We start from the raw sequence: 57,168 nt of genomic DNA, 5'->3' as shown, positions 1-57,168 counted from the left end.
AGGCCTATCGCACCGCGGTCAAGGGTTCCAACCCGTCCGGCTACTGGACCCTGTCTGACTGGAACGGCACCCAGGCCGCCAACCAGCAGTACTCCGCACGGCCCACGCCCAACAACGGGACCTACTCCAACGTCACCCTCGGCGCCACCGGCGCTTTGGCGGGGGAGACGTCAGCGAGCTTCGACGGCACCGACTCGTGGGCCGAACTGCCCGCCACCAACGTCCCCCAGGTCGGCCCCGGCACCATCAGCCTGTACTTCAACACCAGCCACCCCGGGGTGCTGTTCTCCTACCAGTCCTTTCCGATCGGCGCCGCGCACGCCGCCGGCGGCAGCGACCAGTGGAACCCGGCCCTGTACGTCGGCACCGACGGCAAGCTCCGTGCGGAGCTGTGGAACGGCAGCGTCGACCCGCTCGCCACCACCGCCACCGTGACCGACAGCAAATGGCACTCTGTTGTCCTGACGGCCACCGGCACCAACAGCCAGACGCTCTACCTCGACGGCACTTCCGTCGGGACTCTGTCCGGCACCATCTCCGCCAACGGCACCGGACACGTCTTCGTCGGTGCAGGCGCCTCCGACGGCTGGCCCTCCGCGCTCAGCGACCCCGACGGCCACTTCAACGGCCAGATCTCCAACGTGGCCGTCTACCCCTTCGGCCTGAACAGCACCCAGGTCTCCAACCTGGCCGTCTCCGCCGGATCCACCACCGGCTACGAGACCTGCGGCATCGGCGGCTGCACCACCAACTTCCACACCATGTACGACGGCGCCGTCCTCGGCCTGCACCCGACCGGTTACTGGCCTTTCGATGACGCCACCGGCAACATCGCCACCGAACTCGTCTCCGCCACCGCATCCGAGCAGAACCGCGGCACGTTCAGCGCCACCTCCCACAGCACGACCACCGGCCCCTGGGCGATGCTGCCCGGCACCGCCAGCAGCACCCAGGCCGCGGTCTTCGACGGCTCCAGCTCCTACGTTCAGCTCCCTGGCACTATCGCCCCCAAGTGGGCGCCGGCCAGCGTCGAGGTCTGGTTCAACACCAACAGTCCCGGCGTCATCTACAGCTACCAGGTCCCCCAACTCGGCACGAGCGGCGGCGCCTACGACCCGGCCCTCTACGTCGGCACCGACAACAAGCTCCACGGCGAGTTCTGGACTGGCTCCAGCACCGGCGCCATGAGCTCCACGCAGACCGTCACAGGTGGCTGGCACTTGGCCGCCCTGGTTGCCAACGGCAACACTCAGCAGCTCTACCTCGACGGCCAGCCCACCGGCACACCCCTGACCGGAACCGTCCAGTACAACGGCAACAGCTACGCCTACCTCGGCGCCGGCCACGACAGCGGCTGGCCCTCCGCACCGACCGACGCCGACGGGCACTTCAACGGCGCCCTCGCCGACTTCGCCACCTACAACTACGGCCTGTCCCCCTCCACGATCCTCGGGGACTACCAAGCCGCCACCACCGCGAACAACGGCACCGGGGCCACCTCCGACGAGGCTTACCGGGCCCGCGTCGTCCAAGACGGAGCCGCCGACTACTGGCGCCTGGACGACCCCACCACCTCCCCCTACGCCCAGGACGAACTCGGTACCTCCCTGCCCGACCCCTACGCCGGCACCTACACCAGCACAACCCTCGGATCCGCCGGCCCCTCCGGCACCCCCGACGCGTCCGCCGCCGGCTTCGACGGCAGCAGCTCCTCCCTCCAGCTCCCCGCCACCGCGGCCCCCATCACCGGACCCGCGAGCATCGAGCTGTGGTTCAAGACCAGCACCGCCGGCGTCCTGTACAGCTACCAGACCAACCAGCTGGGCACCGCCACGACCGGCAGCGACGACTGGAACCCCGCCCTCTATGTGGGAGCTGACGGCAAACTCCACGGCCAGTTCTGGACCGGCGGGACCGCCAACACCGCCACCAGCACCAGCACCGTCACTGACGACAACTGGCACCAAGCCGTCCTGACCGCCACCGGCAGCACCCAGCACCTCTACCTCGACGGCGTCTCCCAGGCCACCATCAACGCGGGCCCCGTCCAGTTCAACGGTGACGCAGGCGTTTACATCGGCGCCGGTACCGTCACCGGCTGGCCCAGCGCCCCCACCGCCGACTCCACCGGCACCAACCACTTCCACGGCACCATCGCCGAAGTCTCCTACTACCCGGCAGCCCTCGACGCCACCACCGTCACCAGCCACTACCAGGCCATGGGCAACGCCACCAGCCCCGCCGCCGTCATCACCGCCACCGTCACCGACCCCGGCAACAACACCCTGAGCTACCGTTCGGACGCGATGGGCCGGGAGATATCCAGCACAGACGCGTACGGCAACACCACCAGCTACACCTACGACAGCGCCGGCAACCTGTACACCGTCACCGACCCCGACGGCCACACCACCACCCACGGTCACGATGCCCGCGGCAACATCGTCTCCACCACCACCTGCCGCAACCCAGGCAACTGCCAGACCAGCTACGCCACCTACTACCTCGACGCGACCAACGCGCTAGACCCCGCCAACGACCAGCTCATCACCATGGCGGACGCCCGCTCGTCCAGCAGTAGCGACACGACCTACGTGACGACCTACGGACATGACAGCGTCGGCAACCCCACCTCCACCGAACGACCCGACGGCAGCACCAGCCGGAACACCTACACCACCGGCACCGAACCTGCAGTCGGCGGGGGCACCGAGCCGCCCGGCCTGCTCGCGAGCAAGACCGATTTCGCAGGCCACAAGACCCAGTACAGCTACCAGAGCAACGGTGACCTCGACCACGTCACCAGTCCGTCCGGCCTTGTCACCTCCTATCCCAGCTACGACGCGCTCGGACGACTCCTGACCAAGTCGGTGAGCTGCAGCAACTGCGGCAGCGGACAGTCGACCATGGTCACCACCTACACCTGGGACGGCCAGAGCAACCTCCTCACCCAAACCGACCCGGCCACCACCGACGCCGTCACCGGCGTCGTGCACACCCCGCAGACGAGCTACGTCTACGACACCGACGGCGACCAGCTCAGCCGTACCGTCAGCGACCTCACCGGCGGCGACACCGCCCGCGCCACGAGCTGGCAGTACAACGCCACGAACGACCTTGTGCAAAAGCTCACCGACCCGGCGGGCCGTGCCACCACCTACTCCTACGACAACTACGGGAACGTCACCGGAAAGACCGACCCGGCCGGCACGCAATACGCCTACAGCTACTCGCCGATGGGCCAGCTGCAGTCCACCGCGATCGCCAACTACACCGGCAGCCCCAACAACCCTGTCTCCGCCCACTGGGTGACCATCGACTCCCGCTCGTACGACCCGGCCGGGCGCCTGGCCGCCGACACCGACGCGATGGGGCGCACCACCCACACGTACTACTACGACGACAACCACGTCGCCGAAGTCGACCTCGACGGCTTCCACAACAGCGACGGCACCACACGCAACGTCGTCGAGGAGTCCGACAGCTACGACGCCGCCGGCAACCTGACCTCGCAGACCAAGGGCGGCGGGAAGACCACCACCGCCCTCACCTACGACACCGACGGCCGGCTCACCAGCACCACCCTCGACCCCGGCGGCCTGGCCCGCACAAGCACCGCCACGTACAACGCCGACGACACCATGGCGAACATCGTCAAAACGGGCGCGGGTGTCTCGCAGGAAACCGACTACCTCTACGACAACCTCGGCGACGCCACCAGCACCACCGTCAAGGACACCAACGGCGACCACACCGCCACCGTCAGCTTCGACCAGCGCGGTCTGCCCCTGTCGTCCGTCTCAGCCGACGGAAACGCCAACGGCGCCACGGCCGCGAACTACACCACCTACTACACCTACGACGCAGACGGCCACCTCACGACCTCGATCGCCCCACCGGTCACCATCGAGACCTACAACCCGGCCACAGCCAGCAGCACCGCCGCCCAGCAGACGCCCATCACCTACACCGGGTACGACACCTTCGGCGACGCCACGTCCGTCGAGGACCCCCAGGGAACCCTGACCAGCAGCGGATCCACGCAGGCCGCGATCACCACCACCACCTACGACCAGGACGGCGAAGCAGTCGCCGTCGCGTCCCCGGCGTACACCGACCCCCACATCGGCTCCGTCCTGCACCCGGTCACCACCGCCGGCTACGACGCCCTCGGCCGACTGCAGAGCGCCACCGAAGACCCGACCGGCCTCAACCTGACCACCACCCGCAGCTACGACCAGCTCGGCAACCTGGTCAAGGTCACCGGACCCCAGCTGAACAGCGAGCCCGTCACCCAGACCTACAGCTACGACCTCGACGGCGAGGTACTCTCCGCCACCGGCCCCACCGGAGCGGTCACCGAGGCCACCTACGACGACCTCGGGCGCGAGATCACCAGCACCGCCGACGAGCGCTACCCCAGCCCCCAGTCGTACACGACCAAGTACACCTGGGACGACGCCGGCAACCAGCTCACCTCAACACAACCAGGCGGCGGCACCACGACCGCCAAGTACAACGCCGCGAACGAAGCGACCAGCGTCACCGACCCAAGCCAGCTCACCACCAGCACCGGCTACGACGGCCTCGGGCGCTCAACCACGGTCACTCAACCCGATGGCACCAAGGCCACGACCGCCTACAATCCGCTCGGTGAGCCGCTGACCGTCAGCACCGTCGACAACACCGGAGCCACCACAGGGACCGCCTACTACGGCTACGACCTGGACGGCAACCGCACCAGCAGCACCGACAACGTGGCGAACCCCGCCGACCAGGCCGCGCACACCACCACTTACGCCGTCGACGCGCTCGGCCGTATCACCCGGCAGGTCGAACCCGTCGCGACCGGAACGTCGATCACTACGACCTTCGGCTACGACGCCGACGGCAACCGCACCCGCTTCACCAACGGCAAGAACATCGCCACCTACTACACCTACAACAGCCTCAAGCAGCCCGAGTCCACCATCGAGCCGCCCACCACCGCGTCCCCCAACCCGGCCGACGGCACCTTCACCACCAGCTACGACAGCCTCGGTGAACCCGTCACCCTCGTCGAGCCCGGCGGAGTCGTCCGCCAAAGCACCTACGACGTCCTCGGCAACCTCACCGGCGAGACCGCCACAGGCGCAGACACCACCACGGCCGCCCGCAGCCTCACCTACGACGCAGCCGGCAACCTCACCTCCGCAGGCACCCCCAGCGGCACCGCCGACACCTACACCTACGACGACCGCGGCCACCTGCTGACATCCAACGGCCCCAGCGGCACCTCCACCTACACCTACGACGCCAACGGCAACATGCTCAAGCGCACCGACGCCGCAGGCGCAACCTCCTTCACCTACGACAACGGCAACCGCCTGACCAACGCCAGCGACCCCCTCACCGGCGCAACCGTCAACTACACCTACAACAACACCGGACAACTCCAGACCGAGCAGTACGGCACAGGTGGCGACACCCGCAACTACACCTACGACACCCTCGGCCGCCTCCAGACCGACACCGTCAAGAACACCAGCGGAAACCCGCTCGCCTCCATCACCTACGGCTACAGCCCTGACAACCAGATCACCACCGAGAACACCACCGGCACCGCAGGCGCCAGCAACAACACCTACAACTACGACCTCGCCGGACGCATCACCGCCTGGAACAACGGCACCCAGACCACCAACTACACCTGGGACGCCGCAGGCAACCGCACCAACTCCGGCAGCCAGAGCGCCACCTACGACGCCCGAAACGAACTCCTCACCAACGGCACCACCAGCTACACCTACACCGCCCGAGGCACCCTCAGCACCATCACACCCCAATCGGGCAACGCGACCACGGTCCAGTACGACGGCTTCGACCGCATGACCGCCGACGGATCCGTCACCTACACCTACGACTCACTCGACCGCATCGCCCAGACCGCCGGCACGACGTTCACCTACGACGGCGGCTCCAACAACCTGGTGACCGACACCCTCTACGCCTACAGTCGCCTGCCCGACGGAAGCCTCCTCGGCACGGCGCACCAGTCAGCCGGCACCATCACCAACCCCACCCTCTCCATCACCGACCAGCACGACAACGACATCGCCGACCTCACCCCCACAGCCACCACCCTCTCCTCCTCCATCGCCTACGACCCCTTCGGCCAACCCACCGCCGCCAACGGCACCAACGGCAACCTCGGCTACCAAAGCGGCTTCACCGACCCCACCACCGGTCTGGTCAACATGCACGCCCGCTGGTATCAACCCAGCAGCGGCACCTTCACCTCCCGAGACAGCTGGACCCTCAACCCGAACTCGGGCTCTGATCAAGGCAACCGATACGCGTACGCCGATGGCGACCCACTGGATCGCACCGATCCCACCGGTCACTACTCGATCGCCGAGTGCCTTCTCGCGCTTGTCGTCTGCCTGTACTTCGGATGGTCTGACAAGCTCACGCTTCCGTCCTGGCCTCCGTCCATACCGTTCCCCGGGTCTACTAACCCGTGTGACTCGGATCCGGGAGCATGCCACCAGGGCGCAGGGGCACCCCCGCCTACCTACCCAGACGTCCGCGAGCCCACCATGTACGGGCCCCCTGGGATCCCGATCAACCCCGGTGGCGGTGGTGGCGGTGGCGGCTGTACCGGATACTGCCCGCCACCGTTCGACCCCAACCCCATCAACCAGCGACCCCACATCCACGACAATCCCCTCGGTTGGCTCGAGAAAGAACTCAGCCATGCGGCCAAGGGTCTCGCCACCGGAATTGCCACAGGAGTCGCCGCCTTCGCCGGCAGCACCGTTGCGCTGGCGGACACTTTGACGGCCGCAGTTGTGGACGCGACTTTCAACGAAATCGTCGCCGACTTCTTCGACGAGCCGGCACCTGAACCGACCGTCGAGCCTAACCCTGAGCCGATTTCCGATCCAGGTGGGGACGGTGTTGTGGCCGATCAAAAAAAGCGCCGCCAGCCCACATGCCTTGACCGCAGGCCGTATCCTTCATATACCAATGGGCCGGACGATGGCTGGACGTACTATGCGCCTACTGGGGCGAATGGGCAGGCAACTGGTGCTGAGGGGTGCTTCTATGTCGGTTTCAGTGATGGCGGGAGATCGAACTCCAACGGTCCGGGTATGGCCGAAGCCAAGGCGCGATCGGAGCAGCTTTACCCCCTCGTAAAGGCCGGCAAGCTGGTCAACAGCTGCCATCTGATTCCCAATAGCACTGGTGGCCTTGGCATCGATGCCAACCTCTCGCCTTGCTGGAGATCCGTGAACGTCGGGGGAATGGATGCTATCGAGTCGGAAATTCGGAAATTGGTCAAGGGAGACCCCAGAGGTCTTGTAGTGGATATGTCAGTGAAGCCAGAGTGCTTGCTGGTTGGTTGCACGATTCCCCACGACTACCGGTATCGGTTCACGGTGCGAACGCGCAACGGTGAATTGGTTGACGTTCACTCTGAGGAAGTTGAGAATGAATTCAACGGACATTATCTCGACGGAAGCCGTTAGGTCGTTCAATGCGCGATAGCCTCGCAGAATTTGCTGCTACTGCCGGCCTTGAGGTGGGTCAGCCTCGATCGGTCCCCTGGGAGAGATCTGTCGGTGAGATTGGAATTCGTTTCCCGGCTGATTACCGTGAATTCATGGAATACTTTGGCCCCGGAGAGCTGTGGGGGGACCTCTCTGTGGTCGCACCCTGGACCCAGGTGAGTGACGAACCGGGCGGGTTCAGGGCCTTCGTAGACTACTTCGCCGATGGTATGGGCGGAGCCCTCAATAGGATGCGTGATGAGGATTCCGACCGATGCCCCTATCCGATCTTCCCTGAGGCGGGCGGCCTGCTTGAATGGGGAAGCAATTACAACGGTGACACCTGCTTTTGGCTGACACAAGGCAGCAATCCAGACTCTTGGTCAACTATTGTTTGGCTACGAGGGAGGAATTTTGATGATCCTTGGCGTCGTTACGATGTCGGTGTGGTCGAGTTTCTGAACATGGTGATTCATGGGGATGACCCTGTCCTGAATGGCCTTATTTACCCTCGCGAGGGCCCTGTTTGGATTCCTGCTCCCTGACCGCGTCCCAAGGAGTTCATGACACAATTTTGTGAGGTGTGACGGATGGGAGTTCGCAGGCTTCTGGTATGGACAACCGGATCAAGCGAATGAAAAACGCGCCTCGGCGCCTGTGCTCGTAGGCCACAGTCGGAGCGCCACAAGCACGGTGAGCGAGGACGCGGTCACTTCCCCGCTCCTTGCGAGTCGGCACTGGGTCGCAGCGATTGGCGGTTCAGGCAGGTGCGGGATCTGCGCATGTACCCACGTAACGACTGAATCGTTGACAAACTCATGGAAGCGCCACCTCTCGTTCTCCGCATGCCTGCAGTGGCTGGTCTTGCTCTTTGGGTGCCCGTGCGACGGCATGCTCGTGGCCGGTGGATCCTGGCGAAGATCCGCCTGCTGTGGCCACCCCCACTCGTGTCGGCGACGGTTGAAAAGAGGTTCTGGATCACTTTCCGTGCAGCGCTGACGGACGGTCACAGACCCGCCCCGGCCCCCGAAGGGTCACGCGGCCAGCAGGACGCGCTTGCGTAGCAGAGCCAGGCCGGCCCGGCCGAACATCTGCCGCTTCAGCATCTTGATCCGGTTCACCTGCCCCTCCACCGCACCCGCGCTGAACGGCAGGCTCAGCCCCGCCACCACCGCCGCCAGATCACAACCGATCCCACTCACGAACGAGCCCAGCAATTTCGATCACCTTCGACGCGCACCTGCTGGACCGTCCATGCCAGCGTGATGATCAGCGGATGTGAGCGACGTAGACATAGAGGACGTCCTGTTCCCGGACCTGGACGGGCTGGTGATGACAGACATCGAGGTCGGCGAGGATGCCGTGGTCGTCGCGGCCCGCACGTGCGCGCCCGAAGCGTTCTGCCCGGCGTGCGGCACAGGATCGCAGCGCGTCCACAGCCGGTACGAACGCCAACTGGCCGACTCGGCGGTCGCCGGGCGCCAGGTCGTGCTGAAAGTGCTGGTCCGCCGCTTCCGTTGCGTCGCCGCCTCCTGCTCGCGGACGACGTTCGTAGAGCAGGTCGGTGGGCTCACCTTCCCGCATGGTCGGCGAAGTCAGCGGCTGCACGCTGTCCTGCAGATCGTCGCGCTCATGCTTGCTGGACGGGCTGGTGCCCGCCTGGCCGCAGTACTCAGTTCGTCGGTCAGCCGCTCGACCCTGCTGCGGCTGGTCCGGGCCATGCCCGACCCCCAGGTGAAGACCCCTCGCGTGCTCGGCGTCGACGACTTCGCCCTGCGCAAGGGCCACATCTACGGCACCGTGCTGATCGACGTCGAGACCCGCCGCCCCATCGACCTCCTGCCCGACCGAGAGGCCGCGACCCTGGCCCACTGGCTGAAGGAGCACCCCGGGGTCGAGGTCATCTGCCGCGACCGCGCCAGCGCCTATGCCGAGGGAGCCAGCCTCGGGGCGCCGAACGCGGTCCAAGTTGCCGACCGCTGGCACCTGTTCCACAACCTCACCGAGGCCGTGGAGCGCTGCGTTTCCCGGCACTCGGCTCAGCTGCGCGAACCCGAGCCGGCGCCCAGCCCAGAGGCCTCCGCCGCGGCGATCGCCGAACTGGAGAAGATCGCCCAGGCAGGGAGGGCCGACAGCAGGACCGCCCACCGGTATGCCGACCGCACCCGGGAGCGGCACCGGGCCGTGCACGCGTTGCTCGCCCAGGGCATCAGCCAGCGGGAGGTCGGCCGCCGATTGGACCTGGCCCGCGGCACCATCCGCAGATTCGCCCGCGCGGCCACCGCCGACGAACTGGTCGCGGGCAAGTGGCAGGGCCGCACGAGCATTCTCGATGACTTCAAGCCCTACCTGCACCAGCGGTGGCAGGAGGGGTGCACGAGCGCGACGGCGCTCTTCGACGAGATCAAGGCAGCCGGATTCCCGGGCGGTTACTCGGTGGTTCGTGACTACCTCTATCCCCTCCGAGCCGGCGGCAAGCCCTCCGGCCGGGCCAAGCCGCCATCGGTCCGCGACGTCACCGGCTGGATCACCCGCCATCCCGACAGCCTCACCCAGGACGAGGCCCTCAAGCTCAAGGCCATCCTCGCCCGCTGCCCTCAGCTCAATTCCACCGCCGACCTGGTCAGGACCTTCGCCGAGATGATGGCCGCCCGGAGCGGCCGCGATGATCTCGCGGCCTGGATCGAGAGGGTGAACGCCAGCAACCTGCCCGAGCTGGGCTCGTTCGTGAGTGGGATCGGTTGTGATCTGGCGGCGGTGGTGGCGGGGCTGAGCCTGCCGTTCAGCTCGGGTGCGGTGGAGGGGCAGGTGAACCGGATCAAGATGCTGAAGCGGCAGATGTTCGGCCGGGCCGGCCTGGCTCTGCTACGCAAGCGCGTCCTGCTGGCCGCGTGACCCTTCGGGGCCGGGGCGGGTCTGTGACCGTCCGTCAGCGCTGCACGGAAAGTGATCCAGAACCCAAATTGAGCCGCCGCCGACAACTCGGACCCTACGGTGGCTGCATGGCCTTGGTGCACCCCGCCTTCATCTTCAGTGGACGTGGGGGTAGGGCGTCCTGACTGGCGCTCCATATTTCGGGACGGCCTCCTCCCGGGGGTGGCTACGCAGCCCGGAAGCCGCGATTGGACTTCAGCTCTAGCTGTGACGATCTGGGTGCGAGGCCGCCAAGGCGGGGCTCTGCCTCAGCTTGGCGACGTTCGTCCTGCTGGTGTCCGGTCTCAGATATGGGTCCGAGTGTCCGATGGGAGGCAGGAGCCTGGCCTGCGCACCCGGCTCAGTGACGGCGCCGTTCGCCGCAGTTTCTGGGCGCTTCTTGTTCCCTTCCGGCGTTCGGCGCCGATAGGGCTCCTCGGCTGCGGTTCAAACGGCGTGCAGTGGTGTTGTCCTGGTGATGGTTTCGAGGGTCCGGCCGCTCTCGGTCGTAGACGGCCGAAGCCTTGCGTGACCTGGCCTGGAGGGGGTCCCGGCTCGAAGCGCTATGCCCTCTGTTCGGTGAACATTGTGCAGAACCGAAGACCGGGCCCCCGCCCAACCTCGCCTCAGGAGCGACCGGACTCCTGCGCTGTGTTGAGGACGTTGACTCCCTGGAAGACGGCCGCCGGGCAGCCGTGCGAGACGGCCGCGACCTGCCCCGGTTGGGCCTTTCCGCAGTTGAAAGCCCCTCCGAGGATATAGGTCTGGGGTCCGCCCAGCGCAACGAGGGAGCCCCAGAAGTCGGTGGTGGTGCCCTGGTAGGCCACGTCCTTGACCTGTCCGGCGAGGCGGCCGTTCCGGATCCTGTATGCCCGTTGTTGTGTGAACTGGAAGTTGTAGCGCTGCATGTCGATCGACCAGGAGCGGTCGCCGAGGATGTAGATGCCGTCCTCCACGCCCGCGATCAGCCCGGCGGTGTCCGGTCCTTCGGCGGCGGGCTGGAGCGAGACGTTGGCCATCCGCTGCACCGGCACGTGGCCGGGGGAGTCGGCGAAGGCGCAGCCGTTGGAGCGGCCCAGGTCCTTGAGCTTCGCCATCCGCCGGTCCAGCTGGTAGCCGACCAGGGTGCCGTCCTTGACCAGGTCCCACGCCTGGGTGCGCACACCCTCGTCGTCGTAACCGATCGTCGCCAGGCCGTGCTCGACCGTGCGGTCACCGGTGACGTGCATCGGGTCGGAGCCGTAGCGCAGCGAGCCGAGCTTGTCGAAGGTGGCGAAGGAGGTGCCCGCGTAGGCGGCCTCGTAGCCGAGCGCCCGGTCCAGCTCGGTGGCGTGGCCGACCGACTCGTGGATGGTCAGCCACAGGTTGGACGGGTCGATGACCAGGTCGTAGCGGCCGGCCTCGACGCTGGGGGCCTTCATCTTCTCCGCCAGCAGCTCGGGCATCTCGGCGAGCTCCGCGTCCCAGTCCCAGCCGGTGCCGCGCAGGTACTCGAAGCCGCGGCCGACCGGCGGGGCCAGCGTCCGCATCGAGTCGAAGGCGCCGGTGGCCTCGTCGACCGAGACGGCCTCCAGCTCGGGGTGCAGCCGCACGCGCTGCTGGGTGGTGACGGTGCCGGCGGTGTCGGCGTAGAACTTGTTCTCCTGCACCGAGAGCAGCGTGGCCGTCACGTGCGAGACGCCCTGGGCGTCCAGCAGGCGGCGGCTCCAGTCGGCCAGCAGCGCCGACTTCTCCGCGTCCGGCACGTGGAAGGGGTTCTCCTCGTACGAGGACACCCAGCTCACGTCCCCGTACGAGGGCTCCTCGGCCAGCTCGACGACCTCCTCACTGAGCCCGCCGGAGAGCCTGGCGACGGCCACGGCCTGGTCGGCGACCCGGGCGACGGCCTCGGGGGTCAGGTCCACGCCCGCGGCGAAGCCCCAGGCGCCGTCCACGACCACGCGGACCGCGTAGCCGAGCTGCGTCGAGTCGGAGCCGCCCGCCGGCCGCGCGTCGCGCAGCCGCAGCGAGGCGCTGCGCACCCGCTCCAGCCGGAAGTCGGCGTGGCTCACGCCGAGCGCGCGCGCCCGGCTGAGCGCGGCGTCGGCCAGCGGCCGCAGCGGCAGGGCGAGGAAGGAGTCGTCCATGCCTGGCGATGTCCGCGACATCGGTCTCCTCTGAGGGATCGAGGGAAGATTTGCTGCTACGCATCCTGCCGTGAACAGGCACATCGGGGCGGACGACTGTCAGAAGCCGACAGATACCCGTGCGCCGCACTGTGGAGGGTCGATTCGCCCGTGTGCGTGATCAGCGGATAGTTTCGCTTACGTCCGCGAGATCGCTGCATGTGAGAGAGGTATGCCTGTGAGCCGGTCGGTTCTGGTCACCGGGGGCAACCGGGGCATCGGCCTCGCCATCGCCCGAGCCTTCGCCGAGGCGGGCGACAAGGTCGCCGTCACCTACCGTTCCGGTGAACCGCCGGAGGGGCTGCTGGGCGTCAAGTGCGACATCACCGACTCCGAGCAGGTCGATCAGGCCTTCAAGGAGATCGAGGCCGCCCACGGCCCGGTCGAGGTGCTGGTCGCCAACGCGGGCATCACCCGTGACACGCTGCTGCTGCGCATGTCGGAGGAGGACTTCACCTCCGTCCTCGACACCAACCTCACCGGCACCTTCCGCGTGGTCAAGCGTGCGAGCAAGGCGATGCTGCGCGCCCGCAAGGGCCGCGTCGTGCTGATCTCCTCCGTGGTCGGCCTGCTGGGTTCCGCGGGCCAGGCCAACTACGCCGCCTCCAAGGCCGGCCTGGTCGGTTTCGCCCGTTCGCTGGCGCGTGAGCTCGGCTCGCGCAACATCACGATCAACGTCGTCGCCCCCGGCTTCGTCGACACCGACATGACCGCGGTGCTGAGCGACGACCGCCGCGCCGAGATCGTCTCGCAGGTCCCGCTGGGCCGCTACGCCTCCACGGCCGAGATCGCCTCGGCCGTCCGCTTCCTCTCCTCGGACGAGGCCGCATACATCACCGGAGCCGTCATCCCCGTGGACGGCGGATTGGGAATGGGTCACTGATCACCATGAGTGGAATCCTCGACGGAAAGCGCGTCCTGGTCACCGGGGTGCTGATGGAGTCCTCCATCGCCTTCCAGGTCGCCAAGCTGGCCCAGGAGCAGGGCGCCGAGGTCATCCTGACCGCGTTCCCGCGTCCGAGCCTGACCGAGCGCATCGCCAAGAAGCTGCCGAAGCCCGCCAAGGTGCTGGAGCTGGACGTCACCAACGCCGAGCACCTCGCGTCCGTGGAGGACGCCGTGCGCGCGGAGCTCGGCGGCCTGGACGGCGTCGTGCACTCCATCGGCTTCGCCCCGCAGGACGCCCTGGGCGGCAACTTCCTGAACACCCCGTGGGAGTCGGTCGGCACCGCCATGCACGTCAGCGCGTTCTCGCTGAAGTCGCTGGCGATGGCCTGCCTCCCGCTGATGCCGGCCGAGGGCGGCTCCATCGTGGGCCTCACCTTCGACGCGACGGTGGCCTGGCCGCAGTACGACTGGATGGGCCCGGCGAAGGCCGCCCTGGAGGCGACCTCGCGCTACCTCGCGCGTGACCTGGGCAAGCAGAACATCCGCTGCAACCTGGTCTCGGCCGGTCCGATCAAGTCCATGGCGGCCAAGTCCATCCCGGGCTTCGACATGCTGGCCGACACCTGGAACGTCCGCAGCCCGCTGGAGTGGGACGTCACCGACCCGGAGCCGGCCGCCCGCGGCGTCGTCGCCCTGCTGTCGGACTGGTTCCCGAAGACCACCGGCGAGATGATCCACGTCGACGGCGGCCTGCACGCCATCGGCGCGTGATTTTCGCTCCCGCCTGAAGTTGCGGCACGCCAGGGGCGCGAGGAACCGCGCGACAAGCCACCCGAGTGGTGAGTCGCTCAGCGAGCAGGACCATCCGCACAGGGTGGTTGCTCGCGCGGTTCCTCGCGCCCCTGGGCAGTGCACCTCTCTGCGGGTGCATCGCTGACCGGCTCGCGCCCGCGCGGCGGAGCCGCACATGTCGGAGCCCCGCGCCCCTGGGTGTTGCCGGGCTCAGGTCCTGCACTGGTTCAGGGCGTTGGCCGCCTCCGCGGCCGCGCGTTCGGCGTCGTGCGCGCGGATCGCGTCGAGGATGCCGTCGTGGGAGACGTACCGGTGCTCCTCCAGGACCGGTCCCACGGTGTCCCGCAGTTCCGCCCGCAGCACCTCGCCCAGGTCCGCGTAGAGGTCCGACAGCACGCGGTTGTGCGAGGCCGCCATCACGGCCTGGTGGAACGCCGCGTCGTTCAGCACGAACGCCTCCGCGTCGCCCGAGCTCCAGGCCTCCTCGCGGCGCTTCAGTGCCGTCTCCAGCAGCCGCAGGTCCTGCGCCGTCCGCCGCGTCGAGGCGAGACGGGCCGCCGCCGCCTCGAGCGCCAGCCGCAGCTCGGTGACCTCGGACTTCTCCGCCTCCGCGAAGCGGCGGTGCATGACGCCCGCCAGCTCGCTGGTGGCCAGCACGTACGTGCCGGAGCCCTGACGGATGTCGAGCAGCCCGTTGTGCGCGAGCGCGCGCACCGCCTCGCGGACCGTGTTGCGGGCGACGCCGAGGCGCTCGACGAGCTCCGCCTCGGTCGGGATGCGTGAGCCGACCGGCCACTCGCCCGAGGTGATCTGGGCGCGCAGCTGCGCGATCACCTGGTCGGCCAGCGGCTCGCGCCGGGGCGTGGTGAGGGCCATGTCACTCCTGTTCCGATCGATCCTGCTTCGCAGACATCATCCCGCTCCCTCCGGCTCGGAGAAACCACCCCCCGAATTCATCCCATGATTGTATGATCCCCTCATGCCTGCCGAGCCGTCCACTGCCGCCGTCCCGTCCGCCGTCGCCGAACAGTCCCCGATCCCCGCGGCCCCCACGCCCACCGCGAAGGTCCGCGCCCGCTGGCTGCTCGCCCTCGCGCTCGCCGTCGCCGCGTTCAACCTGCGGCCCGCCGTGGCCGCGCTGGGTCCGCAGCTCGACCACGTGCGCGGCACGCTGCACATGAACGCGGGCGTCGCCGGCATGCTGACCGCGCTGCCCTCGCTCTGCTTCGCGCTCGTCGGCTTCGCCGCGCCGCGCCTCGCGCGGCGGCTCGGCCCGGCCGTGACGGTCTGCCTGGGCATGGGGGCGATCACCCTCGGCGTCGCCGCCCGTTCCTTCGCGCCCAACAGCGCGGTCTTCCTGCTGCTCAGCGCGCTCGCCCTGGCAGGCATCGCGGTGTCGAACGTGCTGATGCCGGTGCTGGTCAAGCGGTACTTCCCGGACAAGATCGGGCCGATCACCGGCCTGTACTCGATGTCGCTCGCGCTCGGCACCTCCGTGGCGGCGGCCGTCGCGGTGCCGCTGACCACCGCGCTCGGCGGCGGCTGGCGGGTCGGTCTCGGGGTGTGGGCGCTGGCGGGCGCCGTCGCCCTGGCGCTCTGGCTGGCGCAGGCCGCGATCCTCGGCCGGGACGGCGCGGGCAGCCCGCGCGGGGCTGCGGCCAAGTTCAAGATCACCCGCAGCCCCACGGCGTGGCTGCTCGGCGTCTTCTTCGGCTTCCAGGCCACCGCCGCGTACGCGACCATGGGCTGGCTGCCGCAGATCTTCAAGGACGCGGGCATCTCGGCGACCGAGTCCGGCGTGCTCCTCGCCGTCACCATGGCGGTCGGCGCGCCGCTCGCCTTCGTGATCCCGCCGCTCGCGGCCCGCATGCCGCACCAGGGTCCGATCGCCGCCGCCCTCGCGGCCTGCGGCCTCGCCTCCTACGCCGGGCTGGCGTTCGCCCCCGCGGCGGCGCCGTGGGCCTGGGCACTGCTGCTGGGCGTCGCCAACTGCGCGTTCCCGCTGGTGCTGACGATGATCGGCCTGCGCTCGCGCACCTCGGAGGGCGTGGCCCGGCTCTCGGCCTTCGTCCAGGGTGTCGGCTACCTGATCTCCGTCCCCGGCCCGGTCCTGATCGGCGTCCTCTACCAGCGTGAGCACGGCTGGGGCGCCCCGCTGGCCCTGCTCGCGGGGATGATGGCGGTGCAGCTGGTGCTCGGCCTGCGCGCCGGGCGACCCCGGCAGATCGAGGACGAGGTGTGAGTGGCAGACTCGTCGCCATGCCTGTTCTCGAACCCAACCCCACCGGCGGCAACAAGAAGCTGCTCCAGATGTTCGCTCTGATCGGCGGCATCCTCGTGGTCATCGCGATCATCGCGACGATCGGGGCCAACCTGGGGTGAGCTCCTGCCGGTTCGTCCTGATTCTGGGAAGCTGGCAGGCATGAGCGTCGACACGACCCGCACGATCATCGTCCTCCGGCATGCCAAGGCCGACTGGCCCGCCGTGCCCGACCACGAGCGGCCGCTCGCCGATCGGGGGCGCAAGGACGCCGCGACCGCCGGCCAGTGGTTGGCGGTCGCCGACATCCATCCCGAGCTGGCCCTCTGCTCGACCGCCACCCGCACCCGCGAGACCTGGAAGCTCTTCGCCCACGAGCTCGCCGAGCGCCCGCGCACCGTCTACGACGACCGCCTCTACGAGGCCGCGCCGGGCCTGCTGATCGAGGTCCTGCAGGAGCTGCCGGAGGACGTCCGTACGGTCCTCCTGGTCGGCCACAACCCCGGCGTGCAGGGCCTGGCCGAGATCCTCTCCGGCAAGTTCGACGACGACACCCTCGCCCGCCTGCGCGCCACGGGCTTCCCCACGGCGGCGGTCGCGGTCATCGACGTGGACGGCCCCTGGAAGACCCTGGAACCGGGCGTCGGCCACCTGCGCGCCTTCCACGCGCCCGCCGAGTGAAAGATCACCCGTAAGGGCCAGTCGCGCCCCGCAAGGGGCGCAAGCACCCCAAGATCGACATGCGCCTCCTCTCGTTCTCCACTGGAATCTCCCAGAGGGAACTGATCTCGAGAGGGGGCGCCGCCCATGTCCGTCCGGGCCGTGCAGCGGGCCGTGCAGCTTGCCGGGCCGGGCGACTGGTCGCTCCTGAACGGGTGGCTCCCCACCCTCCTCGCGATCCTCGGTCTCGCCTCGCTCCTGTGGCTCCTGATCGCGCGCCGGCGCACCTGGTGGCTGCGGTGGCTGCCGATCGTGCTGGTGCTCTCCGCGGGCCTGGCCTGGCTGATCACCGTCTGGGTCGACGACTGGTGGCAGCCGTTCCCGGACGGGCTGCCGACCACCTCGGCCGTCTGGATCGGCGTCTGCGTGCTCGCGGTCGTGCTCTTCCTCTTCCGGCTGCCGTTCCTGCGCTGGCGCGGGCGCGCCCTCGCCGTCGTCGCCTGCGTGCTCGCCGTGGCCTTCGCCGGCAACCAGGTCAACAAGGAGTTCCAGCAGTACCCGACGCTCGACACGCTGCCGGGGCCCTGGCAGACCCCGCCGCCCGAGCTCGCCATCGGCGACAAGGAGCCGGTGCTGACCGTCCCCGCCGGGAAGACCGTCGCCGAGGTCTGGCACAAGCCGGCCGGACTCCCGGACAAGGGGGCGCTGGCCACCGCGAAGATCCCCGGGACCACCTCCGGCTTCAACGCCCGCGACGCGATCATCTGGCTGCCGCCCGCCTACAAGGCCAAGCAGCGGCCGCTGCTGCCGGTCGTCGTGCTGATGCCGGGCGAGCCGGGCAGCCCCGAGGACTGGGTCGGCGCCGGGCAGCTGGAGACGACGATGAACAACTTCGCCGCCTCGCACCAGGGCCTCGCGCCGATCGTCGTGGTCGTCGACCCGCTCGGCGGGCTCACCAACAACACCCTGTGCATGGACTCCAACATCGCCAAGGTGCAGACGTACCTGGCCAAGGACGTGCCGCAGTGGATCTCGCACAACCTCCAGGTCGGCTCCGGCCGCAAGGCGTGGACCATCGCCGGTCTCTCCTTCGGCGGCACCTGCTCGCTCCAGCTCGCCGTCAACGCGCCGGACGTCTACGGCTCGTTCCTCGACATGTCCGGCCAGGACGAGCCGACACTCGGCAGCCACAGCAAGACCGTCGACGTCGCGTTCGGCGGCAACGAGGCGGCGTTCGACGCGGTCAACCCGCTCAGCGTGATGGCGCACAAGAAGTTCCCCGACACCGCCGGGGTGCTGCTCGCCGGCACGAACGACGGAACCTACGGCCCGCAGCAGCAGAAGGTCTTCGCCGCGTGCCAGGCGGCCGGGATGAACGTGTCCTTCGTGCAGGTACCCGGCGGCCACGACTGGGACGTGTGGAAGACCGGTCTCGACCGCGAGATGCCCTGGATCGCCAAGCAGGACGGACTGATCTCATGACCTCCTCCGCGCAGACCACCACCGCCACCGAGGGCCCGGCCGCCGCCCAGGCAGGCCGGCTGCGCCGGATCGGGGAGAACCTCACCCGCTGGCTCGCCGCCACCGCCGTCGTCCCGCGGCTGCTCGCGAAGGCGCCGCTGACGGTCACCTTCCTGGTCGCCTTCTGGCTGATCGGCCTGCTGACCGGCAGCATCGTGCACGGCCCGTCCGACTCACTGCTGCGCCACGTCGGCGTCGGCACCTCCACCATCACCCAGGGCAAGTGGTGGACGCTGTTCAGCTACGGCCTGTGGGCCTCGGGCCTGACGCCCTACATCGTCACCACGCTGCTGGCCCTGGTCACGCTGCTCCCGGCGGAGCGGCGGCTGGGCGCGGTCAGGGCGGGGGCGTTCTTCCTGGCCTCGCAGGTGATCGGCGCGTTGCTGGGCATCGCCGCGATCGAGGTGGGCGCGGTGGCGGGGGACGTGTGGCTGCAGGTGTCGGTGGCCGACCTGCACCTGAAGTACGCCGAGGGCCTCTCGGTCGGTGCCAGCGTCGGACTCACCGGCGTCGGAGTGGTCCTGAGCGCGGGCCTGACCGCCCTGTGGCGCCGCCGGACCCGGCTGCTGCTGCTCACCATGACGGTGCTGTTCCTGTTCTACGCCGGTGAGGTGCTCGACATCATGCGAGCGGGCGCGGTCTTCGTGGGGCTGGTCGGCGGCGCGCTGCTGATCGCGCGCCGGCGCTCGTTGCGTGACGTGCGGCTGCTGCCCTCCTCCTACGCGGAGACCCGGGTGCTGGTCGCGCTGCTCGCGGCCACCTCGGCGCTCGGGCCGGGCATCAGCTGGCTGACCGGCTCGCAGGGCGGCCCGCTGGCCATCTACGAGGAACTCTTCATTCCGTCCAACCTTGCGGCGGGCGAGGTCGCCGACGCCTGCGCCGGAGCGGGCGCGGGGACCCGGGCCTGCACCTCGATCCGCGCGGACTACCTGCTCAACAACAGCGTGGCGGTGGTGACGCTCTTCGTGCCGCTGCTGATCCTGGCCGTGGTCGCGCTCGGCCTCGCGCGCGGGCGCCGGATGGCCTGGTGGGCCGCGATCATCTTCGAGGTCTGCCTGTTCGCCGCGACGCTGCGCTACTACTTCTACTACCGCGGCGCCCTCGCCTCGGACCCGACCACGCGCACCGCGGTCACCGTGTACACCATGGGTCTGCTCGTCGTTCCCGTCGCCGTGCTGGTCATCCTCGTCCTGACCCGCCATCACTTCGGGCTGCGGGCGGAGAAGGGGACCGCGCTGACCTTCTGGACCATCACCGTCCTGGCGTTCGTGATCGTCGGCGCGGCCTACATCAAGTTCGGTTACGACGCCCGCGACCAGTTCAGCCCGGTGCCGACCTTCCACCAGATGGTCACCGACTACCCCAAGCGCCTGCTGCCCGACAGCTACCTCATCCTCTTCGGCACCGGCGCGGCCTACGCCTTCCTGCCGGTCGGCGGCTGGGCGAAGGCGCTGTACGAGCTGGCCGGGCCGATCTTCTGGCTGGTCGTGCTCGGCGGCCTGTTCGTCGCCTTCTGGCGCTCCGGAGCCCGCCGCAAGGAGGACCACGCGGCCGAGGCGGAGGCGCTGCTGCTGGCGAACGGCGGCTCGCCGCTCTCCTACATGACCACCTGGCCCGGCAACGAGTACTGGATCAGCGGGGACGGCCGTGCGGCGGTCGCCTACCGGGTCATCGGCTCCATCGCGCTGACGATGGGCGACCCTTACGGCGAGCCGGACGCCCGCCGCGCGGCGGTCCAGGGGTTCAGCACCTTCTGCGACGAGCAGGGGTGGTCGCCCTGCTTCTACAGCGTCACCGGCGAGACCAAGGACCGGTCCGACGCGCTCGGCTGGTCGGCGGTGCAGGTCGCCGAGGACACCCTGCTGCGACTGCCGGACCTGGAGTTCACCGGCAAGAAGTGGCAGGACGTGCGCACCGCGCTGAACAAGGCCGGCAAGGCCGGCATCAGCGGCCACTGGTACACCTGGCCGACCGCGCCGCTGTCGGTGCAGGAGCAGGTGCGGGCGCTGTCGGAGGAGTGGGTGGCGGACAAGGGTCTGCCGGAGATGGGCTTCACCCTCGGCGGCCTGGACGAGCTGGACGACCAGCGGGTGCGGATCCTGGTCGCGACGGACGAGGAGGGCACCCTGCACGGGATCACCAGCTGGCTGCCCTGCTACCGCGACGGCCGCCCGGTCGGCTGGACGCTGGACTTCATGCGCCGCAGCGGGGAGGGGTTCCGCGGGGTGATGGAGTTCCTGATCGCCACGGCGGCCTTGCAGTTCAAGGAGGAGGGCGCGGAGTTCCTGAGCCTGTCGGGCGCGCCGCTGGCCCGGATCGACCGCGGCGAGCAGGCGGTGCCGTTGCAGCGGGTGCTGGACATCGCGGGCAAGGCGCTGGAGCCGGTGTACGGCTTCCGTTCGCTGCTGAACTTCAAGGCCAAGTTCCAGCCCGAGTACCACCCGCTCTACATGGCCTATCCGGACCCGGCCCAGCTGGCGGCCATCGGCACCGCGATCGGCAAGGCGTACCTGCCGCACACGACCCCGGCGCAGATGGTCCGCCTCAGCCGCCAGTTCACCTCGTCGTAGGTCCGGCTTCGTCGCGGCTCACCGGCCCGGTGTGACGAACTCGGGCTGGTCCAGTACGCGCAGCCAGGCGCGGTCGGGCTGACGGCGGCGTCACCGCCCCCGCTCGCTGACTACAGCGCTCCCTTGCCGCCTCCGGCGGGCCGCGCCTCCAGCACGGTCACGTCGGCGGGCCGCTCCCGCAGCGCGTCCAGCACCGGCCCGAGCTCCGCCAGCACCGCGCCCGCCGCGTGCGCGTCGAGATCGGCGCGCGTGGCCCACTTCTCGATCACCACGATGGAGCTGCCGTCCGTGTGCAGTGCGTACAGCTCGCACCCGGGTTCGGCGTGCACGGCCTCGATGTACTTCGCATAGGCGGCGAGCGCCTCCTCCAGCTTCCCGGGATTCGGGTGGACCACGGCGGTGACGACGACGGACATCGGCTGCTCCTCTTCGCTGCGTACGCTTCCGCTCACGCCAACCACCCCCGCCCCCGCCCTGTTCCCGGCCCCTTCAGGGGCGCGCGTAGGCTGGCGGGCATGGAGATCTGGATCAATCCCCGCTGCTCGAAGTGCCGCGTCGCCCTCGGCGAGCTCGACGCCGTGGGGGCGGAGTACACGGTGCGCCGCTACCTGGAGGAGCCGCCGAGTGCCGCCGAGCTGGAGGCGGTGCTGGAGCGGCTGGGGCTGGAGCCGTGGGACATCACCCGGACCGACGAGGCGGTGGCCAAGGAGCTCGGGATGAAGGACCGCGAGGCCTGGCCGCGGGACGCGGCCGGGCGGGAGCGGTGGGTGGCGGCGCTGGCGGAGCATCCGGTGCTGATCCAGCGTCCGATCATCACCGCCGACGACGGCACCACCGTGGTCGGCCGCAGCGAGGAGGAGCTCGCCAAGGTGCTGCCGAAGAGCTGACCGGCGGGCGGGGCAGGACGGCGACGCGCTGCGTGGCGCGCGGGTCGACCTGCTCCGGCGAGCTCGACCCCTCGCCGGACGACCAGGGGTTTCTCGGCCGGGTCCGGCGGAGCGCTACTGGTGGTCGAACCAGGCGACGGCGGCGATCCGCCAGCCGTCCTCGGTGCGGACGAACTGGATGTGCTTGGTGCCGGTGCCCTCGTAGGTCTCGCCGTCGAGGACGCCGGCCTTGCGGTACTCCAGGAACCGCGAGGCGATGTCGCCGGTGACCTCGGTGCGCTCGGCGGTCTCCCACTCGGAGAACTCCATCAACCGGCCCCCGGTGAGCAGGAGTTCGCGTGGGGCGAGGAACTCCTCGACGCCGAGCACCGTGAGCCGGGGCCGGGTGACGGTGACGAGCGCCTGCGGCAGCATCAGCCGCCGCAGGCGCGCAACGTCGGGGGCCTTGCCGCCCCGGTTGTCGAAGGCGCCGAAGAACTCGGCGGTCACGGCGTCGATCTCGGTCCTGGACATGGCCCCGACGGTACCATTGCACTGTTCCCGGTGGGGTCGTGGAAGACCGGGACCCGTGATCAGTCGGCGGTGGCGATCAGCGTCTCCAGCTTCACGCCCGCGTTGCCCCGGACGAAGCTGTTGAGCTGCCACTTGTCGCCGAACAGGGCGAGGATCGCGTTGTCGCTGCGACGGGTCAGCGGCTCGCCGGTGACCAGGCGGGACTTGTTCAGCACCTCCGCGCCGGCCGCGTCGGTGACGCGGGCGAGCGAGTAGGGCAGCCGCTCCAGCACGATCGGCGAGGAGAACTCGTGCTCCATGCGGTGCAGCACGACGTCGAACTGCATCGGACCGACAGCGGCGAGCACCGGCGCCTGGTCGCCTCGGCGGTCCGAGGTCAGCACCTGGACGACGCCTTCCTCGTCCAGCTGCGAGATGCCCTTGCGGAACTGCTTGCTGCGGCTGATGTCCTTGGGCCGCGCCACGGCGAAGTGCTCGGGCGCGAACGCGGGCAGCGGCGGGAACTCGGCCTTCTTGCCGACGTACAGGGTGTCGCCGACGCGCAGCGCGGTCGCGTTGATCAGGCCGACCACGTCGCCGGGGTAGCAGATGTCCGCGACGGTGCGCTCGGCGCCGAAGACGGTGTGGGCGTACTTGGTCGCCAGTGAGCGGCCGGAGGCGGCGCGGGTGACGTTCATGCCGCGCTCGAAGACGCCGGAGCAGACGCGGATGAACGCGATGCGGTCGCGGTGGGCCGGGTCCATGTTGGCCTGGATCTTGAAGACGATGCCGGCGAACTCCTCCGCGACCGGGCGGTGGTCGCCGTTGGCCATCTCGCGCGCGTCGGGGGCGGGGGCGAGGTCCACGACGGCGTCCAGCAGCAGCCGGACACCGATGTTGGTGAGCGCGGAGCCGAAGAACACCGGGGTGATCTTGCCCTCGCGGAACGCCTGCGGGTCCCAGCCCGGCCCGGAGTCGAGCGCGAGCTCCAGCTCCTCCAGCGCGGTCGGCCACAGCTCGCCCTCGACGGCCTCGGCGGAGGCGGCGTCCATCGCCTCCTCCTCGGCCTCGTGGGTGCCGCCGGGGACGCGGGTGTACTTCAGGAACTGCTCGGTGTCGGCGGCCTCGACCAGGCCGCGGAAGTTGCCCGCGTTGCCGACCGGCCAGACCTGCGGGACGGGCGTGATCTCCAGGATGTTCTGGATGTCGTCCAGCAGCTCCAGGGCCTCGCGACCCCGGCGGTCCCACTTGTTGATGAACGTGATCACCGGCACGCCGCGGTGGCGGCAGACGGAGAACAGCTTGCGGGTCTGCTCCTCCAGACCCTTGGCCGCGTCCACGAGCATGATCGCGCAGTCGACGGCGGAGAGGACACGGTAGGTGTCCTCGGAGAAGTCGGCGTGACCGGGGGTGTCGACCAGGTTCATCACGTGGTCGCGGTGCCCGAACTGAAGGGCGGCGGAGGTGACCGAGATGCCTCGGTCCTTCTCCAGCTCCATCCAGTCCGAGGTGACGCCCTTGCGGCCGCCCTTGCCGTGCACGGCACCGGCCGAGGTGATCGCCTGCGCGTGCAGGGCGAGCGCCTCGGTCAGCGTCGACTTACCGGCGTCGGGGTGCGAGATGACGGCGAAGGTGCGGCGCCGCGAGGCTTCCTGCAGAACCTGGGCAGCGGTGGCGGGGGAGTCGGTGCTCACGTCGTTCCTCAGGTCCTTCGCGCGGTCGTCTTCGTGGTGCGGCGTTCGTTACGGGCAACCGCACCACTCTACCGGGCCCGGCGGGTCGACCTAGAAGACGATCAGCGAGCGGCCGCCCTTGCCCTCGCGCATGCGGTCGAAGGCGGCCGGGATCTCGTCGAGGGTGATCCGGTCCGTGATCAGCGACTCCAGGTCCAGACGGCCGGCGCGGACGTGCTCGGCGAGGAGCGGGACGTCGCGGTCCGGGACGCCGTCGCCGTAGACGCAGGCCGTCAGCGTGCGGGCGAAGTGGAAGATCTCCAGCGCGTTGAAGGCGACCTGGTCGTCCTTGGAGCCGATACCGACGACCGTGGTGCGGCCGCCGCGACGGGTGGAGTTCCAGGCGGCGCGGATGGTGGCCGAGCGGCCCACGCACTCGAAGGCGTGGTCGGTGCCGTGCCCGCCGCTCAGCTTGCGGACGGTCTTGGCCGTGTTCTCGTCCGCGACGACGAACTCCGTCGCCCCGTGGCGGCGCGCCAGCTCCTCCTTCTCCGGCGTCACGTCCACCGCGACGATCGGCCCCGCGCCCGCGATCCGCAGCCCCTGGAGGACGGCGAGGCCGACACCGCCGAGGCCGAAGACGACGGCCGACTCGCCCTCGCGCACCCGCGCGGCGTTGTGGACGGCGCCGTAGCCGGTCAGCACCGCGCAGCCGAGCAGCGCGGCGGCGTCCAGCGGGACGCCGTGGGGGACGGGGATCACCGCGTTCTCGGAGACGACCGTCTCCTCGGCGAACGCGGCGACCCCGAGACCCGGGTACACGCCGGTGCCGTCGGCGAGCGCGGCGTACGTCTCGACGGAGGCGGCGTAGGAGTTCTCGCACAGCCACGGCTCGCCGAGCTCGCACAGGTGGCAGTGCCCGCAGGCGGGAGCCCAGTTCAGCACGACCGGGTCGCCGGGGGCGACCTTGGTCACCCCCTCGCCCACGGCCACGACCGTGCCCGCGCCCTCGTGGCCGAGGACGACCGGCGTCGCGGCGCGGAGCACGCCGGTGGCGAGCGACAGGTCCGAGTGGCACACGCCCGCCGCGGCGAGCTTGACCCGGACCTGTCCGGGGCCGGGGTCGGGCAGGGTGATCTCGGTGAGCTCCAGGGCTGCGCCCACGGAGGAGAGCAGGGCGGCGCGGACCGTTGTCACGAGCAGAAGCCTTTCTACGGAGGGGACCCTCAGGGGCGCGGGGCTGTACTGGTTTGCGGCTCCGCCGCGTGGGCGCGAGACACCACCGGTGTGCGGATGGCCCTGCGCGTGCGGGGACCCACCACCCAGGGTGGCTTGTCGCGCAGTTCCCCGCGCCCCTGGGTGTTGCAACGTCCCCTGGGTGTCAAAGTTCAGAACTGCAGCGACTTCGTCCGCAGGAACTCCTCCAGGCCGTGGCGGCCGAGTTCGCGGCCGATGCCGGAGCCCTTGTACCCGCCGAAAGGAGCCAGCGGATTGAAGCGGCCGCCGTTGATGTCCACCTGGCCGGTGTCCATGCGGCGGGCGAACGCCACCGCCGACTCCTCGTCCGCCGCCCAGACGCCGCCGGCCAGGCCGTAGTCGGTGCCGTTGGCCAGCTCCACCGCGTGGTCCTCGTCGCGGTAGGCGAGGATGCACAGGACCGGGCCGAAGATCTCCTCCTGCGCCACCGTCATCTCCGGCGTCACGTCGGCCAGCACCGTCGGGCGGACGAAGAAGCCGCGCTCCGCGCCCTCCGGCGCGTCCGCGCCGCCCGCCACGACCCGCGCGCCCGCGTCGATGCCGGCCTGGATGTAGCCGCGCACGCGGTCCCGCTGCTTGGCGTTGACGACGGGGCCGAGGCGGGTCTCGGGGGCGGCCGGGTCGCCCGGGACGTACTTGGCGGCGGCCTTCGCGGCGATCGCGACGGCCTCCTCGTACTGGTCCTGGTGGACCAGCAGGCGCGTCCACGCGCTGCAGGTCTGGCCGGAGTTGGCGAAGACGTTGCCGACGTTGACGTTGACCGCGCGGCCCAGGTCCGCGCCGGGGAGGACGACGTTGGCGGACTTGCCGCCCAGCTCCAGCGCCACGCGCTTGATGCCGCGCCCGGCCTGCTCGGCGATCGCGCGGCCCACCGCCGTGGAGCCGGTGAAGGAGACCAGCTCGACGTCCGGGTGGGCGGCCAGCGCCGCGCCCGCGACCGTGCCGAGGCCGGTGACCAGGTTGAAGACGCCGGCCGGCAGGCCGGCCTCGTCGACGATCCGGGCGAACAGGCGCGCCACCAGCGGGGTGTCCTCGGCGGGCTTCAGCACGACCGTGCAGCCCGCGGCCAGGGCCGGGACGACCTTGGCGACGATCTGGTGCAGCGGGTAGTTCCACGGCGTGATCGCGCCGACGACGCCGGCGGGCTCGCGGTAGACGGTGGAGTTGCCGATCCGCTCGGTGAACTCGAACCCGGCCAGCAGCTCGACGTAGCTCGCCGCCACCGCGAGCGGCAGCCCGGCGTGCACCGCGGTGGAGAAGCCGATCGGCGCGCCGAGCTCGGCGGTGACGGTGGCGGCGATCTCCTCCTGGTGGGCGGCCAGGCCGTCGCGGACCGCGGTCAGGAAGCCCAGCCGGGTCTCCTTGCTGGTGGCGCCCCACGCGCGCTGTGCGGCGCGGGCGGCGGCGACGGCGGCGTCCACGTCGGCGGCGTCGCCCGCGGCGACGGCGGCGAGGGCCTCCTCGGTGGCGGGGTTGAGGACGGTGATCGTCCCCTCGCCGAGCGAGGGCCGCCAGCTGCCGTCGATGTACTGGTCGGTGTAGGTCTCCACCTTGGTCCTCCGGGCGCGCTGCGACGAAAGCGACGAAAACTTAGCAGTGCTAGTCAAGGCGCGGACGGGCGCCCGCGCAAGCCCCCGTCGAGTGCCGCAGGTCACGTAGCGCGCCGCCCGCCCGAGTGCTGGGCGCGCACCCGCGCCAGATGCCGTTCGTACAGCTCCCGCGAACCGCGCAGGAATCCGGCGAGGAGACGCAGCTGCTCCTCGTCGTAGCCGGCCAGTTGCTCCCGGCCCTCCTCGGCGAACGGTCCGTACAGCTCCCAGGCCTTCTGCCGGGCGGTGTCGGTGATCCGCACGGTGACCTTGCGGCGGTCCGCCGGGTCGGGGGAGCGGGTGAGGTAACCCAGCTTCTGCAGGCGGTCGAGCATCGCGGTGACGCTGCCGGTGGTCAGGCCGAGGGCCGGGCCGAGCGTGCTGGGGGTGGCCGACTCCTGCTGGAAGAGGATCTCCAGGCAGCGCATGTCCGTCCGGTTGATCCCGAGCAGGGTGGCCGCGGCCGCGTCGAAGTCGTCGACCGCGGCCTGTAGCGCCTGCATCTCCGCGCTGACGGTGGTCACGAGGTCCGCATCCATGATTCCCCTTGACAATCAAGACTCTCGAAGCCCAAGATAAATATGTCTTGAAAGCCAAGATACATGACCCTCAAGGGAAGGGAAGCGACGATGCGCGTGCTCGTCATAGGTGGCGGAACCGGCGGGATGTGCCTGGCCCACGGCCTCAGGAGGGCCGGCGTCGAGGTCGCCGTCTTCGAGCGGTACGGCTCGCGCAAGGATGGTCTGTACGGCTACCGGGTCGGGATCGATCCGACCGGCAACCGGGCCCTGAGGGAGTGCCTGCCGCCCGAGCTCTTCGAGACCTTCGTCGCGACCTGCGCCCGCGCGCCGCGCCACTTCAACGTGCTGACCGAGAAGAAGCGCAGCACCGCGAGCTTCGAACTGCGCGACGACGCCGACGCGGTGGACGCCGAGCGCTCCGTCTCCCGCGCCACGCTGCGGCAGGTGCTCTTCACCGGGATGGACGACGTCGTCCACTACGGCAAGGAGTTCACCCACTACGAGCAGCACCCCGACGGCACCGTCACGGCCTTCTTCGCCGACGGCACGCGGGCCACCGGCGACGTGCTGGTCGCCGCCGACGGCACCCGCTCCGCGGTCCGCCGCCAGTACCTGCCGCACGCGGAGGTCAGGGACGCCGGCATCACCGCCATCGCCACGAAGACGCCGCTCACGCCCGAGACCCGGGCGCTGCTGCCGGAGGAGGTGCGGAACGGCATCTCCCTGATCTTCGGCACCAAGGGCATGATCGGCATGCTCCACGTCATGGAGTTCCCCTGGGACGCGGAGGGCAAGCCGAAGGACCCGGCCGACGGCGCGCGACTGGGAGCCTGGTCGGGCCTCCGGTACGACGACACCCGCGACTACATCAACCTCTCCGTGTGGAGCTCCCACGAGCACTTTCCGGCGGACACCCTCGACCGGCGCGGGGCCGCACTCGTCGCCACCGCGCTCGCGGCCACCGGGAACTGGCATCCCGACCTGCGCCGCCTCTTCGAGCTCTCCGACCCGGAGGCCGCCTTCCCGCTGCGGATCTCCACCTCCGTCCCGGTCGAGCCGTGGGAGAGCAGCAACGTCACGCTGCTCGGCGACGCCGTGCACACCATGACGCCCGGACAGGGCGTCGGCGCGAACACCGCGCTGCGTGACGCGGCCCTGCTCTGCCGGGAGCTGACGTCCGCCGCGCGCGGCGAGAAGCCGCTGCTCACGGCCGTCGCGACCTACGAGGCGGAGATGATCCCCTACGGCTTCGCCCGCGTCGCGGACTCGCTGGACAACAACGGCACGCGTGGCGACGACCCGCTCTACCGCCGCGGGACGGGACGGCTCGCGCTCTTCGCCGCCCGCAGCTTCTTCAGCGTCACCAGCAGGGTCCCGGCGCTGCGCCGGAAGTTCCTCGCGGACCTCTACGCCTACCGTGAGGCATAAGTCCTCGTCGGACGGGGACCACGGAGTGAACGGACTGGCGTGGAACGACGCCGCCAGCACTTAGACTCGACAGCGTGCGATCGGAAGCTCGGGACGAGGCCCCTGTGAAGGCGAAGCGCGTGCCGCGAGCACAGCGCGAACAGCAGATGCTGGACGCCGCCGTGAAAGTCTTCTCCCGGTCCGGCTATCACGCCGCGTCGATGGACGAGATCGCCGAGGAGTGCGAAGTCTCCAAGCCGATGCTCTACCTCTACCTCGGGTCGAAGGAAGAGCTGTTCGCGGCGTGCATCCGCCGCGAGGCCGACCGTCTGATCGCCCGCTTCGCCGAGGCGGCCGACCCGTCGCTGGAGCCGGGGGATCAGCTGTTCCGCGGTCTGACGGCGTTCTTCGCCTTCGTGGCCGAGCACCGCGACAGCTGGATCGTCCTCTACCAGCAGGCGCGTGCCCAGGGCGAGCCCGTGGTGGCGGAGGTGGCCGCCGCTCGGGCCGAGGTCTCCGGCGCGGTGACCGCGCTGCTGCGCCGCGCCGTGCGCGAGGCCGGCGACGACCTGCCCGGCCCGCGCAGCGCCTCGGACGCCCGCCGGGACCGCGGTGAGGCCGCGGCGATGGCCGCCATCATCACGGGCGCGGCCGATGCCCTGGCGGGCTGGGTCCTCGACACCGGCCCGGAGGCAGCGGAGGAGTCCGCCCGCCGCCTGATGTCGGTGATCTGGATCGGCCTGGAGCCGAGGCTGCGCGGGGCCCGCTACGCTGGCTGAGCGCCCGCACGGCTGACCGCGCCTCAGATGATCGGCCCGAGCGCGCAGAGCACGGGCAGCGGGTGGGCCGGGTCGAGTGCGTTGCTGACCATGATCGCTACGCCGGAGTCGTAGGCGAGGCCGATGTGGCCGACCGGGTCGAGCCAGCAGGTGTCCTGGACGGTCACGTTGTGCACGCCCGGCTCGTCGACGAACTCGGTGCCGTAGGGCGTCACCAGTTCGTCGGTGCGCGAGGCGATGACGGTGTAGTCGATGCCCGGCTGCGCGATCGGCCCGGTGTTCAGCGGCCCGATCAGTGTGCCGCTCGTGGTGAGCTCGGTGCAGGCGGCACAGCCGGCTGTCTTCAGCACGTCGTCGACCTGCGAGCGGATGCCGAGGTCGTCGGCGACGGTGATCAGGCCGGCGAAGGTGGTGCCGTGGGTCGGCGGTGCGATGGCGACCACCTTGGCGATCTTCGCGGCGTAGCCGGGCAGGAACTTCGGCACGTAGAGGGACTGGAACGCGCCCTCGGAGTGGCCGACCAGGTCCACCTTGGCGGCGCCGGTCGCGGCGAGCACCTGGTCGATGTCGGCGGCGATCTCGTGCGAGGACTGTTCGATGGGCGCCAGCCCGCCCACGGGTACTCCCAGGACGGCTTCGCCGTAGGTGGGCGCGTAGACGCAGTAGCCCGCGAGTGCCAGCTCCGGCCCGAGGGTGGCGAAGTTGCCGGGGCCGTTGCCGCCGAGGCCGTGCAGCAGCAGGACAGGCTCGGGGTGCGCGGCCGAGGGGCGGCAGGACCATTCGTCGAAACCGGAGCTCGGCCCGGCCGCGCGGGCCGCGCCCGCGCCGGTGACGAGCAGCAGCAGTCCGGTGCCGGCGGCGAACAGGGCCTTGCCCAGGGATCGGCGCATCGGTGCCTCCAGGAGGGGTGGGTGGCTGCTGACATGACAGCACGGCTTCTTGTTTCCAACAAGACTTCTTGTCACATGAACTGATGGTGCGTCATGATCGATGCCATGACTGATGGCCGGCGGATACGGGGCATGGACGCGGAGCAACGGAAGGCGCTACGTCGGCGCCAGCTGTTGGACTCGGCGCTGGAGTTGTTTGCTTCCCAGGGCTATGCGGCCACGCCCATCGAGCAGTTGTGCCAGCACGCGTTCGTGGGGACGAAGGGGTTCTACGAGACCTTCGACAGCCGTGAGGCGTGCTATCTCGCCCTGCTGGGCGAGATCACCGAGCGCACCGAGGCCCGGATGGACGCCTGCCTGGCGGAGGACGCGGACGAGACCGTCCTCGTCGACGCCTTCGCCGACGCCCTGGTCGGTGACCCGCGGGTCGCGCAGGTGGCCTTCGGTCACGGCATGGCCGTCTCCCCGGCCTTGGAACGCGCCCGCCGTGAGAACCGCCGCTGGGCGGCGGGGTTCGTGCTGCGTGTCTGGGACGCGGGCGGCGTCACCCCGGCGCCGGGCGTCGACCCGCGGGTGGCGGCGAGGGGGCTGATCGGCGGGATGTTCGACCTGATCGCGGACTGGCTGGTGGAGTCGGCCTCGTCGGACACCGCGCCGCTGCGGGAGGCGCTCGCCTGCTTCTACCGGGTGGTGCGGGCGGGAGTCGGTCGGCCACAGTGATGGCCGAATAACATCTTGATACCGGTACAACTTGATGACGCGCCATCAACTCAGTTCAATGTTCGACTGGTTGGCGGCAGCTCGAGTGCAGGGGCGGGGGCGTGGACGGACGTGTCGACGGTGACGTGCGCGGCGTGCGGGAGGACCGCGGCGCCTTCGGGACTGTACTGCGGCGGGTGCGGTGCGGCGCTGGGCGTGCCGGCCGGACCGCGGGAGGGCGAGGACCGGGACCTCACCCGCTACCTGTGCGCGGCCGCCTACCTGAACCGGGAGTTCGCCGCCTCGCTGGTCGAGGACGTCGCGTCCGAACCGCACCTCGGCGTCGCCCCGGCGCCCGCCTGCGACGTCCCGGTCGTGCTGCGGCACGCCTACTACGCGGTGATCCGCCGCCACCAGCGCGACGTGCTGCTGGCCGTCGAGGCGGTGTTGCTCCTGGTCTTCCTCTTCGCGGGGGCACCGGCCGGGCTGGAGCTCGTGGTGCTGCTGGGCTCCTGGGTGACGGTCTTCGGCTTCGAGATGTCCACGCGCTACGGGCGGCACCTCCAGAGCCTGCGTCCGCAGCGTTTCCGCCCGGAGCGGGCGCCGGTGATCCCCAATCCGGCGGTGGAGGAGCGGATCGCGGGGGTGGCCAGGTACACGGGCGGTAACACCACCGTCTACAGCGGCTACTCGCCCTTCATGGGCCACGGCGAGCAGTCCGACTCCTGGTCGTTCTCGCTGGATCTGAAGCGGACGGGCGAGTTCGGCGAGCAGCCCACCACCTTCGACGTCCAGGAGCTGTACGCGCACGTGGCCCGGCGGCTCGCGGAGCTGTCCCTGCCCGGCCTGCAACTGGAGGAGCGGCTGTTCGTGGACGGCGACGCGGTCGCCGACGACCCGCGCTTCCTGCCCGACCCGTTCGGCCGGCCGGTCGCCTCCGTCTCCCGGGAGCTGGTGGACCGGCTCAAGCGCGAACCGGAGGACCGCGCCAGGGTCTACCTCGCTGTGCACGCGACCGGTTGGCGGGGCGACCTGGTCACCTCCTACTTCATCCGGTTCGCCCGCTCGGACTCCAGCCTGCTCGTGGAGGGTGTGCACACGGTGCTCTGCCCGCTGCGCGAGCAGTACCGGGTGATCGACACGCTGATGCCCACCCCGACCTTCCGCGAGTGCGTGGAGCACCTCGTGGAGTCCCTGGCAGCCACCCCGCTCGCACTGGCCGCCGCCCCGTTCCGTGCCACGGCGTGGTTCCTGTCGGAGTTCCTGCTGCGTCGACGGTTGCGGCGGCAGGACCGGCGCATCCGGTTGCTGCGGGTCTTCGACTACGGCGCCCGGGTGGGCATCCGCCAGCAGGCCTCCGACGCCCAGTACCACCGCTACTTCCAGAAGTACGACAGCGGTGTGGTGCTCAAGGTGTGCGAACGGCGCTCTCTGGACGCCCTGGTGGAGTTCGCCCAGGAGCACGGCGTCGACGTGGGCGACCTGGTGCGCAACCAGCGCACGATCGTCAACAACGGGATCATCGCCACCGGCGGTGCGAGCGTGCAGGGCAACTCGGTTGCCTCGGGCGAGAGTTCGCGGGCCACGAGCGGGTCCATCCGGGAGGCGGTCAAGGACACGGTCAAGGAGGCCGCCATCGGTGTCCGCGACAAGATCTGACAGGGAGTCGGCATGGAGGGAAACAGCGGAATCAACGCCCAGGGCGGTTCCCAGGTCTGGGGCAACGCCGTGGCAAGCGGGCGGGGCAGCTCGGCCGAGGTGCACCAGGAGGGCCCGGTGCGGGCGGACGCGCCCCGGCCGACGGTGCAGGAGGTCCGCACCCTGCTCGCCCAACTGGCGGCGGAACTGGGCCGGTCGGACCATGCGGAGCGGGAGGCGCTGATCGAGGAGGTCGACGCAGCAGACGCCGAGCTCGGCACCGAGCAGCCGAGGCTCGGCCGGGTCCGCCGCCTAGTCACCGGGCTGGGCTCGGCGGTCGAGGGGTTCACCCGGTTGGCGGGTCTGGTCGCGGCGATCGAGCAGGCCGTCCGCGGTCTGTGAGGGGGGACGCACATGGCAACCTGCGCGAACTGCGGCGCACCCTTCGACGTCGGCACGCGCTTCTGCGTGCGGTGCGGACACCCGCGCGGTCCGGAGCAGTTCGCGCCCGCGCGGCCCGGCGTGCCGGTCCCGCCCGGCTTCGTGCGGGTAGGTCCCACGATCCTGCCGGTCTGGCTGGTCGCGGTGGTCACCGTGCTGGCGTTCGCCGGCGGCGCCGGCGCGACCTACCTGCTCACCTCCTCACCGGGACAGCAGTCGGCCGCGTCGTCCGTGGTGCCCTCACCCGAACCCCCGCCACCGACCGATCCAGGGCCCACTGACCCAGGGCCCACCGATCCCGGGCCCACTGACCCAGGGCCCACTGACCCCGCCACGACGGACACGCCTTCGTCCGGGGATCCGGCCGCAGTGGTGCAGCAGTACTACGACGACCTCAACGCGGGTGACTACCAGGCCGCCTGGCAACTGGGCGCCGACAACTTCGCCGGCACCTCCTACAGCCGGTGGCAGTCCGGCTTCGCCGGCACCGCGCACGTCGACCTGCAGGTCACCGACGACCCGGCCGATCCCACCCTCGCCGACGTGGTCATCACCTCCACGCAGACCGACGGCTCGACGCAGCAGTACACCGGCACCTACACCGTCCAGGGCGGCCTGATCGTGGCGGCCGACGTCCACTAGCCGGCAGCTCGTCACCGCCCCAGCGCCGCCATCGCCGCGTTGTGGCCCGGGATGCCGCTGACGCCGCCGCCGCGCGGCGCTCCCGCGCCGCAGAGCAGGAGGTTGGCGGCGTAGGGCGTGCCGGCGCCCCACCGCCCGGCCGAGGGCTCCGCGGCCTCCGCGAACGGGAAGACCAGCGGACGGTGGAAGATGTTGCCGCCCGGCAGGCCGAGGCCGGTGTCCAGGTCCAGGGGCGTGCGCGCCTCGATGCACGGCCGGCCGTCCGCGTCGCGCGCCAGGACGTCGGTCAGGGGTTCGTCCAGGACGGCCTGGAGCGGCGCGAGGACCGCGCGGAGCGCGGAGTCGCGGTCGTGGGCGGGGAAAAGGCGCGCGGGCTGGTGCAGGCCGAAGAGGGTGAGCGTCTGGTAGCCGCGCTCGCGCAGCTCGGGGGAGAGGATGCTCGGGTCGGTCAGCGAGTGGCAGTAGATCTCCGAGGGCGCCGGGCCCGGCAGCTCCCCGCCCGCCGCCTGCGTGTAGGCGGTCTCCAACTCCCGGTAGCCCTCCGCGATGTGGAAGGTGCCCGCGAAGGCGGCGCGCGGGTCGACGGAGCGGTCGCGCAGGCGCGGCAGCCGGGTCAGCAGCATGTTGACCTTCAGCTGGGCGCCCTCGACCGGCTCCGTCGCGCTCGCGTCCCCGACCAGCCGGGCGAGTTCGCGCGGGGAGGCGTTGCACAGCACCCACCGCGCGCCCACGGTTCGCTCCGTGCCGGTGGCGGCGTCGCGGAACGAGACCTCCGCCGCGCGCCCGTCCGCCCGGACGGAGGTCACCTCGCAGCCGGTCAGGATCTCCGCCCCGGCCGCGCGCGCCGCCCCTTCCAGTGCGCCGGAGACGGCGCCCATCCCGCCGACCGGGACGTCCCAGTCCCCGGTCCCGTTGCCGATCACGTGGTAGAGGAAGCAGGCGTTCTGCCGCAGGGAGGGGTCGTGCGCCCGGGCGAACGTGCCGATCAGCGCGTCGGTCAGGACGACGCCGCGCACCAGGTCGTCGTCGAAGGCCGCCTCGACGGCCTCGCCGATCGGGCGGTCGAACAGGGCCTGCCAGGTCTCCTCGCCCGCGGCGTCCGTGACGAGCTTGCGCAGCCGCGCGCGGTCCGGCAGGGGTTCGGTCAGGGTCGGGAAGACCGCCTCGGCCACGCGCCGCGTGCGGTCGTAGAACTCCTGCCAGGCGGCGAACTCGCGGTCGCCACCGGTCAGCGCCCGGAAGCCGGCCGCGGTCGCGGCCGCGTCGCCGTTGTCGACCAGCAGGCCCCTGCCGTCGCCGCCCACGTCGTAGGGGGTGTAGGAGGAGTAGCGGCGGCGTCGCAGGTCCAGCCCGAGACCGAGATCGGAGACGATCTTCCTGGGCAGCAGGCTGACCAGGTACGAGTACCGCGACAGCCGGGCGTCCACGCCCGGGAAGACGCGTGCGGAGACGGCCGCGCCGCCCGCGTGGTCCTGGCGTTCCAGCACGGCGACGCGCCGTCCGGCGCGGGCCAGGTAGGCGGCGGCGACCAGCCCGTTGTGGCCGCCGCCCACGACGACGGCGTCATACGCATCCGAAACGGCGCTCATGCGCACCGTCCTACCAGCAGCCCGGTGCGGTGCGGAAGAGCGCGTTCAGCGCGGCAGGCGCAGCTGGAGCCAGCAGGAGAGCCGGTCGTCGGGGTGGTCCAGGTCGACGCCGAAGAGCTCGCCGGCGCGCCGGAGCCGGTACTTGAGCGTGTTGGGGTGGATCGTCAGGCGCGCGGCCGCGTCGCCGATGTTGCCGATCGCGTCGAGCCAGGCGGTGACGGACGCGGCGAAGGCGGTGCCCCTGGCCCGGTCGTGCTCCAGCATCGCCTCGATGCCGGGGTGACGCAGGCGAGGGCGGCGGGCCAGCTCGTCGCCGACGTGCGCGAGCAGAACCCGGGCGTGCGTGTCGCGCAGCGTCGCGAAGGCGGGCGCCTGCGGGTCGGCGGTGGTCACCCGCAGCACGTCGTCGACCTCGGCGCGCAGGTCGGGGAGTTCCTCCGGGCCGGTGGCGATCCGGGAGCAGGCCGCACGCAGCGGCGTCTCCACGCTGCGGTCCAGTACGGCCGCGGCCTGCTCGCCGAGGCGGCGGGCCGTCGCGAACGCGGCCACCCCCTCGTCCAGTGGCAGCAGCACGTAGACGGTGCGGCCGACGGTGGCGACCGACGCCTCCGCGTGGACGGCCGGCCAGTGCCGCGCGGATGCGGCGGCGAGGCGGACCAGCAGGTCGTCGGCGGGCGTCTCGGCCGGTGAGGCGGGAGCAACCGGTGCGAAGCCGAGCAGCGCAAGCGGCCGCCGGCCGGGCAGGCCCAGCGGTGTACTTCGGGTACAGCCGCCACCACTCCCGGCTGGGCGCCGATCCCGTGGTCCTGGCAGAACGGGACCTGGCAGCACGCTGAGGGGCGCGCCCCGAAGGTGGTGCCAGCACGACCTTCGGGAACACGTGGCAGCGCCATGTCTCCCGACACCCAGTTCGCGAAACCGTGGAGGCATGCGGACAACCGATGCCCCAGCTCTCGAAGCCCGTGGTCTGACCCGTCGTTACGGCGGGCGGACCGTCGTCGACGATGTCTCGTTCCAGGTCGTGCCCGGTCGGGTCACCGGCTTTCTGGGGCCGAACGGGGCAGGGAAGTCGACCACCCTGCGCCTGCTGCTGGGGCTGGAGCGCCCCGACAGCGGGGAGGCGCTCGTCTTCGGGCGCCCCTACGCCGAGTTGGAGGCGCCCCTGGCGACCGTGGGCGCGCTGCTCGAAGCCCGCTCGTTCCACCCCGGGCGCTCCGCGCGCAACCATCTGCTCGCGCTCGCGCGGTCCGCCGGACTCCCCGACGCCCGCGTCGAGCACGTGCTCGCCCAGGTCGGGCTCGCCGAGGCCGCCGACCGCCGGGCGGGCGGGTTCTCGCTGGGGATGGGCCAGCGCCTCGGCATCGCCGCCGCCCTGCTGGGCGACCCGCGTGTGGTCGTGCTCGACGAGCCGGTCAACGGGCTCGACCCCGAGGGCATCCTGTGGGTGCGCACCCTCGCCAGGCGTCTCGCCGCCGAGGGGCGCACCGTGCTGATCTCCTCGCACCTGATGAACGAGATGGCGTTGACCGCCGACCACCTGCTGGTCATCGGCCGGGGCCGGCTCCTCGCCGACTGCTCCACCGCCGAGTTCATCGAGCGGCACACCGATCCCGAGGTCTACGCCGCCACCCCCGCCGTCGCGCGTCCCGCGCTGCTGGAGGAGGCCTTCCTGCGCCTCACCTCGGACAGCGCCCAGTACACGGCTGCCTGAGCGAAGGGACAGATCGACATGTCGATGACTCACCTCCTGCGCGGCGAGCGGACCAAGTTCGCCTCCCTCCGCTCCACCTGGTGGTGCCTCGGGGCGCTGACCGTGCTCGGGCTCGGGTTCAACGCGCTCGTCCCGGCCCTGCTCGTCGGCGGCTGGAACACGATGGACCCGGCCACCCGCGAGCAGTTCCGCACCGACACCCTCGGGCTGGTGCTGCAACCGGGCGCGCAGTGGGCGCAGGTCGCCGCGTGTGTGCTCGGGGTGCTGCTGCTCGCCTCGGAGTTCTCCACCGGGACCATCCGTTCCACCGTGCTCGCGACGCCACGCCGCACGCCGGTGCTCGCCGCCAAGGCGGCGGTCTTCGCGGGGGTGCTGTTCGCCTTCGGGGTGCTGATCGCGATCCCGTCGCTCCTGGTCGGATCGGCGCTGGTGAGTGCGCACGCGACCATCGCCCTCGGGTCGGTGGCCAGTGTGCGGGCCGTCCTCGGTTTCGGGGTCTACCTCGCGCTCACCGGCGTACTCGCGCTCAGCGTCGGTGCGCTGGTCCGGCACACCGCCGGAGCGGTCGCGACGATCCTGGCGCTCCAGTTCGTCCTCCCGGCCGTCTCCCAGCTGCTGCCCGGCTCCGTCGGGCAGCACGTGGCCCAGGCCCTGCCGGCGTCCGCCAACGTGATGCTCGGCAGCGGACACGGCTCGTCCTCGGTCTACAGTCCGCTCCAGGGTCTGCTGATCCTCCTCGCCTGGACGGCCGTCGCCTACGCGGCCGCGCACCTCTCGCTGGAGAAGCGTGACGTGTGATCACCGGATGAGCGAGACTGTGCCCATGTCCCGGACGATCAGGCGCGCGCTGCGGGAGCCGTTCTCGGCGCGCGCCTGGCGGGAGCTGGTGTACTCGTTGCTGAGCGCGCCGTTCGCGCTGCTCGGGCTGGTCGCGGTGCTGGCCACCTGTGTGCTGGGGGTCCTGTCCGCCGGAGTGGTCCTGCTGCCGCTGCTGCCCCTGCTGCTGGCCGTGGACCGGGGGCTGGCCGCCGCGTACCGGGGGCTGGCCCGCTCGCTGCTCGGGCTGGAGATCGAGGTCCCGCCGCGTCCGCCCCGGGGGCGCGGTGTCGGCGACTGGCTGGCCCGCAACCTCGTCGACGTCTCCTCCTGGCGGGCCGTCGGCTACCTGGCGATCCGCTTCCCGCTCGGACTGGTGCAGTTCCTGCTGGGTTTCGGCTGGTGGCTCTACAGCCTGCTCTTCCTGCTCTACCCGCTGATGTGGCGGCTCCAGGTGGACACCGCCACGCACAAGGGCGGGGGCGACCCGGGGCTGGGGCTCGCCGGGTTCCGGTTCGACACCTGGGCCCGCTCGCTGATCCTGGTGGCCTTCGGCGCGCTGGTCCTGCTCGCCTGGCCGTGGGTGCAGCGGCTGCCGTTGCTGCTGGACCGGTGGCTGATGGTGCGTCTGCTCGGCCCCTCCGCCGCGCAGCGGCGCCTCGCGCTGCTGGAGGAGACCCGCGAGCTGGCCATCACGCAGGCGGCGGCCACGCTGCGCCGGATCGAGCGCGACCTGCACGACGGCGCCCAGGCGCGGATCATCGCCCTCGGCATGCGGCTGGGCCGCGCGGAGTCGCGGCTGCTCAAGGGCGACGCGGACAAGGCCGTCGAGCTGATCGCCGAGGCGAGGGCGGAGACCCGCGAGATCGTGCAGGAGCTGCGTGAGCTGGTCCGCGGCATCCACCCGCCCGCGCTCGACGCGGGCCTGGAGGCCGCGCTCACCACCCTGGCGGCGCGGGCGCCGCTGCCCACGACCGTCCGGGTCGCGGTCGGGGAGCGGCCGCAGGCCGCCGTGGAGACGATGCTCTACTTCGCCGCCGCCGAACTGCTCGCCAACGCGGCCAAGCACGCGGAGGCGCGGCAGGCCGCCATCGCCGTGCTCGAGTCGGAGGGACGGCTGCGGCTGCTCGTCACCGACGACGGGCGCGGCGGCGCGACGCTGGCCGGAGCGGGCTCCGGGCTGCGCGGGCTCGCCGAGCGGGTCCGCGTCGCCGACGGCCGGCTGACCCTCGACAGCCCCCTCGGCGGGCCCACCACCGTCACCGTCGAACTCGAATCACCGGAAAGGCGTTGAGCACACCCATGCGCGTCGTCGTCGCCGAGGACACCGCGATCCTGCGGGTCGGGCTGGTGCAGTTGCTGGAGGACGAGGGCCACGAGGTCGTCGCTGCCGTGGCCGACGGTGTCCAGCTGCTGGCGGCCGCCGCCGAGCACGCCCCGGACGCGGTGGTCAGCGACGTGCGGATGCCGCCCTCGCACACCGACGAGGGCCTGCGGGCGGTGATCGAGCTGCGCGCGCGGCGTCCCGGACTGCCGGTGCTGATCTTCTCGCAGTACGTGGAGACCCAGTACGCCTCCCGCCTGCTGGCGGGAGGCTCGGCCGGGGTCGGCTACCTGCTCAAGGAACGCGTCCTGGACACCCGGGACTTCGTCGACGCGCTGGAGCGCGTCGCGGCGGGCGGCACCGCGCTGGACCCGGAGGTGGTCACCCAGCTGGTCGGCGCGAGCCCGGCCCGCGGCACGATCGACGGGCTGAGCCCGCGCGAGCGCGAGGTGCTGGGCCTGATGGCGCAGGGCCGCTCCAACGCGGCGATCGCCGCACAGCTGGTGGTCACCGAGCGGGCGGTGGAGAAGCACGTCGCCAACATCTTCCTCAAGCTGGACCTGCCGGTCTCCGCCGCCGACCACCGCCGGGTGCTGGCGGTGCTGCGCCACCTCGGGGCCTGATCCCGAGGTCTGCGGCCCAACGGGTGGAACCTCACCCGTTCGGCGTGTGCTCGGTCGCGGCGCGGGAGCGGGCGTGTGAGCGTGGGTCCTCAGACGTGTCCGAACCACCCGGAGGCCCCCGTGTCAGTTTCCACCGCCCGCGTCCGTACCTCGGCCGTCGCCGTCGCGATGGCCGGCACGCTGCTGGTGCTGCCCGCCTGCTCGTCCAGCAAGACCAGCAACAGTGTCAGCGGTGCAGGTGTCGCGGCGACCGCGAGTGCCACGAGCAGCGCGGACCGGGTCAAGCTGGCCAAGACCAAGTTCGTCCTCAACGCCGGTCTGGCCGCGGGCGCGACCTACCAGTGGATCTACAAGCCCTTCAAGGCGGGCACCTTCAAGAGCGGCGCCAAGGGGCGCACCACCGCCCTGATCAAGGGCGCGCTGGCGGCGGGCTTCACCTACAACCGCGCCAAGGCCGCGCTGGCCGACGCCAAGGGCGACCCGACCCTGTCCAAGGCGACCGACGCGCTCTCCAGCGCCGTCGACAGCCTGAAGAACCTGCCGAGCAAGATCAAGAACGGCAGCGCGACGGACGCGGACTTCAACCAGTTCACCAATGTGACGAACAGCATCAAGGGCGCCGGCGCCGCGAACGGTGCCACCGTGACCGACCAGGTCCCGAGCGTGGGCCAGCTGACCCAGATGGTCACCAGCTGACCGGCCCGAAGGCCCAAGGGCCGGCACGCGACCGCGTGCCGGGCCCTCGGACGTTCGGGCTCCGGGTCGGCACGGAACCCTCACCGGACCGTCCCAGAAATCACCCCTGGCACACAGCACCACCCCCGCGGCCGTATCCTGCTCTGTACGCGTCCCGGTGACCCCGGGCGCGTGGGCGTGAAAGGGGCACCAGTGGAATCCGCGGGCAAGGTCGACGCGTGGTGGCGTAGGTGGCTCCGGCTGGGCGGACGCCCCGACGAGGCGGACGTCGCCGCCGAGCGGGCCAGGCGCCTGCGCGTCGTGCTGGACGCCGCACGCGCGGGCTTCCCCGTGGCCCCGGCCGCGCACGCGGTCGACTTCACCTGTTCCTGCGACCGGGTCGGCTGTCCGGCCCCCGCGCAGCACCCGCTCTCCTTCGCCTGGCAGTCCCAGGCCACCACCGACTTCGACCAGATCACCCGTTGGCTCAGCCGTGACCCGGACGCCAACGCGATCACCCCGACCGGCCGCGTCCACGACGTCCTCGACGTCCCGACGGAGGCCGGCCGGCTCGCACTGGAGCGCCTCGCCGAGGCCGGCATCGCCGCCGGACCGGTCGTCGCGCTCGGCGAGGACCGCTGGTTCTTCTTCACCACCACCCGCTCGCCCCTCGACGAGGACGAGTGGTGGACCTCCGAGCTCGACTCCCACCCCGACCAGGACGCGGACGAGCACCCCGGCCTGCGCTGGCACACCCGCGGCAGCTACGTGCTGCTGCCCCCCTCACGCCTCGCCGGCGGCTCCGAGGTCACCTGGGTCCGCGGCCCCGACCACCCGCTCCCGGACCCGCTGCGCCTGCTGGACGTGCTCACCGACGCCTGCGCCGAGGTCGGTGCGCCGGCGCTCGGTGAGCAGTGGCTGATCCGCTGAGCCCCTCTCCCTAGGGGAGGGTGAGGATCTCCGAGCCGTCCTCGGTGACGACGAGCGTGTGCTCGAACTGCGCGGTGCGCTTGCGGTCCTTCGTCACGACCGTCCAGCCGTCCGGCCAGATGTCGTGGTGGTAGTCGCCCAGCGTCAGCATCGGCTCGATGGTGAAGGTCATGCCCGGCTGCATCACCGTGGTGGCGAACTCGCTGTCGTAGTGCGGGATGATCAGCCCGGAGTGGAACGACGTGTTGATCCCGTGGCCGGTGAAGTCGCGCACGACGCCGTAGCCGAAGCGCTTGGCGTAGGACTCGATCACCCGCCCGATCACGTTGATCTGCCGCCCCGGCTTCACCGCCGCGATGCCGCGGCGGGTCGCCTCCCGGGTGCGCTCGACCAGCAGCTCGGACTCCTCGTCCACGTCGCCGACGAGGTAGGTGGCGTTGAGGTCGCCGTGCACGCCGTGGATGAAGGCGGTGACGTCGAGGTTGACGATGTCGCCGTCGCGCAGCACGGTCGAATCCGGGATGCCGTGGCAGATCACCTCGTTGACCGAGGTGCAGATGGACTTCGGGAAGCCCCGGTAGCCGAGGTCCGAGGGGTAGGCGTCGTGGTCGCACATGTACGCGTGCGCGATCCGGTCCAGCTCGTCCGTGGTCACGCCCGGCTCGATCGCGGCGGCCGCGGCGTCCATCGCCTGCGCGGCGACGCGTCCGGCGATCCGCATCTTCTCGATCGTCTCGGCGGTCTGCACCTCCGGCCCGTCGTAGGGCCGGGGGGCCTTGCGGCCCACGTACTCCGGGCGCGGGATGTGCGCCGGCACGGCGCGGGTCGGGGAGAGCGTCCCAGGGACGAGAGGTGCGGGTGCCATGGTGGTCATCCTAGTCAGCGGGTACACCTCCGATGCGGGACGCCGAGTGTGACGGGAGCGGATATGGCGAAGCAGCCGACGGGGAAGCCGGGCGAGTGGTTCTGGTGCCTGAAGCACCGCAAGGTCGAGGAGGGCCCGGAGTGCCCGGCCCGCAACCGCCTCGGCCCGTACGAGACGGCGGAGGCCGCGTCCCACGCGCTGGAACGCGTGGCCTCCCGCAACGACGAGTGGGACACCGACCCGCGCTGGCAGTAGGTGCAGCACCTCAGAGCCCCGCCCCTGACGCGCCTTCGGCGCGCGGGGCGGTGCGACTGGATGTCGAGCGAAAAGGTGTGCACGAAGTGCCACAAGGCGGGCACCCCCCTGACGGGGTCACAGTGCCTGTGGCAGGGTGTCACCACGCAACTCGCACTGTGGGGGAACGCCGGTGGCACGTGGCAGGGACTTTTCGCGCGTCGGCGTGCGCGTCGCCGCCGCCCTCGGCGCGGCGCTCGTGCTGGGGTTGGCCGCCGTCGCGATGAAGGCGGGGAGCGGAACCGCGCTGGCCGGGGACGGGCCGGAGAAGGCGCGATGGGTGCTGCTGGCCCTGGGCGTCGTCGTCCTCGCCCTGCCGCTCGCGCTGCGCGCGCGCCGCAGTCAGGACGTGATGCGGGAGGAGACACCCGCGCAGGCGCGCGTCTCCTCGCTGATCGTGCCGGCCTTCACAGTCATGGCCGTGGCCACCTTCGTCGGGCTGGCGATCCTCGGTACCCGCAGCACCCAGATCCCCTACTCGCCGCCCCAGGGTGTCGCCGCGCCCAGGGTGACCACCGGGACCGTCCCGCCCAGCCAGTACCCGGCGGACCCGCCGTCGTCGACCCCCCCGGCGGCAGGGTCGTCCATCGACTTCAAGGCCCTGCTCACCGGCTTCGTGATTCTCGTCGGCGTCGTCGTGCTGATCGTCCTGGTCGTGCTCGTCGTGCGCTGGCTGATGGCCCGTCGGCGAGTGACCACGGACAGCGACGGAGTCGTCGACGGCGGGATCGACGGCGACGGCACCGAGGAGGCGCTGGCCGAGGCCGTCTTGGCGGGGCGTGCGGCGCTCACCGACGACGCCGATCCGCGCACCGCGATCATCGCCTGCTACGCGGCGATGGAGCGCTCCCTGGACCACGGCGGCATCAGCCGCCGGAAGGCGGACACCCCGACCGAGCTGCTGCATCGCGCCGTCCAGGCCGAACTGGTCCTGGGGGGCGCGGCGCGGACCCTGACCGAGCTGTTCACCGAGGCGCGGTACTCCACCCACCCGATGGGCGAGCACCAGCGCGACCAGGCCCGTGCGGCGCTGGAGGACATCGGCCGCCACCTCGCCGCCGCCACTGCGCCCACCGCGGCCGGCCTCGGCGTGACCGAGGAGATCGAGATCTGATGACGACTCCCCACCCGCACCATGGCGCGATCGGTCCTCTCGAAGCGGCGCCGGAGCCGCCGCCCGCGCCCGGCTCGCTGACGTCGCCGCAGGCACAGCCGCCCCACCACCCTTCCGCGTTCCCCGGCTACGACGCCGGCCTGCACCGCGACGCCTCGGCGGCGCGCACCCCGGCGCCGCGTTCCGGCCTGCTCGGGCCGGACCGGCTGCCGCTGCTGGCACTCGGCGGCTTCGCGCTGGTCTGCCTGGCCGCGCTGTGGGCCGTCGGCGGGGTCGCCGGGCTGTCCGTCGGCGTGGTCGCGATCGTCGCCGCCGGGGCGTGGGTCGCGCGGTGGATCGCGGGCGCCGGTGTGATGGACTCCGGCTTCCGGCGCCGCAGCCGGCTCGTCGGGACCCGCGAGCCGACCCTGCGCTACTGGGACGCGGCCCTCGGGGACGCGGCCCGCACCCCGGAGGGCTACGCCCTGCACCTGTACCCGCTGCTGCTGCGGCTCTACGAGGTGCGGCTGGCGGAGCGTCACGGCGTCTCGCTGCGCGCTCAGCCCGCGCGCGCCGCGGCGATCGTCGGCCCGCAGCTGTGGCCCCTGCTCGACCCGATGCAGCCCCGCACGCCGACCGCGATCCGCCAGGCGCGGCAGGCCGGCTACCACGACATCCCGGACCCGAGGCCGCTGCCGCCCGCGCTGCTCGAAGCGCTGGTGGCCCGCCTGGAAACCCTCTGACGATCCGACCATCAGCACCGCAACGCCTTCGAGGAGCACCGTGACCGCCTCCGTAACGGACCAGTTGACCCCGCAGCAGGCGGGGGTGCGCGCCCACGCGGTGCTCGACGAGATCGAGCGCGCCGTCGTCGGCAAGCGCTCCGCGCTGGAGCTGGTGATGCTCGGCGTGCTCGCCGGCGGCCACGTGCTGATCGAGGACCTGCCGGGTCTCGGCAAGACGCTGCTCGCCCGGTCCTTCTCGACCGTGCTGGGCCTGGACTTCCGCCGGATCCAGTTCACGCCGGACCTGCTGCCCTCCGACGTGACCGGCGCGCCCTTCTACGACCAGCGCACCGGCGAGATGGTCTTCCGGCCCGGCCCGGTCTTCGCCAACCTGCTGCTGGCCGACGAGATCAACCGCACGCCCCCGAAGACCCAGGCGGCCCTGCTGGAGGCGATGGCCGAGGCGCAGGTCTCCATCGACGGCGTCACCCGCGAGCTGCCCAAGCCGTTCGTCGTCATCGCCACCGACAACCCGATCGAGTACGAGGGCACCTACGCGCTGCCCGAGGCCCAGCTCGACCGATTCCTGCTGCGGGTGCGGATGGGCTACCTGCCCGTGGCCGACGAGGCGGCGATGCTCCGCCGCCGTCTGGACCGCAGCACCCCGGAGGCGGTGCTCGACAGGCTCAGCAACCCCGGCGAGGTGCTGGCCATGCGCGCCGCGCTGGAGCGCGTCGAGGTCAACACGGACCTGGTCGACTACGTCGTCGCGCTGATCGACGCCACCCGCCGGCACGCCCAGATCCAGGTCGGCGCCTCGCCGCGCGGCGGTCTCGCGCTGGTGCAGCTGGCCCGCGCCCGGGCCGTGATGGCCGGCCGCGACTACGTGATCCCCGAGGACGTGAAGGCCGTCGCGCTCCCGGCGCTGGCCCACCGGATCACCCTGAAGCCGGAGCTGTGGGTGCGTCGGATCTCCGCGGACGACGTGATCGCCGGCGTGGTGCAGAGCGTGCCGACCCCGCAGACCACCCCGCGGACCGCCCCGCACACCGCCCAGCACACCGCCCCGGTGCCGAATCCGGTTGGCGCATGATCCACGCGCTGGACCGGGTGCTCGGCGGGCAGCCGCAGGGCACCGAGCACGAGGAGATCCCGGGCACCCCGGAGCGGGGCGTCCGGCTGACCGAACGCGCGGTGCGGCTGCTGTCGGTCGTCGTCACCGCGGTGGCGATCGCGCTCGTCACCGACCAGCCGTGGCTGCTCGCGCTGGCCGCCGGTCCGCTCTGCCTGCTGCTGCTCGCCGCGCTGAGCCCGCACCGGGTCGAGGGCGAGCCGGTCGCGGCCGGTGGGCAGTCCTACCAGTCGAGCCTGCGGGTCTTCGAGGGCGAGCCGGTCACCGCGTGGTTCCGGGTCGCCTTCCCGGGGTCCGCCGAGTGGCTCGACCCGGGCGTCGTCGTCGGGGCCGGGTGCGAGCTGGTCTCCGTCGAGTCGCACGGCGCGCAGCTCACCCTCGGCTTCGTCGCCCGCCGTTGGGGCCGCTGGTCGCTGGGCACGGTGGACGTCGACATCCACGACCGGGGCGGGCTGCTGCGCCGCACGCTGCGCGTCGAGCTCGGCCAGGTCGAGGTCTTCCCGAACCCCGCCGAGGGCGGGCTCACCCCCGTGCCGGTGCGGTTGCCCGGCAACCTCGGCGAGCACACCTCGCGTCAGCAGGGCGAGGGCGTCGAGGTCGTGGGCACCCGCCCGTTCGTGTGGGGCGAGCGGCAGCGCCGCATCAACTGGGCCGCCACCAGCCGGCGCGGCGGCGCCATCCAGCTCCAGCAGTTCGCCTCCGAGCGCGCCGCCGACGTGGTGGTGCTCCTGGACGCCTTCGCCGACCTGCGCGACCCGAACACCGGCGCGTCCAGCCTGGACGAGTCGCTGCGCGTCGCCGCCGGGATCGTCCGTGCCTACCTGCGCAGCCACGACCGGGTCGGCGTGGTCTCCGTCGGCGGTCGGCTGCACTGGCTCCAGCCGGGTCACGGGGACCAGTACTTCTACCGGGTCGTGCAGACCGTCCTGGACGTGCGGCGCGACCTCGCGTACCAGACCCCCGACCTGAACCGGCTCCCTCCGCCCGCGCTGCCGCACGGCGCGCTGGTCCACGCGGTCACCCCGCTCGCGGACAACCGCATGATGGGCGTGCTGGGCGGGCTCGCGGAGCGCGGCAACCCGGTCGTGGTCGTGGAGATCCCGATCGGTGACCCGCGGGTCGGCAGCGGCGAGGTGACCGAGGCGCTGGCGCTGCGGCTGTGGCGGCTCGACCGCGAGGCCCTGCGGTTCAGCCTGACCGAGAAGGGCATCCCGGTCGCCCCCTGGGAGGGTGGCACCCTCGACCTCACCTTCGCGCCGCTGATGCGCACCCGGATCCAAGGGAGGCTGCGATGAGCGTGCAGTCGATGAGCCGCGACGAGACGGGAGCGGCCCCGGAGGCTGCCGCGGACTTCGCGCGGTGGGAGTCCGAGGTGTTCGCCGCGCGTGGTCTGGGTGTCGCGATGGCCGTCGCCGCCGCGGACCCGGTCAACCTCGTCCACGCCTCCTGGGTGCTCGGGGCGGTCGTCGTCCGGCTGATCGTGCTGATCCTGATGGGGGCCGTGGCCTGGTTCACGGCGCCGCCGGTGGTGGCCCGTCCCGTCACCGGCGACCCGCGCTGGGCCAGTCAGCTGTCCCGGCACCGCAACACCGTGCTGGCGGTCGGTTTCGTGGTGGCCGTGGCGCTCGGCGCCCCGCCGGTCTGGATGATGGCCTGCGACGCCGCGCTGCTCCTGGCCTACCTGCTCTTCGTCGACGCGGCCGCCGGCGGTCCGCCCGGGGCGGCGCAGCTGCGCGACTGGCCCGGGCTGGCCACCGCGGTCGCGGCCACGGGCCTGGTGCTGACGGGGGCCACGGTCTCCGTCGCCACCGCCGACTCCTGGGCACGCGCGACGGCGGGGGTGCTGGTCCTCGTGGTGGGCGCGGGACTGGCGCTGTCCGTGCGGCGGCGCCGCGGCCGCTGAGCCGAGGCCGGCGCAGTGGCGCAGTGGCGCAGTGGCGCAGCGGCTCAGAGGCGCAGGGCGCGGGGCACTCAGCCGAAGACGGTGCGGTCCCGGTGCAGTGCCATGCGCGTCGGGAGCGTGCCGCCCTCCGGGAGGGCGGCGGCGTCGCCGTGGTAGCGGGGGCAGGCCAGTGACCAGACCAGGTTGCCGCTGAGCATCAGCTCCCAGGCCGTCAGGTAGGTGTCCGTCGCCGGGGCGCCGTCCGCACGCAGGGTGCCGGCGGCGGCATGGAAGTTCTCCTCGGCGGCGGCGATCCGGGCGCAGACCGTGTCGGCGGCCTCCTGGAGGGTGAGCCCCTCGGCGTCGCGCAGCACGGCCAGGGCGTTCATCGGCTCGCCCGCGAAGTACTCCTTGCGGAACGACAGCAGGTCGTTGACCAGGATCGTGTGCACGAAGCAGGCCCGGTGCAGCTCCGCCCAGGCGGTGGCGTCCGCCGACGCCTGGAGCCGCGTCAGGTCCGGCAGACCCAGGCCGTGTTCGATGGCGACACCGACCAAGTCGAAGGCGGAGTCCGCGTAGCGGGCGGCCAGGTAGGCGTCGTAGCCGCCCAGCGCCTCGCGTGCGGTCCGCTCCTTGCCCGCCCCGGCCGCGATGACCTCGGAGAAGCCCGCCACGAACCGGGCCCACAGCCGGTCGGGAACGCCCTCGCGGGCCCGCGTCAGCGTCCGCGCGAGCAGCCGCAGCGGCGCGGAGCCGGCCGGATCGCTGCTCTCGCTGCGCTCGCCCCGCAGCACGGCCAGGTAGTCGGCGGCCCTGGCCCGTTCCCCGGCCTCGTCGTCCGCGACGTCGTCGAGCAGGAACAGCGCGGACGCGGCCACGCAGATCCCCACCAGCTTCGCCGCGTCGGCCCCCGGCAGCACCCCGCACATCAGGCTGACGCCCTCGCAGGGCCCGAACAGCCGTTCCGCGCCGGGCAGTCGCAGGCCGGTGAGGGCGTCGCGGAACCACGCGTCGTGCGCCGCACGGACCGTGTCCGTGTCGGTGTGGGTGCGGGCCGCCCGCAGGCGCCCGTGCGGCAGGGCCAGGTCCAGCACCAGTGGCTGCTCCTCCTGGCCGTCGGTGCCCGGCCCGCGTCGCGGGGTCGTGGCGGCCTGCCTCATCCGGAACCTCCCGCGCGTGCGTCGGCTGCGTCCGGCGGCTCAGCCCCGGACGGTCACTGTTCAGCCAACGACGGGTGCGGGTCGACGGCACGCGGGGTACGGCCACCCGTGTGTCCGGCCGCGGCGGCCCGCCGGGCGGCCAGGGCGAGCGCGTGCGGGTCGGTGCGGGAGTCGAACCGCCACAGCCCCGGCAGGGCCAGCGCCAGCGCGCCGACCCCGACGACGCACGCGAGCCCGCCCGCCCATACGGACGTGCGCACCCCCGTCGCGGCGGCCGTCCATCCGGCGCGGACGGAGGCCAGCTGCGGTCCGACGGAGTAGCTGAGCAGTTCCACTCCGGCGAGCCGCCCGCGCAGCTCGTCCGGGATCGTGCCGTTCCACAGGGAGGCCCGGAACAGCCCGCTCACCATGTCGGCGGCCCCGGCGAGGACGAGGCAGGCGAGGACCGCCCACACGTCGCCCAGCAGCCCGGCCCCGGCGATCGCGGCTCCCCAGCAGGCGGCCGCCGCCACGATCCAGCGGCCGTACCGGTGGACCCGCGCGGCCCAGGCGCTGGTCAGCGAGACCAGCAGCGAGCCGATCGCGAAGGAGGCGTACATCAGGCCCAGCGCCCAGGAGGCGTGCAGTCGGTCGGCGAGGAACGGGAAGATCGCGACCGGCATCGCGAAGAGCATCGCGGCGATGTCGACCGCGTAGCTGCCGAGCAGGTCCGGTCGGCCGCGCGCGTACCGAAGGCCCGTCACCACCGAGCCGAGCGAGGCCCGTTCGGCGTCCGGCGCCGGCGGCACCGGCCGCAGCCGCGCCAGCAGCAGCACCGAGACGACGAAGGTCGCCAGGTCCACCTCGAAGGCGACGGCGATCCCGGCGGTGGTGGCGATCAGTCCCGCCAGCGCCGGTCCGGCGATCGCGCCCACGTTCCACCGCAGCGAGCTGAGGGCGGCGGCCGCCGTCTGCTGGTCGTGGGCCACCAACTGCGGGGTGAGCGCGTCGATGGAGGGCCGCTGGAGCGCCCCGGCGGCGGAGCTGAACGCGGCGACCAGGTAGAGCGGCCAGACCGCCGGGTGCGGCAGCAGCGCGTCGACGACCAGCCCGAGGGTGCACAGACCCTGGACCGCCTCGGTCCACAGCACGATCCGCCGCCGGTCCCAGGCGTCCGCGAGCGCCCCGCCCCACAGGCCGCAGAGCACCAGCGGCACCAGCTCGACGGCGCCCACGGCGCCCACGGCGAGCGTGGAACCGGTCAGCGCCTTCAGCTCCAGCGGGAGCGCGACCATCGTCAGGAAGCTGCCGAACAGCGTGACCGCGCCGGCGCTCCACAGCAGCCGGAAGTCGCGCGATCCGCGCCAGGGGGAGAGGTCCATGCCGAGCTTCACACCAGGTCACGCTTCCCTGGGGCGGGGGTGAAGGCAAGCGAATTAGCCGGGCGGCGCCTCGCCCGGCGCACGGTCGGCACCCGGTGCACGGTCGGCAAAGGGGCCCTCGGTGACGAAGCGGCGCAGCAGGAGGGCGAGGGTCCGGGCGTCCTCGCGGGGCCAGCCGGCCAGGGAGGCCTCGATCCGGTCGGCCAGACGGTCCCGGGTGACGCCCACCGCTTCCGCGCCGGCGGGGGTGAGTTCGAGCAGGGTCGCCCGGGCGTCGGCGGGGTCGGGGTCGCGGCGCAGCAGGCCGCCCTGCTGGAGGCGGTCCGCGCGACCGACGGGTCCACCGTCCGCATGGAGGTCTACCTCTTCGGGGAGTTCGCGCCCGACGGACGCTTCCGCCGGATCGAGGAGACCACCCTGCTGCTCGAGGGCGCCGACGCCGACCGGAACCTCGGCAGCGCGCGGTGAGAGGTCACCAGCCCAGCGGCGGGGGCGGCGCGGTGAGCTGGTCCAGCAGACGGGCCAGCCGCCCCCGCAGGCCGCCGCCGGTGCGGCGGGGCGAGGCGGGGTCGCCCGTGGCCGCGCTGACGAGGTGCTGGACGAGCTCGAAGGAGGGCGCCCCCGGATCGGGCGCGACGGTCAGCGCCTCGTGCGCCAGGCCGCGCAGCTCCGGGTCGGCAGCCTCCAGGGCGAGCACCGTCGCGCCCACCCGGCGCGCGTCGTGCACCCGCTCCAGCAGACCCTCGCCCGCCGCCTCGGGCGCGACCACGAAGACGGTCTCGCCCCGCCGCGCCGCCTCCAGGCGGGCCAGCGACACGGACAGGTGCGGCGGCGCGTCCGGCGGGACGCGGTGGCGGACCAGCACGGGGGAGAGCCCCGGCAGGTCCGCGAAGGCGGCCTCGTCGGCGAGGTGCGCCGCCAGGTGCCAGGGCTCCTCGGCCTCGGTGCCGACCAGCAGCAGGCCGCCGGGACGGGCCACGTCCCGCAGCGTCCCGGCGAAGCCGCGGGTGCGCGCGATCCAGGGGGTGTCCGCCAGTAGCTCCCGCAGCATTGTGACCCTCACCGCATCCATGGATGCCATGCTCCCGCACCGCGCGGCGAGGATGGGAGGATCTGGCCATGAGTACACCTGATGCAGCGTCGGCCGGCGCCCCCGCCGCGACCGCCCGCACGCCCTTCGACCTGCCCGACGTCTCCGGCCTGGTGGTCGGCGTCCTGGGCGGCACCGGCCCGCAGGGCCGCGGTCTGGCCTACCGGCTCGCCAAGGCCGGCCAGCAGGTGGTCATCGGTTCGCGCAGTGCCGAGCGCGCCGCTGCGGCCGCCGCCGAGCTGGGCCTGGGCGTCGAGGGCGCGGACAACGCCGCGACCGCCGCCCGCGCGGACATCGTGATCGTCGCCGTCCCGTGGGAGGGCCACGGCGAGCTGCTGACCTCGCTGCGCGGCGAGCTCGCCGGCAAGATCGTCGTCGACTGCGTCAACCCGCTCGGCTTCGACAAGCAGGGCGCCTACGCGCTCAAGCCCGAGGAGGGCAGCGCCGCGCAGCAGGCCGCCGCCCTGCTGCCGGACTCCCGCGTCACGGCCGCCTTCCACCACCTCTCGGCGGTGCTGCTGGAGGACCGCGAGGTCGAGGAGATCGACATCGACGTCCTGGTGCTGGGGGAGGAGCGGGCCGCGACGGACACCGTCCAGGCCCTGGCCAACCGCATCCCCGGCATGCGCGGCGTCTTCGCCGGCCGCCTGCGCAACGCCCACCAGGTCGAGTCGCTGGTGGCGAACCTGATCTCGGTCAACCGCCGCTACAAGGCCCACGCGGGCCTGCGCATCACCGACGTCTGAGCCTCGGCGCGCACCCCCGGTCGGGGGAGCACGGGCCGGAGAGGGAGAATGGTCCCTGTCCGGCCCGTTCTGCTCGCTGTCCCTCGGAGATCCCGATGCCCCGCTTCGCCCTGTTCGCCTTCGCCCTCGCCGTCCTGGCGCTCGCCGCGGCGGTCGTGTCGGTCCTGGCGCAGTTCTGGGTGGGCCTGGCCTTCGTGCTGCTCGCGGGCGTCGCCAGCAACGTGGGCTGGGTCCAGTGGCGCCGCGCCCGCGTCTGAGCGGCGCGAGGGGCGCGAGTCGTCAGTTGCCGAAGCCGGAGAAGCCGAAGCTGAAGAAGTGGAACAGCTGGTTGCCGTAGGCGGCGTACACGTCGGCGTGGAACCAGCCCAGGATCGGGAAGACCAGGTTGCCGAAGAACCAGTTGTTGATGGTGCGGTTCCACAGCAGCAGGACGACGATCATCATGCCGTAGGGCGCGATGTTCGCCAGTGAGCGGCGGGTCTCGTAGGAGATCCAGGGCTCGATGATCCCGTAGCCGTCCAGGCCCGGCATCGGCACGAGGTTCAGGATCGTGGCCATCACCTGGAGCAGCGCCAGGTAGCCGAGCGCCGAGTAGAACTCCAGGTGCGACGTCCGGTACGTGCCGTCGAACGACGGCGCGACCGTGGCCAGGACCACCATCAGGACCAGTGCGAGGGCCGCGTTGGTCGCCGGGCCCGCCGCCGAGATCAGGGCGTTCTTCGCCTTGCTGCGGATGCGCCCGCGCTCGATGAAGACCGCGCCGCCCGGGAGCGCGATGCCGCCGAGGATGATGAAGACCAGCGGCAGGACGAAGCTGTAGATCGGGTGCGTGTACTTCAGCGGATTCAGCGTCAGATAGCCCTTGGCGCCGACGCTGATGTCCCCGCCGTGCAGGGCGGCGCGGGCGTGCGCGAACTCGTGCAGGCAGAGCGAGATCAGCCAGCCCGCGCAGACGAACAGGAAGACGCCCAGCCGGGCGTTGCCCCAGCCGCCCCAGAGCATCACCCCGGTCGCTGCGAAGATCGCGAGCAGCACCCAGAAGACGGTGCTGATCCGGCGGTCCGAGTGCGAATGGGAGTGGCTCGAGAACGCGCTCATGGGTGACGGGGCTCCGGTCGTGGACAACTGCGGACGGACACGCGAGTGCCGATGATGCCGTGTCGCCGCGGCGCGCGCCAAGCTCCGCGCACGGCGATCCGCACCTGAAGTGGTGAACGCACGCGCCCCCGGCCCGGTTCCACGGGAGGCGTGCCCGGGGTTGCGCCGATGATCCAGAATATGGGGATGCGCTACGGCATCCTCGGCAGCACGCTCGTGCTCGGCGACGACCACCGGCCGGTGCCCCTGCCGGGCGGACGGCTGCGTGCGCTGCTCGCGGCGCTCGCGCTGCGCGAGGGCCGGGCCGCGCAGCCGTGGGCGCTGATCGAGGAGATCTGGGGCGAGTCCGGTCCCGCCGACCCGCAGGACGCGCTGCAGACGCTGGTGGCCCGACTGCGGCGCGCGCTGGGCCCCGACCGGGTGGGCTCCGGCCCGGAGGGCTACCGCCTGCTCGGCGGCGACACCGACGTCGCCGCGTTCCGCGCGCTCGTCGCCGAAGCGGGCGGGGCGCCGCCCGCACGGGCGGCCGAGCGCTTGGGGGAGGCGCTCGCGCTGTGGCGTGGTCCGGCGCTCGCCGACCTGCCGATCCGTGAGGACGCCGCGCGGCGCCTGGAGGCCGAGCACGCGGCCGCGCTCCGCGCCCGCGTCGAGGCCGAGCTCGCGCTCGGGCGCGCGGCCCAGGTCCTCCCCGAGCTCGCCGAACGCCTGGCGGCGGAGCCGCTCGACGAGCCGTGGCACCTCCTCCACCTCCGCGCCCTCCACGCCGGCGGGCGCACGGCGGACGCCCTGCGCGCCTACGACTCCCTCCGCCGCGCGCTGGCCACCGAGCTCGGCGCCGACCCGAGCCCGGCCCTCCAGGCCGCCTACGCGCAGCTGCTCGCGCCCACCGCGCCCACCGTGCCCACCGCGCCCACCGCGCCTGCCGCGCCTGCCGCGCCGCCGCGCGCGGGCGCGGAGGGGCGGCCGCCCGGCAACCTCCCTGCGCGGGTGACCAGTTTCGTCGGGCGGGAGGCGGAGCTCGACGCGTTGCGTGCGGAACTGCCGCAGGCGCGCGTGCTGACGTTGACCGGGCCGGGCGGGACCGGCAAGACACGCCTGGCGCAGCAGGCCGGCGCCGCGCTGGCCGGGGCGTACCCGGACGGGGTGTGGCAGGTCGAGCTCGCGCCCCTGGACGACCCGCGCGCGGTCGTGGACGCCGCCCTCGGCGCCCTCGGCCTGCGGGCGACGCATCTGGGCCTCGGGATGTCGGAGCCGCTCGCGGCCGCCGTCCCCGGTGCTCCTGGCGTTCCCGGCGCCGACGGGCCGCTCGGCCGCCTGCTGGAGTTCTGCGGCCCGCGCGAGCTGCTGCTGGTGCTCGACAACTGCGAGCACCTCGTCCAGGCCGCCGCCGAGCTCGCCGACCGCCTGGTGGCCCACTGTCCCGGCGTCACCGTGCTCGCGACCAGCCGCGAACCTCTCGGCGTCGCGGGCGAGCTGGTCCGCCCGGTCGAGCCGCTGCCGGAACCGACCGCGCTGCGGCTGCTCGCCGAGCGCGGCGCCGCCGCCCGGCCGGGCTTCGATCCGGCCGATCCGGCGCAGGATCCGGAGGCCTGCGCCGAACTGTGCCGTCGGCTGGACGGTCTGCCGCTGGCCATCGAGCTGGCGGCGGCCCGGCTGCGGGCGATGACGCCCCGCCAGCTCGCGCACCGGCTCGACCGCCGGTTCACCCTGCTGACCGGTGGCAGCCGCACCGACCTGCCCCGGCAGCAGACCCTGCGCGCGGTCGTGGACTGGAGCTGGGACCTGCTGGAAGGGCCGGAACGGACCCTCCTCGCCCGCCTGAGCGTCTTCGCCGGGGGCTGGACCCTCGACGCCGCCGAGGCGATCTGCGCCGACGCGGCGGAGCTGCCGGCCGAGGACGTCGCGCCCAGCCTGCTCTCCCTTGTCGACAAGTCGCTGATCCAGGTGGATCTCACCGCGTCCGGAGCGGGCGGCCCCCGCTACCGGATGCTGGAGACCATCCACGAGTACGCGGCCGAGCGCCTGTCCGAGACCGCCGCGTCCGAGACCGCCGCGCCCGGGACGGCCGCGCCCGGGACGCCGGCCGGTGCGCACCTGCGGTGGTTCCGCGAACTCGCCCGCACCACCGACCCGCTGCTGCGCACCGATGCCCAACTCGACGCGCTGCGACTGCTCGACGCGGAGCACGACAACCTGCGCGCCGCGCTGCGCCGCGCCGTGGAGGCGGGGGAGGAGCAGGAGGCGCTGAGCCTGCTGTGCAACCTCGGCTGGTACTGGAACCTGCGCAACCAGCGGGACGAGGCGCACGACTGGAACAAGGCGGTGCTGGCCCTCGTCCCCGGCGACCCCTTCGACCTGCCCGCCGTGCCGGTCACCGAAGGCCCGTGCGACCTGCCGCCGCCGTGGCCGCGGCCGGTGCTGGAGGAGGCCCGCCGGGCCGCCGTCACCGGCTCGCTACTCACTGCCGAGGGCATCTACGGTGGCGTGCCGTCCCCGGAGATGCGGGAGCTCGGCGCCCGGATCATCGCGTTCTACCGTCCCGAACTGCCCCAGTCGGCCCGGATGCCCGCCCTCCAGCGGGTCTACATCGTGATGTACGCGGGGCTGTTGGAGCAGTTGCAGCCGGTGGCCGACGGACTCGTCGACGGCTGCCGCCGGTTCGGACGGCGCTGGGAGCTCGCCTGCACCCTGCAGATCCGTTCCAAGCTGCTCAACGACCAGTGGGATCGGCGGGACCAGGCCGAGCGGGACGCCGCCGAGAGCCAGCGGCTGTTCACCGAGATCGGCGACCGCTGGGGCCGGGCCGAGGCGCTGGCCGGGCGGGCCGAGATCGCCAACTTCGCCGGCGAGTTCGAGGAGGGTGCGCGCTGCTGCCGGGAGGCGATGGAGCTGGCCCACGAGGTCGGTGCCGACCAGGAGCAGCCGATCCTGCGGGTGCGCCTCGGCGACGCGCTCGTCGGCCTCGGCCGGTACGACGAGGGCGCGGCCGAACTGGTCCGCGCCATCGAGGAGTCGACGGCCTACGGGGTCATCGGCCAGGGCGCCGGCATGTTCGGCACGATGCTGCTGGCCGGTCTGCGGATGCGCCAGCAGCGTCTCGGGGAGGCGCGGACCCTGCTGGAGGGACTGCTGGTCGACTCCCCCCGGCCCGGTGCCGCCAACCTGCTCAACGGGATGATCACCAGCCTGCTCGGTGCCGTCGAGGCGATGGACGGCCGGCCGGTGGACGGACTGCGCCGGGTCCGGGCCGGCCTGGAGGAGCTGCGCAGCCACCCGCTCACGCCGCTCGTCCCCGAGCAGTTGCCGCTGGTGGTGGCGCCCGCCCTGACCGGCACGCTGTGGCGGTGCGCGGAGGCGGGCCTGGTCCCGGAGCAGGACCCGGCCCGCACGGCGGCCCGTATCCTCGGGGCGTACGAACAGTTGCAGACCCGCTCGGCCAAGCACCAGCTGGACCGCGCCGCTCTGGCCGAGACCGCCGCCGGCCTGCGCGCGCTCCTGGGCGACGCCGGGTACGAGCAGGCCTACGCGGAGGGCCGGGCGATGGACTCGTCACAGACCGTGCGGCTGATGCACGGGGAGGCGGACGGCTGACCGTCAGGCCCGCTTGCGGAAGCGGGCGACGGCCAGCGGGGCGAAGACGGCGGTCAGCCCCACCGACCAGGCGAGCGCGAGCAGCGCCGGATGCAGCACCGGACCGCCGTTGATCAGCGCGCGGCTCGCGTCCGCCAGCGAGGACAGCGGGTTGATCTTCGTGAAGGCCTGCAGCCATCCAGGCATCGAGTGCACCGGGGCGAACGTCGAACTCCCGAACTGGAGCGGCACGATGACCAGCATGGCG

General features: G+C 71.8%; 51 protein-coding genes (2 of these 51 running past the window's edge). 33 read left to right on the top strand and 18 right to left on the bottom strand.

The annotated features are described in order from the left end of the window. On the top strand, positions 1–7,511 hold the 3' portion of the coding sequence (locus ABH931_RS28360) for a LamG-like jellyroll fold domain-containing protein (RefSeq protein WP_370119167.1). The gene continues 4,360 nt to the left of window position 1, outside the view; the window shows 7,511 of its 11,871 coding nt (coding positions 4,361–11,871); its start codon lies beyond the left edge, outside the window; its stop codon occupies positions 7,509–7,511. 197 nt (positions 7,512–7,708) lie between these two features. Beyond that, positions 7,709–8,077 carry a hypothetical protein gene (locus tag ABH931_RS28355; protein ID WP_370119164.1) on the top strand — a complete coding sequence of 123 codons (369 nt, stop codon included), beginning with the start codon at positions 7,709–7,711 and terminating at the stop codon, positions 8,075–8,077. A gap of 489 nt (positions 8,078–8,566) precedes the next feature. On the opposite strand, the gene ABH931_RS28350 is transcribed toward ABH931_RS28355, so the two are convergent. Continuing rightward, positions 8,567–8,749 (bottom strand): hypothetical protein, encoded by a 183-nt coding sequence (locus tag ABH931_RS28350; RefSeq protein ID WP_370119174.1) that lies wholly within the window; start codon positions 8,747–8,749, stop codon positions 8,567–8,569. A 61-nt stretch (positions 8,750–8,810) separates the two neighbouring features. Between ABH931_RS28350 and ABH931_RS28345 the strand changes: the two genes are divergently transcribed. Continuing rightward, entirely contained in the window at positions 8,811–10,427 is a 1,617-nt protein-coding gene (locus tag ABH931_RS28345) for an ISL3 family transposase (RefSeq protein WP_370119162.1), read from the top strand. A 644-nt stretch (positions 10,428–11,071) separates the two neighbouring features. Here the strand turns inward: ABH931_RS28345 and ABH931_RS28340 are convergent. After that, entirely contained in the window at positions 11,072–12,571 is a 1,500-nt protein-coding gene (locus tag ABH931_RS28340; protein ID WP_370119159.1) for a TldD/PmbA family protein, read from the bottom strand. A gap of 217 nt (positions 12,572–12,788) precedes the next feature. Between ABH931_RS28340 and fabG the strand changes: the two genes are divergently transcribed. Next, the gene (fabG, locus tag ABH931_RS28335) at positions 12,789–13,493 is read left to right on the top strand and encodes a 3-oxoacyl-[acyl-carrier-protein] reductase (protein ID WP_370119157.1); all 705 of its coding nucleotides are present in this window, start codon (positions 12,789–12,791) and stop codon (positions 13,491–13,493) included. 5 nt (positions 13,494–13,498) lie between these two features. Beyond that, the gene (gene fabI / locus ABH931_RS28330; RefSeq protein ID WP_370119154.1) at positions 13,499–14,269 is read left to right on the top strand and encodes an enoyl-ACP reductase FabI; all 771 of its coding nucleotides are present in this window, start codon (positions 13,499–13,501) and stop codon (positions 14,267–14,269) included. Positions 14,270–14,500: 231 nt separating this feature from the next. Here the strand turns inward: fabI and ABH931_RS28325 are convergent, their stop codons facing one another. Next, positions 14,501–15,166: a FadR/GntR family transcriptional regulator gene (locus tag ABH931_RS28325; protein WP_370119151.1), complete on the bottom strand. Its 666-nt coding sequence runs from the start codon at positions 15,164–15,166 to the stop codon at positions 14,501–14,503. A 103-nt stretch (positions 15,167–15,269) separates the two neighbouring features. Here ABH931_RS28325 and ABH931_RS28320 point away from each other — a divergent pair, with 103 nt between their 5' ends. From ABH931_RS28320 to ABH931_RS28300, 5 genes are all read left to right on the top strand, one after another. Further along, on the top strand, positions 15,270–16,532 hold the full coding sequence (locus ABH931_RS28320) for an MFS transporter (protein ID WP_370119149.1): 1,263 nt from the start codon (positions 15,270–15,272) through the stop codon (positions 16,530–16,532). 17 nt (positions 16,533–16,549) lie between these two features. After that, a complete protein-coding gene (locus ABH931_RS28315; protein WP_269083961.1) occupies positions 16,550–16,672 on the top strand; it encodes an SGM_5486 family transporter-associated protein in 123 nt (40 codons plus the stop codon). Positions 16,673–16,712: 40 nt separating this feature from the next. Next, entirely contained in the window at positions 16,713–17,231 is a 519-nt protein-coding gene (locus ABH931_RS28310; protein ID WP_370119146.1) for a histidine phosphatase family protein, read from the top strand. A 126-nt stretch (positions 17,232–17,357) separates the two neighbouring features. Continuing rightward, positions 17,358–18,692 (top strand): alpha/beta hydrolase, encoded by a 1,335-nt coding sequence (locus tag ABH931_RS28305; protein WP_370119143.1) that lies wholly within the window; start codon positions 17,358–17,360, stop codon positions 18,690–18,692. Beyond that, positions 18,689–21,301, top strand: coding sequence for a bifunctional lysylphosphatidylglycerol flippase/synthetase MprF (locus tag ABH931_RS28300; protein WP_370119140.1), 2,613 nt, complete (start codon positions 18,689–18,691; stop codon positions 21,299–21,301). Before ABH931_RS28305 ends, ABH931_RS28300 begins: the two co-directional genes overlap by 4 nt. A 110-nt stretch (positions 21,302–21,411) precedes the next feature. On the opposite strand, the gene ABH931_RS28295 is transcribed toward ABH931_RS28300, so the two are convergent. Further along, the gene (locus ABH931_RS28295; RefSeq protein ID WP_370119138.1) at positions 21,412–21,717 is read right to left on the bottom strand and encodes a putative quinol monooxygenase; all 306 of its coding nucleotides are present in this window, start codon (positions 21,715–21,717) and stop codon (positions 21,412–21,414) included. Positions 21,718–21,816: 99 nt separating this feature from the next. On the opposite strand from ABH931_RS28295, the gene ABH931_RS28290 reads away from it, so the two are divergent. After that, positions 21,817–22,188, top strand: coding sequence for an ArsC/Spx/MgsR family protein (locus tag ABH931_RS28290; protein WP_370119135.1), 372 nt, complete (start codon positions 21,817–21,819; stop codon positions 22,186–22,188). Between the two features lie 114 nt (positions 22,189–22,302). Here ABH931_RS28290 and ABH931_RS28285 read toward each other — a convergent pair whose 3' ends face one another. The 5 genes from ABH931_RS28285 to ABH931_RS28265 all read right to left on the bottom strand — a co-directional run bounded on the left by ABH931_RS28285 (position 22,303) and on the right by ABH931_RS28265 (position 27,738). Further along, the gene (locus ABH931_RS28285) at positions 22,303–22,701 is read right to left on the bottom strand and encodes a DUF4440 domain-containing protein (protein WP_370119132.1); all 399 of its coding nucleotides are present in this window, start codon (positions 22,699–22,701) and stop codon (positions 22,303–22,305) included. Between the two features lie 59 nt (positions 22,702–22,760). Next, positions 22,761–24,374: a peptide chain release factor 3 gene (locus ABH931_RS28280; RefSeq protein WP_370119129.1), complete on the bottom strand. Its 1,614-nt coding sequence runs from the start codon at positions 24,372–24,374 to the stop codon at positions 22,761–22,763. Between the two features lie 90 nt (positions 24,375–24,464). After that, on the bottom strand, positions 24,465–25,550 hold the full coding sequence (locus ABH931_RS28275) for a Zn-dependent alcohol dehydrogenase (protein ID WP_370119127.1): 1,086 nt from the start codon (positions 25,548–25,550) through the stop codon (positions 24,465–24,467). 191 nt (positions 25,551–25,741) lie between these two features. Further along, entirely contained in the window at positions 25,742–27,160 is a 1,419-nt protein-coding gene (locus ABH931_RS28270; RefSeq protein ID WP_370119125.1) for an aldehyde dehydrogenase family protein, read from the bottom strand. Between the two features lie 101 nt (positions 27,161–27,261). Further along, entirely contained in the window at positions 27,262–27,738 is a 477-nt protein-coding gene (locus ABH931_RS28265) for a MarR family transcriptional regulator (protein ID WP_370119121.1), read from the bottom strand. Between the two features lie 90 nt (positions 27,739–27,828). Between ABH931_RS28265 and ABH931_RS28260 the strand changes: the two genes are divergently transcribed. Further along, positions 27,829–29,148, top strand: a complete 1,320-nt coding sequence (locus ABH931_RS28260; protein WP_370119118.1) for an FAD-dependent oxidoreductase — start codon at positions 27,829–27,831, stop codon at positions 29,146–29,148. 119 nt (positions 29,149–29,267) lie between these two features. After that, positions 29,268–29,906, top strand: a complete 639-nt coding sequence (locus ABH931_RS28255) for a TetR/AcrR family transcriptional regulator (RefSeq protein ID WP_370119115.1) — start codon at positions 29,268–29,270, stop codon at positions 29,904–29,906. 23 nt (positions 29,907–29,929) lie between these two features. On the opposite strand, the gene ABH931_RS28250 is transcribed toward ABH931_RS28255, so the two are convergent. Continuing rightward, positions 29,930–30,796, bottom strand: a complete 867-nt coding sequence (locus ABH931_RS28250) for an esterase/lipase family protein (protein ID WP_370119113.1) — start codon at positions 30,794–30,796, stop codon at positions 29,930–29,932. 105 nt (positions 30,797–30,901) lie between these two features. Between ABH931_RS28250 and ABH931_RS28245 the strand changes: the two genes are divergently transcribed. From ABH931_RS28245 to ABH931_RS28230, 4 genes are all read left to right on the top strand, one after another. Next, positions 30,902–31,516: a TetR/AcrR family transcriptional regulator gene (locus ABH931_RS28245; protein WP_370119110.1), complete on the top strand. Its 615-nt coding sequence runs from the start codon at positions 30,902–30,904 to the stop codon at positions 31,514–31,516. 195 nt (positions 31,517–31,711) lie between these two features. After that, positions 31,712–33,154, top strand: coding sequence for a zinc ribbon domain-containing protein (locus ABH931_RS28240; RefSeq protein ID WP_370119107.1), 1,443 nt, complete (start codon positions 31,712–31,714; stop codon positions 33,152–33,154). 12 nt (positions 33,155–33,166) lie between these two features. After that, positions 33,167–33,535: a hypothetical protein gene (locus tag ABH931_RS28235; protein WP_370119104.1), complete on the top strand. Its 369-nt coding sequence runs from the start codon at positions 33,167–33,169 to the stop codon at positions 33,533–33,535. 12 nt (positions 33,536–33,547) lie between these two features. After that, complete coding sequence (locus ABH931_RS28230; protein WP_370119102.1) at positions 33,548–34,216, top strand: hypothetical protein; 669 nt, start codon at positions 33,548–33,550, stop codon at positions 34,214–34,216. A gap of 11 nt (positions 34,217–34,227) precedes the next feature. Here ABH931_RS28230 and ABH931_RS28225 read toward each other — a convergent pair whose 3' ends face one another. Together ABH931_RS28225 and ABH931_RS28220 are read right to left on the bottom strand one after the other, a co-directional pair. Then, positions 34,228–35,805 (bottom strand): phytoene desaturase family protein, encoded by a 1,578-nt coding sequence (locus ABH931_RS28225; protein ID WP_370119100.1) that lies wholly within the window; start codon positions 35,803–35,805, stop codon positions 34,228–34,230. Between the two features lie 45 nt (positions 35,806–35,850). After that, entirely contained in the window at positions 35,851–36,636 is a 786-nt protein-coding gene (locus tag ABH931_RS28220; protein ID WP_370119098.1) for a PucR family transcriptional regulator, read from the bottom strand. Between the two features lie 97 nt (positions 36,637–36,733). Between ABH931_RS28220 and ABH931_RS28215 the strand changes: the two genes are divergently transcribed. From ABH931_RS28215 to ABH931_RS28190, 6 genes are all read left to right on the top strand, one after another. Then, on the top strand, positions 36,734–37,516 hold the full coding sequence (locus tag ABH931_RS28215; protein WP_370119095.1) for an ABC transporter ATP-binding protein: 783 nt from the start codon (positions 36,734–36,736) through the stop codon (positions 37,514–37,516). Positions 37,517–37,534: 18 nt separating this feature from the next. Then, positions 37,535–38,314 (top strand): ABC transporter permease, encoded by a 780-nt coding sequence (locus ABH931_RS28210; protein ID WP_370119093.1) that lies wholly within the window; start codon positions 37,535–37,537, stop codon positions 38,312–38,314. A gap of 25 nt (positions 38,315–38,339) precedes the next feature. After that, positions 38,340–39,626 carry a sensor histidine kinase gene (locus tag ABH931_RS28205; RefSeq protein WP_370119090.1) on the top strand — a complete coding sequence of 429 codons (1,287 nt, stop codon included), beginning with the start codon at positions 38,340–38,342 and terminating at the stop codon, positions 39,624–39,626. Further along, positions 39,623–40,279: a response regulator gene (locus tag ABH931_RS28200; RefSeq protein WP_370119087.1), complete on the top strand. Its 657-nt coding sequence runs from the start codon at positions 39,623–39,625 to the stop codon at positions 40,277–40,279. The genes ABH931_RS28205 and ABH931_RS28200 overlap by 4 nt, the downstream gene beginning before the upstream one ends. A gap of 120 nt (positions 40,280–40,399) precedes the next feature. Continuing rightward, positions 40,400–40,975, top strand: a complete 576-nt coding sequence (locus ABH931_RS28195; protein WP_370119084.1) for a hypothetical protein — start codon at positions 40,400–40,402, stop codon at positions 40,973–40,975. 192 nt (positions 40,976–41,167) lie between these two features. Continuing rightward, on the top strand, positions 41,168–41,884 hold the full coding sequence (locus ABH931_RS28190; RefSeq protein WP_370119083.1) for a bifunctional DNA primase/polymerase: 717 nt from the start codon (positions 41,168–41,170) through the stop codon (positions 41,882–41,884). 10 nt (positions 41,885–41,894) lie between these two features. Here ABH931_RS28190 and map read toward each other — a convergent pair whose 3' ends face one another. Then, positions 41,895–42,749 (bottom strand): type I methionyl aminopeptidase, encoded by an 855-nt coding sequence (gene map, locus ABH931_RS28185; protein WP_370119080.1) that lies wholly within the window; start codon positions 42,747–42,749, stop codon positions 41,895–41,897. Positions 42,750–42,812: 63 nt separating this feature from the next. Here map and ABH931_RS28180 point away from each other — a divergent pair, with 63 nt between their 5' ends. The 6 genes from ABH931_RS28180 to ABH931_RS28155 all read left to right on the top strand — a co-directional run bounded on the left by ABH931_RS28180 (position 42,813) and on the right by ABH931_RS28155 (position 47,896). After that, entirely contained in the window at positions 42,813–43,004 is a 192-nt protein-coding gene (locus tag ABH931_RS28180) for a hypothetical protein (RefSeq protein ID WP_370119077.1), read from the top strand. 172 nt (positions 43,005–43,176) lie between these two features. After that, complete coding sequence (locus tag ABH931_RS28175) at positions 43,177–44,157, top strand: DUF4129 domain-containing protein (RefSeq protein ID WP_370119074.1); 981 nt, start codon at positions 43,177–43,179, stop codon at positions 44,155–44,157. Continuing rightward, complete coding sequence (locus ABH931_RS28170; RefSeq protein WP_370119071.1) at positions 44,157–44,879, top strand: hypothetical protein; 723 nt, start codon at positions 44,157–44,159, stop codon at positions 44,877–44,879. The genes ABH931_RS28175 and ABH931_RS28170 overlap by 1 nt, the downstream gene beginning before the upstream one ends. A gap of 40 nt (positions 44,880–44,919) precedes the next feature. Next, complete coding sequence (locus ABH931_RS28165) at positions 44,920–45,954, top strand: AAA family ATPase (RefSeq protein ID WP_370119068.1); 1,035 nt, start codon at positions 44,920–44,922, stop codon at positions 45,952–45,954. Further along, complete coding sequence (locus ABH931_RS28160) at positions 45,951–47,288, top strand: DUF58 domain-containing protein (protein WP_370119065.1); 1,338 nt, start codon at positions 45,951–45,953, stop codon at positions 47,286–47,288. Before ABH931_RS28165 ends, ABH931_RS28160 begins: the two co-directional genes overlap by 4 nt. Beyond that, the gene (locus tag ABH931_RS28155) at positions 47,285–47,896 is read left to right on the top strand and encodes a hypothetical protein (protein ID WP_370119062.1); all 612 of its coding nucleotides are present in this window, start codon (positions 47,285–47,287) and stop codon (positions 47,894–47,896) included. Before ABH931_RS28160 ends, ABH931_RS28155 begins: the two co-directional genes overlap by 4 nt. Before the next feature lie 68 nt (positions 47,897–47,964). On the opposite strand, the gene ABH931_RS28150 is transcribed toward ABH931_RS28155, so the two are convergent. Further along, positions 47,965–49,035 carry a terpene synthase family protein gene (locus tag ABH931_RS28150; RefSeq protein ID WP_370119059.1) on the bottom strand — a complete coding sequence of 357 codons (1,071 nt, stop codon included), beginning with the start codon at positions 49,033–49,035 and terminating at the stop codon, positions 47,965–47,967. 53 nt (positions 49,036–49,088) lie between these two features. After that, positions 49,089–50,396 (bottom strand): MFS transporter, encoded by a 1,308-nt coding sequence (locus ABH931_RS28145; RefSeq protein ID WP_370119056.1) that lies wholly within the window; start codon positions 50,394–50,396, stop codon positions 49,089–49,091. Between the two features lie 39 nt (positions 50,397–50,435). Here ABH931_RS28145 and ABH931_RS28140 point away from each other — a divergent pair, with 39 nt between their 5' ends. Then, on the top strand, positions 50,436–50,864 hold the full coding sequence (locus ABH931_RS28140; protein ID WP_370119053.1) for a hypothetical protein: 429 nt from the start codon (positions 50,436–50,438) through the stop codon (positions 50,862–50,864). 4 nt (positions 50,865–50,868) lie between these two features. Here ABH931_RS28140 and ABH931_RS28135 read toward each other — a convergent pair whose 3' ends face one another. Beyond that, the gene (locus ABH931_RS28135; protein WP_370119051.1) at positions 50,869–51,468 is read right to left on the bottom strand and encodes a hypothetical protein; all 600 of its coding nucleotides are present in this window, start codon (positions 51,466–51,468) and stop codon (positions 50,869–50,871) included. A 47-nt stretch (positions 51,469–51,515) separates the two neighbouring features. Here ABH931_RS28135 and npdG point away from each other — a divergent pair, with 47 nt between their 5' ends. Together npdG and ABH931_RS28125 are read left to right on the top strand one after the other, a co-directional pair. Then, positions 51,516–52,232: an NADPH-dependent F420 reductase gene (npdG, locus tag ABH931_RS28130; protein WP_370119049.1), complete on the top strand. Its 717-nt coding sequence runs from the start codon at positions 51,516–51,518 to the stop codon at positions 52,230–52,232. Positions 52,233–52,327: 95 nt separating this feature from the next. Next, on the top strand, positions 52,328–52,489 hold the full coding sequence (locus tag ABH931_RS28125) for a hypothetical protein (protein ID WP_370119046.1): 162 nt from the start codon (positions 52,328–52,330) through the stop codon (positions 52,487–52,489). 22 nt (positions 52,490–52,511) lie between these two features. Here the strand turns inward: ABH931_RS28125 and ABH931_RS28120 are convergent, their stop codons facing one another. Beyond that, on the bottom strand, positions 52,512–53,330 hold the full coding sequence (locus ABH931_RS28120; protein WP_370119043.1) for a site-2 protease family protein: 819 nt from the start codon (positions 53,328–53,330) through the stop codon (positions 52,512–52,514). 168 nt (positions 53,331–53,498) lie between these two features. Between ABH931_RS28120 and ABH931_RS28115 the strand changes: the two genes are divergently transcribed. Further along, on the top strand, positions 53,499–56,921 hold the full coding sequence (locus tag ABH931_RS28115) for a BTAD domain-containing putative transcriptional regulator (protein WP_370119040.1): 3,423 nt from the start codon (positions 53,499–53,501) through the stop codon (positions 56,919–56,921). Between the two features lie 3 nt (positions 56,922–56,924). Here the strand turns inward: ABH931_RS28115 and ABH931_RS28110 are convergent, their stop codons facing one another. Beyond that, positions 56,925–57,168: the 3' portion of an ABC transporter permease gene (locus ABH931_RS28110; protein WP_370119037.1), read on the bottom strand. It continues 548 nt past the right edge of the window; the window shows 244 of its 792 coding nt (coding positions 549–792); its start codon lies beyond the right edge, outside the window; the stop codon is at positions 56,925–56,927.

It is taken from the genome of Streptacidiphilus sp. MAP12-33, assembly GCF_041261265.1.
GTDB lineage: Bacteria > Actinomycetota > Actinomycetes > Streptomycetales > Streptomycetaceae > Streptacidiphilus.
This window is presented reverse-complemented; position numbering and strand designations above follow the sequence as displayed.

Excerpts from the sequence above, each read along its gene's own strand:
- ABH931_RS28340 (WP_370119159.1), bottom strand. The coding sequence starts at position 12,571 with ATGGACGACTCCTTCCTCGCCCTGCCGCTGCGGCCGCTGGCCGACGCC.
- fabI (WP_370119154.1), top strand. The coding sequence starts at position 13,499 with ATGAGTGGAATCCTCGACGGAAAGCGCGTCCTGGTCACCGGGGTGCTG.
- ABH931_RS28325 (WP_370119151.1), bottom strand. The coding sequence starts at position 15,166 with ATGGCCCTCACCACGCCCCGGCGCGAGCCGCTGGCCGACCAGGTGATC.
- ABH931_RS28320 (WP_370119149.1), top strand. The coding sequence starts at position 15,270 with ATGCCTGCCGAGCCGTCCACTGCCGCCGTCCCGTCCGCCGTCGCCGAA.
- ABH931_RS28315 (WP_269083961.1), top strand. The coding sequence starts at position 16,550 with ATGCCTGTTCTCGAACCCAACCCCACCGGCGGCAACAAGAAGCTGCTC.
- ABH931_RS28310 (WP_370119146.1), top strand. The coding sequence starts at position 16,713 with ATGAGCGTCGACACGACCCGCACGATCATCGTCCTCCGGCATGCCAAG.
- ABH931_RS28305 (WP_370119143.1), top strand. The coding sequence starts at position 17,358 with ATGTCCGTCCGGGCCGTGCAGCGGGCCGTGCAGCTTGCCGGGCCGGGC.
- ABH931_RS28300 (WP_370119140.1), top strand. The coding sequence starts at position 18,689 with ATGACCTCCTCCGCGCAGACCACCACCGCCACCGAGGGCCCGGCCGCC.
- ABH931_RS28295 (WP_370119138.1), bottom strand. The coding sequence starts at position 21,717 with ATGTCCGTCGTCGTCACCGCCGTGGTCCACCCGAATCCCGGGAAGCTG.
- ABH931_RS28290 (WP_370119135.1), top strand. The coding sequence starts at position 21,817 with ATGGAGATCTGGATCAATCCCCGCTGCTCGAAGTGCCGCGTCGCCCTC.
- ABH931_RS28285 (WP_370119132.1), bottom strand. The coding sequence starts at position 22,701 with ATGTCCAGGACCGAGATCGACGCCGTGACCGCCGAGTTCTTCGGCGCC.
- ABH931_RS28265 (WP_370119121.1), bottom strand. The coding sequence starts at position 27,738 with ATGGATGCGGACCTCGTGACCACCGTCAGCGCGGAGATGCAGGCGCTA.
- ABH931_RS28260 (WP_370119118.1), top strand. The coding sequence starts at position 27,829 with ATGCGCGTGCTCGTCATAGGTGGCGGAACCGGCGGGATGTGCCTGGCC.
- ABH931_RS28250 (WP_370119113.1), bottom strand. The coding sequence starts at position 30,796 with ATGCGCCGATCCCTGGGCAAGGCCCTGTTCGCCGCCGGCACCGGACTG.
- ABH931_RS28245 (WP_370119110.1), top strand. The coding sequence starts at position 30,902 with ATGACTGATGGCCGGCGGATACGGGGCATGGACGCGGAGCAACGGAAG.
- ABH931_RS28235 (WP_370119104.1), top strand. The coding sequence starts at position 33,167 with ATGGAGGGAAACAGCGGAATCAACGCCCAGGGCGGTTCCCAGGTCTGG.
- ABH931_RS28230 (WP_370119102.1), top strand. The coding sequence starts at position 33,548 with ATGGCAACCTGCGCGAACTGCGGCGCACCCTTCGACGTCGGCACGCGC.
- ABH931_RS28225 (WP_370119100.1), bottom strand. The coding sequence starts at position 35,805 with ATGAGCGCCGTTTCGGATGCGTATGACGCCGTCGTCGTGGGCGGCGGC.
- ABH931_RS28215 (WP_370119095.1), top strand. The coding sequence starts at position 36,734 with ATGCGGACAACCGATGCCCCAGCTCTCGAAGCCCGTGGTCTGACCCGT.
- ABH931_RS28210 (WP_370119093.1), top strand. The coding sequence starts at position 37,535 with ATGTCGATGACTCACCTCCTGCGCGGCGAGCGGACCAAGTTCGCCTCC.
- ABH931_RS28205 (WP_370119090.1), top strand. The coding sequence starts at position 38,340 with ATGTCCCGGACGATCAGGCGCGCGCTGCGGGAGCCGTTCTCGGCGCGC.
- map (WP_370119080.1), bottom strand. The coding sequence starts at position 42,749 with ATGGCACCCGCACCTCTCGTCCCTGGGACGCTCTCCCCGACCCGCGCC.
- ABH931_RS28180 (WP_370119077.1), top strand. The coding sequence starts at position 42,813 with ATGGCGAAGCAGCCGACGGGGAAGCCGGGCGAGTGGTTCTGGTGCCTG.
- ABH931_RS28170 (WP_370119071.1), top strand. The coding sequence starts at position 44,157 with ATGACGACTCCCCACCCGCACCATGGCGCGATCGGTCCTCTCGAAGCG.
- ABH931_RS28160 (WP_370119065.1), top strand. The coding sequence starts at position 45,951 with ATGATCCACGCGCTGGACCGGGTGCTCGGCGGGCAGCCGCAGGGCACC.
- ABH931_RS28155 (WP_370119062.1), top strand. The coding sequence starts at position 47,285 with ATGAGCGTGCAGTCGATGAGCCGCGACGAGACGGGAGCGGCCCCGGAG.
- ABH931_RS28150 (WP_370119059.1), bottom strand. The coding sequence starts at position 49,035 with ATGAGGCAGGCCGCCACGACCCCGCGACGCGGGCCGGGCACCGACGGC.
- ABH931_RS28145 (WP_370119056.1), bottom strand. The coding sequence starts at position 50,396 with ATGGACCTCTCCCCCTGGCGCGGATCGCGCGACTTCCGGCTGCTGTGG.
- ABH931_RS28135 (WP_370119051.1), bottom strand. The coding sequence starts at position 51,468 with ATGGATGCGGTGAGGGTCACAATGCTGCGGGAGCTACTGGCGGACACC.
- npdG (WP_370119049.1), top strand. The coding sequence starts at position 51,516 with ATGAGTACACCTGATGCAGCGTCGGCCGGCGCCCCCGCCGCGACCGCC.
- ABH931_RS28125 (WP_370119046.1), top strand. The coding sequence starts at position 52,328 with ATGCCCCGCTTCGCCCTGTTCGCCTTCGCCCTCGCCGTCCTGGCGCTC.
- ABH931_RS28120 (WP_370119043.1), bottom strand. The coding sequence starts at position 53,330 with ATGAGCGCGTTCTCGAGCCACTCCCATTCGCACTCGGACCGCCGGATC.
- ABH931_RS28115 (WP_370119040.1), top strand. The coding sequence starts at position 53,499 with ATGATCCAGAATATGGGGATGCGCTACGGCATCCTCGGCAGCACGCTC.